Below are 55,079 nucleotides of genomic sequence, written 5' to 3' on the forward strand. Positions count from 1 at the left end.
GAAATGCAACTCAAATCTTCAGGGAAAAAGCTGAGAAAGACCTTGCTTTTGAACGAGAGTCAGCGAAAACTGGCAAAAATGTTCAATTTTTGATTTTGGGTGTCCCAGTGTCGAAGTCAGGAAAAAGACCCCAAAGGGTTTGAAAACCTTCGGGGTCATCTTTGTTCATTGTCCTTGGTACAAATTTACGCCTCTTTCTTAGCCATCCTTGTCCTTTCATTTTCATCCAGGTAGATTTTTCTCATACGGATGGATTTAGGCGTTATTTCCAGGTATTCATCTTTTTGTATATACTCCATGGCTTCTTCTAAAGAGAATCGTTTTGGTGGAGCGATCCTGACGTTGTCATCAGAACCAGAAGCCCTCATGTTGGTCAATTTTTTGCCTTTCTGCACATTCACCACCAAGTCATTGTCTCTGGAATGTTCTCCGATTACCTGTCCGGTATATAATTCATCACCCGGTTCAATAAAGAAAATACCTCTATCCTGTAATTTATCTATGGCATATGCCGTACACTGGCCCCCTTCCATAGAAATCAATGAACCATTGATTCTTCCGGGAATATTTCCTTTAAAAGGTTCGTATGCAGAGAAACGGTGGTTCATGATGGCTTCACCTTGGGTAGCAGTCAACACGTTGTTTCTCAGTCCGATCAATCCTCTGGATGGGATTTTGAACTCTAAGTGCTGTAAGTCTCCTTTTGGCTCCATGACCAAGAGTTCACCCTTTCTTTGGGTTGCCAATTCGATCACTTTTCCAGCTGTTTCTTCAGGTACATCCACTACCAAAGTTTCAATTGGTTCGCATTGCATACCATCAATTTCTTTAAAAATTACCTGAGGTTGGCCAACCTGAAGTTCATAACCCTCTCTTCTCATTGTCTCAATCAATACTGACAAGTGAAGTATGCCCCTACCATATACAATGAATTTATCTTCAGAGTCAGTTGGTTCTACTTTTAAGGCAAGGTTTTTTTCCATTTCTTTCATCAACCGGTCTCTCAAGTGACGGGAAGTGACGAATTTACCCTCTTTCCCGAAAAATGGAGAATTGTTGATGGTGAAGAGCATATTCATGGTAGGCTCATCAATGGCAATTCTTGGAAGTGGCTCAGGATTTTCCAATGCAGCAATGGTATCCCCAATTTCAAAGTCTTCAATACCTGTGACAGCACAGATGTCCCCGGCATTAACTTCAGTTACCTTGTTTTTTCCCAATCCTTCGAATACATGCAATTCTTTTATACGTACCTTTTTGATCACTCCATCCGCTTTGCATAAAGAAAGTTGAGCCCCTTCTTTTATGGCGCCTCTTTGTACCCTACCTATGGCAATCCTTCCGACGAAGGAAGAGTAATCCAAAGAGGTGATCTGCATTTGCAAAGAACCTTCTTCGATTTTTGGTGCAGGGATGTATTCAATGATTGCATCGAGTAGTGGAAGAATGGAATCCGTTGGGTTTTTCCAATCCGGTCCCATCCAATTTTGTTTGGCTGAGCCATATAAGGTATGGAATTCCAATTGTTCTTCTGTAGCATCGAGATTGAACATAAGGTCAAATACTGCCTCATGCACTTCATCTGGACGGCAGTTGGGTTTATCCACTTTATTGACAACTACGATTGGGGTAAGTCCTAAGGAAAGTGCTTTACTCAAAACAAATCTGGTCTGAGGCATAGGACCTTCGAAGGCATCCACTAAAAGAATTACACCATCAGCCATTTTTAGTACCCTCTCCACCTCACCGCCAAAGTCGGCGTGGCCAGGAGTGTCTATGATATTTATTTTATGGTCTTTATATCTTACGGAAACATTTTTGGAAAGAATGGTAATTCCTCTTTCTCTTTCCAAGTCGTTGTTGTCCAGGATTAAATCGTCAAATTGTTGGTTTTCACGAAAGATTTTGGAAGCATGGATAATTTTGTCCACCAAGGTGGTTTTACCGTGGTCAACGTGTGCGATAATCGCGATATTCCGAATATTAAGCATTGCAAAATTGAATTAGGGTGCAAAGGTAGAAAGAAAATTTGGTTTTCTTTTGATCTACTTAGAAATGAGAGGGAAAAGATAATATGGGATTGAAGAAGGCCAAAGATTTGGTGGATTAATTGTGCACCTATCTGGTTAAGTGTATTTAGTTTCCCGAAAATTTACCCTGTTGGAATTTCTTTGGATAATTTTTTCATTTTTTTTAAATTAACAGTTGATATCCTGTTATGGTTTTTCTTCAATGGTTTGAAAAAGGATAGTAGAAATAGTCTGGGAAACGTGTAAAACTTATCCCTTCGGTTGGAGATTTTTTATTCTCTTAATAGTCCCTATCTATGATTATTCTGAGTAAGTAATTTGATAATCGATTACTTATATGAAACCAGCAACAAATCAGCAGCTTGAAAATTATTTAAAGGCGAAACCTCGTTTTATTAGGAATGACTATGATTCCTCTTTGTTGAATGAATTACGGGAGCGTGTCCAAAAAAGGATAAAAACAATACCAGAAGATAGATTTTTACAGCTACGGATTAAGGCTATCCTTTTACCGGGAATATATTTTTTAATTTACATAATATCGCTTTGGAGTACCCAATATGCGTTTTTTCTATTGGCCTATTCATTGATGGGATTTATGTTGGTGATCATTTTTCTGAATCTGATCCATGAGGTCTGTCATGAAAATTTATTTGTAAAGAAAAGCTATAACAGGTTTTATCTCTATCTATTTGACCTCATCGGTGCCAATAGTTATATGTGGAAAAAAAGGCATGTTATTTTCCACCATAATTTCCCAAACGTCACTGGCTGGGACAGTGATATTGAAAAAAGTAAGTTCGTAAAAGTCCATCCCAATGATAAAGGTAAGTGGCTGACCCGATACCAGCATTTCATTGTTTTTTTATATCCATTCTTTCTTTTCAACTGGTTTTTGATTAGGGATTTTAAGGATTTTTTCAGCCAAACATCAATAGTAAAAAGATTAGGACCTATTGAATTCAAAGAATTTGTAAAACTATTCTTGTTCAAGATAATTTTTGTATTCTATATTTTTGTGTTGCCTGGATTGCTGACGCCATTTTCCTATGTTCAGGTATTTTGGGCGGGAATTCTGATGTTTATTGTTGCCGGTGCATTTGGATTATTGGTTTTGTTACCTCCCCATGTCAATACCAAAAACACATTTCCTGATGTAGATGAAAATAATAATTTGCCAAATACCTGGCTAAAGCACCAACTGCTTACTACCAATGATGTCGATGAACACAATTGGTTTACTAGACATGTGATGGCCAATTTTAACTATCATGTCGCCCACCATCTTTTTCCTAATGTGAGTTATTTAAATGCCAGGGAAGTGACTGATGAGATAAAAAGCTTTTGTCAGGAACATCAACTTCCTTACAAGTCATTTCCTTTAAAAACAGCTCTTGTTGAGCATTTTCGTTTAATCAAAAAAAATGGGAGTGAAATAAATATCTGGGAGGATGATATGTGATTTAGTTATTTCCTAAAAATAAAAATTTCTCCAGTTCCACCTTCCGGAAAAGTGTCTCCGCCTCCTATATAAGCTTTACCATCTACCACAAATGAAAACCCGGCACTTCTGTATTTGTAGCCCATTGGAAATGATGGTATCCATTGATCTGTAAATGGATTATACTCGAATGAATTCGAGCTACCATTACTTGTATAACCTTTATCATTCATTACAAATGAAAAAGTACCACTTCTTGGTTCTTCCAATGGGGTAAGTTCTTTCCATGAATCATTTGAAGGACTATACTGAAACACTGTATTTCCACCAGAATCTGCTGCCCCGTTGAAAACCATTACCTTTGAATCAAAAACAAATGCATTTGGCTTAAATCTATTGGTGATTGGAGGATCCCCTAATTTTCTCCAGGAATCAGATAATGGGTTATATTCATAAAATCCACTATTAATGGGATTGGCAGTATTAAAAACCCTTCCTAATCCCACATAAATTTTTTCATCAAAAGAAAATATCATCGGATCTTCCCTTTTAGCACCAGGCAGATCAGTCTTTTGGGTCCATTTATCAAGTGAAGGGTCATATTCCCAAAACTTCCCATTTTCTCCATTAGAGAAATAATAGGCTTTTGAGGAATTATGAGCGATTACACCTGTGGCATTAGTAAATGGGGTGCCTATTTGTGTCCAACTTGAAGTATTTGGATTAAATTGCCATAAGTAAGTTTTATTATCATTGAAGTTTTTACTGTTGGCCATTACATAAGCTGTATGGTTGATAACAAATGTCCCTGGGCTGGCATAAAAACTAAACGGTAGATCTTGGTCAACCATCAACCATTCATCTGTTATTTCGATTGTTTGATTTCCATTAGCTTCTTGTCCTGCAACAAGTATTTTGAGGTTTGCAAAACCATTTGGATAAGCATTGTCCGGGATTTCGACCATTAGAAATTCAGTGTTTCCATCAATCACTTTAGCTTCATGTTCATTAAACATTACTTTATTGGCTCCATATCCAGGGTTGAAATTTTTACCTTTAATTTCAATAATATCCATTACTCTAACCCGAGTTGGATAAGACTCGATTATCGGAGGAGCAATATTTATCTTCTGCTCAATCTTTACTGTTTGGAGCTGTGCAGATATTTCAATTTCCAATTCTGAATTTGTCAGATTTGTTGGGATGATTGCTTCTATTTCGTCTCTGCTACTGGAAATTATTTCAGCGGAAATACCATTGAACTTGACTTGGTTTCTTGTTTTCTCCTTATCAAAATGATTTCCCTTAATCCTTATTTTCTCCCCTAACTTGGGCTCAGTGGGTTCAAATCCAATGACTTCTGGAGTTGCTAAGCTATAGGAGTAAGTTGCATCCGGAGCACCATAATATTCAACCAGTCTTATAGTGAACTGGGGGGATTTTATTGCCGGGGGAATTACAGCGGATATTTTTGTTGGGGTAATGGTGTAATAATTGGACCCAATATCATCGAAATATACAATTAAAAGTCCTGCATCATTTCCAAAACCTTCTCCAAAAATTTGGATTTCCTCTTCAAGATGTCCTTTTTCAGGCTCTACTCGTGAAATTGTTGCGAATTTACCACCTCTCGAGACAAAGGATAAAGCCTTTCCAAATATAATATTGGAATTGACTTTGATATAAGCTTTGAAATAATAGGTTTTACCTGATAAAATACCTTGGAAAAATTTCTTTTCAAAACGTCCGTTTGATTTGGGTTTTCCCAAGTCTACTTTTTCAGAAAACTTGTTCCAATCAGAGGTGTCAGAGGTAAACCAAAAACCATGGTTGGAAATCTCATTCACCCCACTTAGTTCACCTACTAATGTAACACTTTCGTTTTCTTTTGCAGAAGCAGTTAAAGTTGAAACGATTGGGATTTTGGGATCTGGTTTTACTGATTCATCACATGAATATGAACTTAAAGAAACCACGATTATCATGAAGATTTTTGAAAAAGTATTTCTATTCATAAAATTTTAGTAAAAATTGTTTTTAGTTAAAGCTCTTTTAAATATATCTAAAACTTATTTTAAAAAACGTAAATTTTAATTCATATTGAAGAAATTATTTTTTTGAACGCATTTATGTTTTGAGTTGGTTTTATTTTGGACTGTATTTTCCGATTTTATCCTCAATATTGACGCCTGCATTTTTCCTTATCTGAATCCGGTAATAAACCAAAACCTCATCGGCCCCGGCTTCCAAGACAGCATCTTTAGCTTTTCTGGCAATTTCAAACAACTGATCTTCCGGTCCTTCCATAACCGTCTCAAAGGGAGTTACCAGATGTTTGATCCCTGATTCCTGAATTACTTCTATGGCTTTATCCACTAAGGCATAAGAGTCCATAGTTTTGCTTTTGGGGACAATCTGAAGTCCCAGGTTGATAGTGTTTTTTAGGGTAGACATAAGAATTGAGATGTGAGATTTTAGAAATAAGAAACAAGAGGCAAGAAACAAGAGGCGAGAAGCGAAAGCCGAGATAAATCCTCATAGCTTCAAGAGTAATTCTAAAATCTAAGATCAAAGATCTAAAATTTAAAATCTTCAACTTCCAACATCCCAACTTCCAACTTCCCACTTTACTCCAAATAAGGCTTAACTGCTTTCTTCCAGATTTTATATCCTTTCGAATTCATGTGAAGTCGGTCATCCACGAAAAGCTTTTCATTTGGTGTCCCATTTTTATTCAGCATTTTCGTCCAGACATCAATATAAGTGACATTTTCTTTGCTCTTGCTTAATACCTGCATTTCATTGTTCAGAGCTTCCATTTGGCCTTTTTTATCCCAACGGCTTGGACTGGGTTTGGTTCCTATAAAATAAAAGCCCACTTCTGGGATGGAAGTGCTCACACGGTCTATTATAATCCCATATTCGTTGATTATTTGGCGGACAGTTTTTCCTGCGTTGATATCATTTTCCCCCACATAGATGAAAACCTTTTTAGGCTCAAATGAAATAACCAGTTCATCCAGATACCTGATCAGGTCATGGGTCTGTGAACCTCCAAATCCCGTATTGATGATATTGGCCTGAGGAAAATCTTCTTCAAGTGTTTTCCAGAGACGGATGCTTGAGCTGCCTGTGAAAACAGCACCCCCTTTGTTCCAGGGTGAAGTTTCGTATTTTTTCACCAACTCTTTCACCTCATTCTCAAAAGGTTGCGTTTGGGCCTTAATCTCAGGTGAATAGGAAAACACCAATAGGAAAATCAGTATTGCGGAAGTCTTGAAGAATGGGTTCATATTTTATTTTTTTCCAAAATATCAGATAATATTAATGTTGCAAAACCGTACATAAAATGTTCATTTTCAGTAGTAGTCTCATTATTGAACATTTCTGTAATGGGTATAAGAAAAGTTTTTCAATTTTATTTTAAACCTATTTTTGGCTTTTCTGAAACGAATAAGGCATCTTTTATCACATTTGTTTCCCTTAAGCAATTCCCGTCCATACTTTAGCTTTTTCTAGTTCGTTTTTTGATTGAATATTTAACTGCCAAAACTATTCAGTAAATTCATGAAGAAAATCACCCAATTCTTTTGGTTTTGTTCCGGTGCTTATGCTCCCTTGTTAAATAGGACCCCTACCGAAACCCACAAATATGTCGGTATCGGCGGCACCATTTTTTTTACGGGATTATTGGCCTCCCTTTCAGCTGGTTACGCACTGTTTACAGTTTTCCAATCTGTATGGATAGCAATAGCCTTTGGTCTGTTATGGGGATTGATGATTTTTAATTTGGACAGGTTTATCGTTTCCAGTATGCGCAAAAGGGACCATGCCTGGTCGGAATGGAAAATGGCCATTCCAAGATTGATTTTTGCCGTTTTGTTGGCTGTAGTCATATCCAAGCCCTTGGAGCTGAAGATTTTTGAAAGAGAGATCAACCGGAAGCTGGACGAAAAAAAGATGGAAATGATCACGCAAAGCAAGGAGGCGATTAAAGAGGGATTTAAGGAAATCAAAGGGCTTGAAGCAAAAAAAGACAGCCTTAGATCTGAAGTTGCTGCTGCTGTTGCTTTCAGAGACAAATTACAGCAGGAGTATGACTATGAACGGTTCGGCACCAAAACGGATGGCACCAGTGGTATTGTAGGATTGGGGAGCAATGCAAAGAAAAAAGAGCAACAATTGGATGCGGCACAAAAAGAACTGGATGTTCTCCGTGCCGGTCATCAGATCAGGATCAATGAAATAGAAAAGGAAATCAAAAATCTGAATTCTCTGAGTCAGCTTGAATTTGAAAAAAGGCAACCCAATATAGAAGGCTTTGATGGATTTGCCGCACGAATTGATGCACTTCAGGTCTTAGGCAAGGAAAGTGATGCCATAAGATGGGCAAATGTTTTTATAATGTTGTTGTTCGTAGCCCTGGAAACAGCGCCCATCTTTGTCAAATTAATTTCACCTCGTGGACCTTATGACGAGTTGGTTGATCTAGCTGAAATGAAAGTGCAGGTATATGCCAAAGAAGAATCTACAAAAACCTATGTTCGCAGCGAAAGGAATTTAGAAGTGTTTAAAACTGCCAATCAGATTTGAGATTTTAAAACCTGGTATTTCATGAAAGGGAATAATATCTTGTTTTCCGCGTCATTCTGAGAATTTTACATTTAGTTTAAAGTACAGAATGGGTAATGACAATATTACGCGACATGCTGATTCCGATTTTTATCGGAATCAGCATTTCCTCTAACTTGGGAGACTCTTCTCCCGAGTCATCGGGATCAGAGTGAGGGTTTCTCCAATCTCTCAATGATAGACAGAGCTTGCGGAGTCGAATACCTGCCCCGCAGCATTGTGGGGGAGCTACTTAACTATAGGAGATTCTTCGCTTGTCCCTCGCTCAGAATGACGGTTCCGGTAATCTGTCATTGGTAGTTTACTGCTATGATCCCTTGTCTAATAATTCGGTTCTATGCCCAATTCTTGGTACATGGTACATGGTACTTTGTACAATACATATCCTTGAACAAAAATCAATTTCAGTTTACTAGAAAGACAAATTGGTTGAAATGGTGATGACGAAATTATCCTCCCATTGAGGGTTTCCGTAAGGCCCATACCTATAAAATGCCCCTAGGCCAAAGCTTCTTTTTTGAAATCCTGAACTTACTTTGAATAAATTGTTCATCTCCAAACCCGATTCCCAATATCCTTTTTCCATGGTTTTGAATGCTACAAAACTATAAGATTCAGGATTGCTCAAAGTACCTATGGCAAAATTTTGGATGAACCTGAGCTGCGGAGAAAAATTCAGCTTTCCAAAGTAGGTGTTGAAAATAGGACCGGTTTGGTGGGAATAGCTGAATAGGGCACTTCGGTCAGAAAAGAATTCATAAACAAACATGGTTTGCAGGTAACTGGGAAAGTAGAATGCAAAATCCAGTTCATTTCTTCTTTGCAAATTAATACCGTAACCTGAATGAATATAAGATAAGGGCAGATTTTCTCCCCAGATTCCCTGCATGGCCATAGAAAACCTGTTCGTAGAATTCCCTTTATTCCATTGGTGGAAAAATCTTAATTCTGTGTTGATGAAATCAAGAGAACTATCAAGTATTCCCGGGAGGGCTTTGGCTATCCTCAAGGCGACTATGGGATAAGTGGTTGATAAGGAAATCAGATTATTGCCTATTCGACTGATATTTTCATTTCCCGTCCATCTGAAATTCAACCCGATTTCTGTATTTCTAAAAGAGCTTGGGTAGTTGTCGGCCGGATCATCAAGGGTATAATTAAGAACTGAAATTCTATTATCCAAATTGCTGAATAGTCCTATTCTTGTCCCTTTAAAAGGCATTTGGGAAATTTCTGCACTAAACCTTTGGACACTGTCCATGCGTTCTGCCGCAAATCTTCGGAAGGCGTCTCCGGAAAGGGAATAGCCCTTCAGCCTTGGGATTTCACTTGAACCTGTTTCTATCAAATCCTGGCTAAAATTTAATTTTAATCTGGTGTCATATTTTTTGTCGATCATGAATTCAATTCCTCCCCCATATTTCAATGCTTTGTCTCTGAATCCATACCTAAAATACCCCTCAATTCTGAAAAAGTCTGATAGCGTTTGATTAGAAGAAAGCCCAAGTCCCAAAGCGAAACCTTCATACCTATTGATACGGAAAAGGCGTTCCGGAATCAGATCAACAGGTCCAAGGGGTATGCGGCCAGTGGCTAATTGACCGATAAATTTGGACAATAGATTGAGTTGTCTTTTTTCTTTTTCGGGCATGTTCTCAAATCTGCGGTAGGTTTGGTATTCCCGGTAGGTCAAAGAATCCAACCTTAGCTTTTCCCATTCAAAATTCCTGTTATTGATATCCATAACCAAACTTACCGGATTGAACTTCTCATTATTGGGAAGTGTGTTGATTTCAATATTATTGATAAACATTTGGTTTTTAATCAGGAGGTTTTTTTGCTCAAAACTATTGTCTGTGGTTCTAAAGTTTGCGTTGATTTGCTCTGGGAACCAAAAATTCCCATTCCAGGAATTTTTTTGCTGCATTTCAAATGTCAGTGCCAAAGTACTGTCTGCAGGTGTGAGGGTCATATTTTCCAAAGCAAACTGTTTCCCGGAGATGTAAAGTAACCCTTTAAGGAGCTGAAAAAACTTCCCTTTTTTGGGTTGGTAAGAAATGATATAAGTTGTATAGGCTTCTTGTTGGATACTATCTTCCAGGTAATAATTGTATTTTGACAGACCATCCTTGCTTAAAGGATTTAGATAAGGGGTTTCTAGAATATTAAAATGATTTTCATAAAAAGAGAAGGGTTGAAAAGTGCTTGCGGCTAAGGCAACTAATGGGTTGTCAATCCCGGATATTTTACTGGCCTTAACTATTTCATTTATTTTTCCTGGTTTTTTGAATTTAACTTCAGAGAAACTTTCCGCCATAAATAAATGGCCTCCTTCCAAATAGTTCAGGTTAGGATCATCGTAGTCGGGAAATTCATTCAAACCCTCAAAGGACAATACAGTTTTATGATAAGCTTCAAACTTATAAGAATCAAGTTTTCTTGGGTCATTAATGGGTTTTTTTTCAATTGCCTTTTTAATGAGCGCTAAGGCGGGATTTTCTCCGGCTTCCAAAACATACTCACCTAGTACTAATGTTGATGGATTTAGAAAAATGTCAGCATTCACCTTTAATTCTATCAATGGGATGGTCCGTTTTTCATAGCTAACATGGGAAATAATGACAAGGCTATCTTCCGGGGATGGAAATAGTCTATACCATCCTCTTACGTCGGTTATCGCTCCTTTTTTTTGGTTATTACCAATGAGTTGAATATTGGCAAATGGAACCGGTTTAGATGTATTTTGATCTAATATATATCCTTCAATTGAAAGATTTTGGGCAGATAGGAAGGAAAATTTTAATGCGCCAGTAAAAAGAAATAACACCGCCAAATAGTATTTCATATTGAAATAAATTTCATTGTCCTATAAAGTTAGTACTTAAACGAACATGGAAGGGTTTTGGGATTTTTACAAGTGAAGAAATTAAGTGTTAACCAAAATGAAAACTGTTTAGGCAAATTTTTAAACCTTAAAATAAATTTTAAAAATATTTCATTGGGCGTTCACCAATAAGTTTTCAAGGAAATCCCCGACATAATAGGCTACCAAAGCTGCTACAATTCCCAAGACCAGAGTTTCAGAAACACTTTTTAGGATATTGGTTTGATTTACGAAACTTTTTAACCAGCCAATAACTACAAAAGCAATACAAGTGAAAGTACTGGTCCAAAAAAAGGTGTCTATAGTAGTTTCTTCAAAAAAATCATAAACATATACTACCAAAGGAATAAATCCTACAACAATAAAAGATATCAAAGTGGCCAAGCCGATCTTAAATGGGCTTTTGGAGTCAGGAATCATCTCCAACTCATTTTTCATCATTTCATCTACCCAACGGTCCTTATCAGAAACGATGACATCCACTACATCCTGAAGTAATTTTCCTTCGAAACCTTTGTTCCTATAGATGTCTTCGACTTCTTTTCTTTCAATTTCCGGTATGGTTTCTATTTCCCAGTATTCAATATTCCGGTGTTTTTTATAATGTTCTTTTTCAGACTTTGCGGATAGATAGGCTCCAACAGACATTGAAAATCCATCGGCGAAAAGGTTGGCAAAGCCAAGGATAATAATGATCGCAGGCTCAAGATTAGCCCCATAGGCTCCTGCTACCACTGCGAAAGTAGTCACAGCGCCATCAATTCCACCATATACGAATTCTCTAAGGTAATTTTGTATACTTGCAAAAGTGGTTGACTCCTGATGTATATTAATTTCGTCCATATTCATAGATTTTCCATTAAAAATCTTTTTACGTTTTCTCCCATAATGGCACGGATTTCTTCATCAGTAAATCCCTCGACCATCAAGGCTTCTACAATCAAAGGAAGACCGGTAATATCAAATGGTACTGCCACACTGCCATCATAATCTGACCCTAAGGCCACATGCTGTATCCCAACAAGATTTTTGACTCTTTTCATGCTGGCTACAATCCCCTTGATTTCATTTTCTCCTACAGCCCTATCAAAAAAAGCAATTCCGATGATGCCGCCTTTGTCTGCAATTTTCCTGATCTGTTCATCGGAGAGGTTTCTTGGAGAATTAAGGACTGCCCTTATTCCTGTATGGGACACCATTACCGGTTTTTCGGAAATCTCCAGAATATCATCAAACATTTTTGGGGAAGCATGTGCCAGATCAATCACCATATTCAGTTCATTCATCCGTTTGATGACCTGTTTACCAAAATCAGTTAGTCCTTCCCCGCTTTCTCCGTGAGCTGATCCTCCCATTTCATTGTCAAAAAAGTGGGAGGGTCCAATTAATCTTACTCCTGCCTCATAGGCTTTTTCAAGGTTTTCAATTTTTCCCTCCAATGCATGGGCACCCTCAATTCCTAATAACCCCCCAATGATATTTTTATTTTCTTTTCTTACTGCAATAAGCCTTTCCAGGTCTTCTTGTGATTTCACAACAATAAACTGACCTTGGAAATTAGAAGAGAATTTTTCAAGCTGATTGGATTGATAAAGAGTCCTCTCTATCAGACTGAACCAATTTGATATAGGCCTTCCTTGTGCCATGTTCAAGAGGGTGATGTTGTCTTGGGTATCAGCACTGTTATGGTCCATGTTTTGACCTTTTGGTGATTTTGATACAATGGTAAAAACCTGTAAGGCCACATTTCCTTCCTGCATCCTTGGAAAATCTACATGACCGACATCTGATCTTTTTGTAAGATCTCTCCCCCACAAAAGGGCATCACAATGTAAATCAGCTACAAAATCCAATGTCTTGAATAAAGCTATCGCTTCTTCTGATACTTCATAGGGTGCTTCTTGTTTTACTGGATTATTGCCTTTTTCTATTATGGGAGGAATAGCCATGGTCCCTATCCAATACAATAGGAAAAGGATGATCAATAGAAATAAGATTTTCTTCATAATCCAGGTTGTTTGGTTATGAATATAAATAAAAAAATTACACAAGTAGGCGTTAATAAAAACCAATAGGAAGTTTTCCAATAAATCAAATTAGAAATTAGTTGATTTCAGGTGGAAAACTCATAAATTGATCGAAAGATTATTTTCCTTTTATAAAATTGTTAAAAAATATTGTAGAGGTTTTATTGTCTTTTCAATTCATTTTTTTAAGTTTAGAAAATTTTGGTAGTGAAAAATGTCAAAAAGTTTGAAAAATACCAAAGTTTATATGGCTATAGTCAGTTACAAATAAACCCAACTTGGGAGTCTTTTACAGAGACTCCTTTTTTTATGCTTAAAATTTGAACCATGTTTTTAATAAATGGCGGGAATTTTCAAAAATTCGGTTAAAAAATAAACCGATTTTCAAAGTTTTGCCATTTTTTGTTCTGGAGTAACTTGGAAAATTGGTTTTGCTGGTAATAAATAAGAGAATTATTAAAGAATTGGTTAAATATTAAGGCTAAAACAAAGAAAATTCCGTTTTATTTGAAAGTTCCAATTATTCTTTATTCTGGTTTATTGGGGGATAGGATTTCTTTTGGATCAGATTTTTTCCAGCACATTCCTGATGTATTCCGCACCTTCTCTGTATTCCTCTGCAGAACTTAAATGTTCCATCATCAAAGGGATTTCCGGGTATTTGCTTAATTCCTGGAGGAAAATTTTATAATTCATTTGTCCTCTTCCAGGGATAACTTCATCAAATTGGGGCATAAATGTTCCTTGTTTTAAAATAAGATCTTTGGCATGACAACTCTTGATGAATGGACCTAATTTCTTGAAACTCACTTTGATTAATTCGCCATTTCTAAAAAATACGGCAGGGCTTGTGACCATATTCACAGGGTCTAGGTGTACTGCAAATGCCTTTCTGTCTATTGCTTTGATCAAACGTAAATAACTTTCAGGGGATTCAGGGGAAATCCAGGGCATGGCCTCCAAAGTAAAATAAGTCCGTTTGGGTTTTATCTCATCAATTATCTTCCTTGTGATCTCCACTATTTGATCAAAAGTGTCTTCTGAGAAATTTTCAGGATGTGGACCGGCCCAGTTTTCAATACTCTTGGAACCGGCAATATTTACACAGCAGTTAGCCCCGATCTCATCTGCCAGTCTTAGTGAAGCAGTACATTTTTCAAAGGCTTCCTTAGCAACTTGGGGATCGGGACTTATGGGGTTGGACCAGGCGCCAACTTCAGCAATAATAATGTCAGCTTTTTTAGCGGTATTTTCGTAAGCCTTGATTTCCTCCAAGGAGGCATTCAGTCCAACAGGGCAATAGGCGGCTCGATATTTAAGTTTTTTCAGTACTGCAACCCAATCATCTGGTGAGTTAAATTTTCAAAAACCGGTCCCCCAAGACGAATATCTATTGACATTCCGGCATAAGTATTTAATGGAAATAATGAAGCCGATATGCCTAAAGTAGTGATTTTGGAAAATTTTCTTCTGTTCATTTCTTTGATTTGACAATTGAAGATTAAGATACGCAATTCAATTTGTGAAAAAGGTTTTTAAATTCAATAAGACTATGTTCTGAACATTTGATTTATAAATGCCTAACCTTTTCCATCTTTATAAATCAGAAATCGAATGAAGAAATTTCAACGTCCTTTCAAGTGCGAGTTTTCCCGATTCATCAAGTTTAAACTGGTATTCGTGCCCTAATTCAGGTTGCTGATTGTCCGGGAAAAACAAAGTATCCAATGGTACATTCAATGTGGCAAGTTTTTCAGCCAAAAGTCTTGATTGAGGTAGTAGTGGATCTTTGTTTCCTGCCGAAATAAAAGTGGGAGGAAAGGAGTTTGTTAGAAAATTCGTGACTGAGGCCGTTTTGGCGTATTCATCATTTGAGATATCTTTTTTATCAAAATATCCCCACATCACTGTCTTGAGGAAAGAACCAAAAGCCCCTTCAGTTTTTAAGTTGTCTATTTCGTAGATTCCACAATACAACAGCAAGCCCTTGAGTTGGTTGGGGTTTATTCCGGGGTCAACCTTTGTGATTTTTGCATATTCAGTACTGGTAATGATATTGGCTGTAGCGGCTGAAATCATAGAACCACCGGAGTCTCCGGCCAAAACAAAGAAAGAGGTGTCGGCATAAAATTTTTCAGGATTGGAAGAAATAAAGGCCAATGCTTTGTTAAGTTGCCGCATGGGGGTTGGGTATTTTCCTTCGGGAGCAATGGTATAATTTATGGATATGGCCAGATAACCTTTGGAGGCCAATATTTTGCAATAATTGCTTAATTGGCTTTTGTCACCTGAAATCAAACCGCCGCCGTGGGCCCAAACAATCACGGGTAATTTTCTCTTTGCTATAACAGAATCCCTATGGAAATAGGCGTCTAAAAATGCATCTTTATCATTTTCATCATATTGTACATCGTTGATGCTGACTATGTTTTCAGGAACAAATTTTTCCAATTCTGAATTGACCCTTATGGCTTCTTTGTTGAAAGCATACCTGATTATCCAAGTAGAAGGATAAGGTGATAACTTGAAAGCAAGAAAAATGACTGCGCCTAATGCCAACAATATGATTAAGGTTCGTTTTAATATGCTTTTCATGATTTCATTTTTTTAATTGTTACACCTTATTGGTCTCAGGCAGGTGGGATCCCTTATTTGATCATTCTTACTAGATATGCGTAAGCTCATTGGGATTTGATCACTTTTTGCTGAGGATTACCCTTCAATAGAATATTCTAAACTTAAAGTAAAGTATTACTTTCAGCTACCTTTTTAAAGTATTCTGCACTTAGTTTAGGGTTTCTTTCCAGCGATTCGTAATCCATGTAAAATAATCCAAACCGGATCCCATAACCGAAGATCCATTCAAAGTTATCCATCAGGCTCCAATGAAAATACCCTGTGACCGGAATGCCTTCACTGGTGGCACGGTGAAGTTGGGTGAGATAGTTTTTCAAAAACATCACCCTGTCGGTATCAATTACTTGACCCTCTTGTGAAAGCTCGTCAGTCGCTCCACATCCATTTTCGGTTATATATATCTCCTTGGCTTTCCATAATTCCATGACGAGTCTGGGTGCCCAGTATAAGCTTTCAGGACTTACCATATGCCAAGGGGAAGCCATTGTCGGATGATGTTTCGCATGTTGGATGAGCTCAAAACCATTTTCGTTATCACCTGCTTGTACATACTTATTGGCGAGGTACACATTGATTCCCACAAAATCCAATGGCCCGGCAATGAGATTTAGTTCTTCCATTGTAAAGTCAGGTGCATCTGGCCCCAAACTGTTTAGGTAATTGTCGGTATATTTTCCTTCCATCATCACTGTCAAAAGCCCCGCATTCAATTCACGGGTTGCTTTTTTGGCAGCTTCTATATTTTCTTTTGTTTCGATGACAGGAACAGCCGTGACGATGTTTTCAGCCACCCCAATTTCCAAGGGGGACTTGGCCACCTGCCTCATAGCTTGCAAACCCATGCCATGTTCCAAAACCGCATTGTTTCTCACCTGAGCCACCTCTTTGATTGGTAATTTTAAACCGGGGGCTAATTGGCCGAGTCCATAACTCAGATCCGTGAAAGAGTAAAATTCATTGAGCGTAAAAAAGTGCTTTACCCGGTCACTGATTTTTTCTGTAACGTAAGCCGCATATTCTGCAAAAGCTTTTGAAGTTTCTTTTGATTGCCAGCCTCCGTATTTATCTTGGAGAATTTGGGGCAGATCCCAATGATAAAGTGTGGCATAAGGTGTGATTCCATTGGCCAGTAACTCATCTATTAACCTATTGTAAAAGTCCAATCCTTTAGGATTTGGAGTACCGGTGGCGTTGGGAAATACACGCGGCCATGAAATGGAAAATCGGTATGCGCCGGAATGGATGGATTTCATCAACTGGACATCTTCCTTGTATCGGTGATACATGTCACATGCAATATCCCCATTGTCATTGTTTTTAATTTTTCCAGGGATCTTGGAATAGGTGTCCCAAATAGATACGCCTCTGCCGTCCTCATTTACAGCCCCTTCAACCTGATAAGCTGCTGTGGCTGTTCCCCAAACGAAGTTATCCGGAAATTTTCTGTTATGACCAAGTTGAGTGTAACTGTTCTGTTCAATGGCAGGTACCTCATTTTTACAGCTTATCAGATTGATTGCCGGTAAAGCAATTGTGGCTGTTGCACCAATCTTGAGAAAGTCTCTGCGGCTACTGTTTTTTTTTGATTCCATAATTCAGATGAATAAAATGTATTTAAGTGAATAAAAATTATCCTACCTGATTTCTCAGAACCCGAACTGTGCCTGAAACCTGATAGATGATTGTCCTCCATAAGGCGTGGGAACGAATCCCAACTGCCCGTCCGGCGCAACTGTTGTTTGGTCTATTGGATTAGATAAATGATTGAATTCTAAAGTAAATCGGACTTTGTTGTTGAAAAAGAAGGGGTAGTAACTGATCCCTGCACCAGGGGCAGCGTAATTCTTTAGTGAATTTTGCGGATCTGGGGTGTTCCCTTTTCCAACAAAATCGAACCTGGCATAAGAGAACCATTGGTTGTCCAGCCAATAGCCCAAAGTTGTATAGAAGCCTTCCCTATATGCATTTTCACCTACCCCTGTTTCGTACCGTTTCCATGTCCGATTGTAAGCAGAGAAGAAGTGGATATTTTCTCCCTGCAGACTAAAATCCATATTGACCTGCGTTCCTCCATTTGCCTCGGTCTGTATGACCTCTTTGTCAAATCTAAACTGATTGCCAATACTGAAGCCCAATAACATGCCTATCGGGAATTTGTCACGCCTCCCCACCATATCATCCCAACGGCCCCAAGTGCCTCCCATGATATTCCATTCTCCCCTTGCTATCAATGCCAAATCAGAGGCTGCAGGAGCAGGGAAATCCCTCCTGCCTCCATATGACCCATTCCCAACAGATGCGTATGTTCTAAATTTCTCACTGGCTACATGTCTCCATTGCAATCCAAATGAGCTCCAAATGGCGAATTCAAAATCCATGGCAGAGAATTCTATGGAGGCCAGATCTAAAGGATACATCCAATCTTCCAAGCTTAATGCCATGAACTGTCTTCCAAATCTCAGCCAGTTTTTATTATCAATATTATACTGGATATAAGCTGCTATTAACTCAAATTTACCTGATGGGTTTACATTTGTCCTTAAGTGGTAATAAAATTTATCAGTTAGATTGCCTTCTAAAAAAGTCCTGAACCTGCCAAGATTATAGCCCAAATCTGTTGAGTTTATTTCATCCGGGGTATTGCTTAGAAAAGCCACATTATACCTCAATTGGGCATAGGCAGAAATATTTAAAGAATATTGCCCGTCTTTGCTTTTGATAAAGAACGGGTGATACAATGAGGGATCAAATCCTGCAGTTTTACTCGTGTCCTGAAATGCACCGGGTTCAACATACCTGTATCTGAATCTTTGTGGGTACCTATCAGCTTCATCTTGGGCATTCACAGAAACTTCAAAAAAAAGGAAAATCATAAATAAGGCAGTCAATTTAGATTTTGTTTTCATGGCCAAATTGCTTTAAATGTGAGCGTAGTGATAAAATCAAGGTGTGTTTGACTTGAAAGTGTAGATGAAAATATTTCTTTACATTAAAATAATATAATAATATATTTAAAATATCGTAGATTATTTTTTATTTAATATTATTTTATTGTTAAATTTATTAATAAGTATATATATAATTTTGTAAATTGAATTTAAACAATTATATTGAATATAAATATTAATTTAAAAAAAATATTATATGTTTTAATGAAAAATTCAAATATTTAAAAAAGTATATTTGTTTAGTTTTATATTTTAATAAAGCAGTAATTATTCCAAAATGAATTTATCATACATGGAAATCTTTTATAAAAAGCCGATTTTAATTTTCAAAATTCTTAATCTTTAAATTCAATGGTTATGAAAACAAAAAGCAGACATTTTGGAATCCTTAAACTGGTATTAATAACAGTTTTTTTAATACCTGTTTCCTTAGGGGCTTTTGCCCAGAGAAAATCATGGACCGACTCTGAATTTAATGCAGCTTTGAAAAATGCTTATGAAAAGTACAAAGACTATAAGGAAGGAGCCAATGCCAATTACATTCCAGAATTGGACAAAGTGGATCCGGAGCTTTTTGGATTGGCTATAGTGACAGTTGATGGAAAGATATTTTCAGCAGGAGACCTGAACACAGAAGTTTCTATTCAGTCAATTTCAAAGGTTTTTACTATGGCTAGAGTAGTGGAAGATTCCGGTGCACTAGAAGTTCTGGAAAAAGTTGGTGTGGACGCAACAGGGATGGTTTTCAATTCCATTATTGCCATAGAAATGAATAAAGGTAAAGAAATCAACCCCTTAGTTAATCCAGGTGCGATTGCCACGACAAGTTTGGTAAAAGGAAATACCTATGATGAAAAGTGGAATATGATAAAATCTACTTATGATGATTTTGCAGGAAGAAAATTGGGTATTGACCAGCCGGTGTATGAAAGTGAAGCAGCTACCAATCAACGAAATCAAGCCATAGCCATGCTATTGAATGCCTATGGAAGAATGTATTTTGACCCCATAGAGACCACGGATATTTACACCAAGCAATGTGCGGTGGCTGTGAATGCCAAAGACCTTGCTATTATGGCCGCCACTTTGGCCAATGGGGGAACTAATCCAGTTACAAAAAAGAAAGTAGTTTCTTACCAAACTGTTGCTCATGTAATCCCTGTGATGGCCACAGCTGGTTTGTATGATGATAGCGGTCAATGGATCTACAACGTAGGATTACCAGGGAAAAGCGGTGTAGGAGGAGGAATTATTGCTTTTTATCCAGGGCAGTTTGGGATAGCAGTCATTTCTCCTCGTTTAGATGCAGCAGGAAACAGTGTCAGGGCACAGGAATCGATTAAGCATATAGTGGCTGAATTGGGTTCAAATCCTTTTTACGTACAGCCTAAAAATTAAAACTGATTTTACAAAGCGGCAGGCAGAGAGAATTCTTTTCAATTTATGGGCTTTTAGATATTGATATGAGTCTATTTATCAATATCATGATTGACCTTTTTCAAAAATGCAATCCAACCTAATCCCTTAAAAACAATGGAATCAACTGAAAATAAATTATATGCAGACAAAAGAAACATTTATTTCTTTTTGATTCTGGGAATTTTTTTTGCTGTTAATTTTCAAAGTTTTGCCCAGAAAAAGGAATACCTTTTTAACGATTCCCATTTCCATCTCACTAACTATATTCAAGAAGGGCCAGGCATAAAAGAATTCCTCGGTTTAATGGGGGATGATGTTGGGAGAGTGGCCTTATTCGGGATTCCATTGCAGCAAACCTGGTCTTTTCAAAATTCAGGGGAATATGCCCCTACATATTATCTGGAATCAGATGCCCCACTGTATTATTATTCATTTACGGATGCTAACATAGCTCTTGAATATTTATCCCTTTCTGAGAGCGACAAGAGAAGGTTTGAACCAATGATTACAGGGTTTAATCCAGCAGATATGTATGCTGGGGACCATATCCGAAGGGTTTTATTATCCTTTCCGGGGGTTTTCACAGGGATAGGTGAATTTACCATCCACAAAGAGTTTGTTTCACCAAAAGTTGCGGGTGAAACAGCAAGTTTAACCAACCCAGCTTTGGACAGGATTATGGAAATTTGTGCTGAAACAGGTCTTTTGGTGGTGATACATAATGATATTGATATTCCTTTTCAAAAAGATGGTAAAGAGGCTGTATATTTTTCTCAAATGATTGATTTGGTTGAAAGGCATCCAAATACTACAATTATTTGGGCGCACACAGGCTTAGGAAGAGTAGTCCATCCCTTAAGAGATTCAAGAGGAGTAGTTAGGCCTGAAAGGAATCCTAATCATCTGGAATTAATCGAAGAAACTTTGGCTAACCCAAAATACAATAACCTTCATTTTGATATTTCTTGGGATGAAGTTGCAAAATATGTGATATCCAATCCGGAAAATATAGATGCCTCAGCAAGATTATTGGAAAGGTTTCCTGACAGGGTTTTATTTGGGACAGATGTGGTTGCTCCAAGAAATAAAGAGATGTATATGGGTGTTTATGAATTGTATAAGCCTTTATGGGACAAACTTTCTCCATCTACAAGGGAAAATGTTCTTAAAGGGAACTTTGAAAGACTTTTTGATCAAGCAGCTTTAAAAGTAAGGGAATGGGAAAAAGCAAACAAGAAATAATGATTCTTGAAAAAAATACCATATCACTTTCTAAAAAAAAGCTCAGTTTAAATTTTCAATTGGGTTATCCTTCAAAGTTTTCGCAATTTTTTGGTTCTTTTTGATTCTTGTGAACTCAGGTATTTTGTATGGACAAATCCCTTCTAATCCACCTGGAGAAGAAAGGGATCCCAATTTTCATATTCCCGGCTTAGGATTTCAGGTATTTGAAGGTGATAAGGGATCACTTTCCATCAGTTTTTATTCGGTTGTAAGGTACCTTAACCAAAGAAGAATTGATTCCACTTTCACCGACTCCTTTGGAAGAGATTTCAGTGTAAAAAGAAGGAACGATATCCAATTTCAAAAAGTGATGATTTATTTTAAAGGTTGGGTCTATACTCCTAAATTTAGGTATTTGCTGTACACCTGGACAACAAATGTTAATCTTGGACTACCGGCCCAGGTAGTAGTTGGGGGGAATTTTCAGTATGAATTTCATAAAATCCTGAATTTATTAGGGTTGAGAGGTCCCCCGTTGGTTATTTGGCATATCCTACTAATGTAGGGGCAACAGGTTGGGTCTTTATGGCGAATTTGGAGTTTTTCTTTTGATCGAAAGTTGACAGTTTCAATTATACTTCTTCAAATACTACTTAAACCTTAATTTCCCCTTACTTTTTGGAAGGAACATTCAATACACCATCCTGAATCATCCTGTCCACAACGACAGTTGCAAAGTCAAGCGCTGCAGATTCTATATTTCCAGGGTTGGTAGTTTCGGATTGGGCAGACCAAACCATATCCCCGGATTTTGCATCGAACAACTTGATTTCGATAAAATAGGATTTGTCAGTGGTATAATAACCAGGGCTATAGGCCATGGCTCCATATGCACCATAATATCCCCTGAATCCGTAGCCGGCCATAGGATAGGCTGTTCCTTGAACATACCGTGTTTCTGAGGTCTGATCAATCAAGCCCATAGTCAGCAAACCGTCATTATTTCCTTGTTGCATGGCGGTCACAATCTCGTCAGGTTTAACATCTTCTAATTTGCCCCCGGGTTTAAGGGTATTCACGCTGGTTTGTGCATCAATGCCATTTGTTTTAAGAATTTGGGCAATATCTTCTTCAATTGTCTTCCGGTTAATAAAGTTGTCCGACATGGCAAAAACATAAAGGTCTGAATACTTTTTGCTACCGAGTTCCGGATTTTTCCAAGATCCTACAATTTTCGTTGCAGGTGAACAAGAGACTATAACAAATGAGATGGCAAATGCAAATTTTGCCAGAGCGCCTATCTTGGTTTTCATATAATTGTCAAATTGATTTTAGATATCTTATGCTCTAATTTAACATTAATATTTTAATTTTGATAGACGACTCCGCTTAATTACTTTCATGATTTTAAAGAACTTTCATTTTCTAATATTTTTATTTTTTCTCATAGGTGTTTTTGATGTAAATGCCCAGGAAAGAGACACTGTATATCTGAGAAATGGACAAATTATGGTGGGAAAATTAAACAGTATCAATTTGGGCATTATTGAATTTGATGATACTGATCTTTCTCTTCAAAATGTTAAATATCATAAGATCAAAACGATCAGGGCAGTGTCCAGAACTTACAGAATAGAAACAATCGATCAAACAGTTTATTTTGGTGTTATTAAGCCTTCGGAAGTTTTTGGAGAAGTAATCATTGATGATGGGTTCATTGAAAAAGCCTATCCAATTGTTGACATTTACCATTTGGTTACTTTAGAAAAGAAATTTATTAAAAAAATAAAAGGTACGATAGGTGCGGGCTATTCCTACACAAAATCGAGTGATATTGGCAGGACCAATATAGATTGGGATTTAAAATTTACAGAAAACAAATATCAGGTTGATTTTTCAGGTTCCTTTATTTTCACCAACAATCAGGGAGAAAAAACCAGAGACAGGGAAGCCATTACTTTGGCGGGTATATATAATATTTCACCTGTTTTATTAGGAGGGGTTGCACTAAACTATCAAAGAAACATAGAGTTGGGTCTGGCAAGTCGTATTCAGCAGTATTTAGGTATTGGGCGGAGATTTTTATTTAAAAGCAACCTTCAAGGAGCATTGATTTCAGGAGTTGTAATGAACCAAGAAACGCCATTGGAAGGGAGTTCTTCAGGGAATTTGTTTGAGTTACCTATTCAATTCAGGTTAGATTATTTTCATTATTCCATGCCAAACCTTTCTTTTTCCATTGTCCCTAAATATTTCGTGGGTTTAAACCAGGGGGGAAGAAAAAGGTATGATGGGGATACGAGGGTGAATTGGGAAGTTATAAAAAACCTCAATTTAAGTTTGCAGTTTTATTCCAGTTTTGATAGTCAGGCATTGGAAGGAAGCAACACAAACTTTGATTATGGCGTTATATTTAATATTGGTTACAAGTTGAAATAATAATTTTTATAAAATGATTAAAAAAGACATCGAAGGTTTTTCCCCATTGGTCAATCCGGAGGAAGAGGAATTCTTTGCAGGACCTCAGACCAGATGGAAAGAATTTAAATTTATTGTTAAGGTTTTGATTGAATTTATCAGAGGATTTCGAATGTTGCACTTTGTTGGGCCGTGTGTCACCGTCTTTGGTTCTGCCAGATTTGAGGAAAATGATAAATTTTATCAATTGGCAGTACGGGTAGGAGAAAGGCTGAGTAAAATGGGATTTACGGTAATGACAGGTGGTGGTCCAGGAATCATGGAAGCAGCTAACCGAGGAGCAAAAAACGTAGGTGGTAAATCCATTGGCTGCAATATTATCCTACCTTTCGAACAGCATCCAAATCCCTATTTGGATAAATGGATGGATTTCAAATATTTCTTTGTGAGAAAGGTGTTGCTTTCCAAGTATAGCTTTGCCTTTGTGGTGATGCCAGGAGGATTTGGGACTTTGGATGAGTTTTTTGAAGCCTTGACTTTGATACAGACAAAAGTGATGAAGCCATTTCCCGTAGTATTGATGTGCAGCGAATTTCATGAACATTTATATGAATATATCCACCATTTAGCCGATTATGGCACGATTAATAAAGCTGATTTGGATCTGTTTTTGTTAACAGATTCAGTTGAAGAAATGGAAGAACATATCAGAAAATATGCGATTGAGGGTTATGGATTAAAAAGGAAGGTGGAAATAAAGCCTTCACATGTATTGGGCGAAAATTGAATATTTTCATAATTGATTTTTTGAAATAGTATTTTCCAACAAAATTAGAGTGACCAAAAAATTAGGATCAAAGGGATACCAATCAAAACAATTATTGCCTCCAACGGAGCACCAAGCCTTATGTAATCAGAAAAGGAATACCCACCGGGTCCCATTATCAATGCATTTCCCTGATGACCTATGGGGGTAAGGAACGCGCAGGATCCCCCAACTGCCACTGCCATTAAAAATGGATCTGGATTTACACCCAATCCACTTGCAATATTTAAGGCAATAGGCGCCATGAGAACCACTGTGGCCGCATTATTAATAATATCAGATAAAAACATGGTCAAAACCAATACCAGTCCTAATATGAACCAAGGGGGCAAGCTTTCCTTAAAAATTAGAATTTTTTCTGCCAACCAAACTGCACCTCCAGATGTTTCCAGTGCAGTCCCAAGGGGTAATAAGGCACCGATTAATATGATGACAGGCCAGTCAATGGAGGTATAAATGTCTCTAAGGGGAATGACTTTAAAAAGAATTAAAAGTAAGGCTGCAAGTGTAAAAGCTATTTCCACTTTTAGAATTCCGGAGATAATCAATGCCAAGGATAATCCAAAAATGGAAAGAGCCACCAGAATTTTTTTGGGTTGACCTAAATTGATGCCTCTATCAGCTAATGGTAAGCAACCCATCCTGTCAAGGGCTTCATCTATTTTATCACTTTCACCCTGAACCAATAATACATCCCCGTTTTTAAAAGCAACATGGTCAATCCTTTTCCTTATTTTCTGGTTTCTTCTTGAGATGGCCAAAAGATTTATTCCATACCGGTAGCTCATATTCATATTGGAGGCAGTTCTTCCAATGATTCTTGAATTTTCCATGACCACTGCTTCAACCAGTGAAATTTGCTCTGATTCATTCTTTTTATGGGCATGTTTTTCTTTTCCTACCAGCTTAGTATTGGAGTCATCAATAAACTCTTTGATATCTGAAGGGTCTCCCTGTAGAGTGATTATATCCTTTTCCCGAAAAATGAAATTTCTGCCCGGTGCATAAATCATTTGGTCATTTCTAATGGTATTCAAAATTTGAATATTTCCATTGGTGAATTCAAGGATTTTGCTCCTTGGTTCCCCTTTTAATTTAGAGTCTTCTGCAATAACTACTTCAGTGATATAATCCTCAATATTGAATTTATTGGTTTCCTCACCCTGAGGTGATCTTTTTGGTACCAGACGCCAGCCAATAAGGATGATAAAAACCAATCCTATCAAAGTAAGGCTCAAGCCCACCGGTGCAAAATCAAACATGCCAAATTCCTCACTTACATGTTCAGCCCTAAAGCTGGAAACTATGATGTTTGGAGGGGTTCCTATAAGTGTAATCATGCCTCCCAATAAGGAAGCAAAAGCAATGGGCATGAGATAGGAAGATGGGGATTGGCCACTTTTTTTTGCCAAATGGATAACCAAAGGAATGGTCATGGCCAGTGCCCCGACATTGTTCATAAATGCGGAGGCCAGACTTACCATCGCGCAGAGTACAGTTAATTGCAAAGTGAAGCTTAAATCCTTTTCCATCATCCATCGGGCAATCCATTCAATCAGACCTGATTTGGAAAGACCATGGCTTACTATGAGGATCATGGCTACGGTGATTACAGCTGGATGGGCAAACCCGGAAAATGATTCTTCTGCAGGTATTAATCCTGTAATTACCAATAAAAGCAAACAAATTATCGCAACCAAATCATACCTTAGCTTTCCCCATGCAAAAAGTCCAATTGCCAAAATCAATATCCCAAATACCAGTTCTTTTTCCATTTTAACAAAAGTTCCTTTCCCTATCCAAAGGAAACATCCAGAATCATCATCACCACAAAACCTACCATAAATCCAAGTGTAGCCAGGTCAGTGTATTTGTCTCTTTGGGTTTCCGGAATTACTTCTTCCACTACGACAAATATCATGGCCCCGGCGGCAAATGAAAGCGCAAAGGGTAATACATTTTTCATGTATATCATGGAAATAGCACCCAATACTCCTGCAATGGGCTCAACAATCGCAGAAAGTTGTCCATACCAAAATGCCTTCCACCTGCTGGCTCCATTTCTTCTCAAAGGCATAGATACAGCCATTCCTTCCGGAAAATTTTGAACCCCGATACCAATTGCCAAAGCAACAGCTGCTGCTACAGTGGTGCCATCCAATCCCTGAGCTGCGGCTCCAAAAAGGATCCCAATGGCAAGTCCTTCCGGAATATTATGCAAGGTGATTGCGAGCAGCAATAATGTCGATTTATGCCAGGTGGTTGGAAGGCCTTCAGTTTCTGTCTTTTTGAAGTTGATATGAAGGTGTGGAAGAAATTTGTCTAATCCGAAAATAAACAATCCTCCAACAAGAAAACCTACAGCCACGGGAAACCACGGTATTGTTGGATATATGTCCTGTGCAAAGTTTAAGCTTGGATTCAATAAGGACCAAAAGCTTGCTGCAATCATTACCCCACCGGTAAAGCCGAGCATGGTATCAAAAAATGCCCTGTTAACATTCTTAAATAAAAAAACGATAGATGCGCCAAGAGCTGTCATCAGCCAGGTAAAAATTGTTGCGAGAAGTGCTGATTTGACAGGTCCTATCTCGGTGGCTAAAGTTTCTATATAGTCTATCATTACCAAAGGATTTACGCAAAAATATCCAAGTTTTTGATAATTTGATAAATGCTTAGGTTCTATCAATAGGATGTGGCCAAGTTATCCTCCGGCCTTGATATAAATCCAGCCTTGTTCTTGTTTGATTACAAGTTCAAGTATGGCGGAGGGAACAAAATTGGCCAATGGCAAAAATTGGTCTTTATTGAGTTTACGTTGCTTGAGGGTATTTTCGCATACTACAAAATTCACTCCAAGTTCTTTTAAAGTATTCAGTTCTTTGTCAAACCGATTATTTTCCTGAAATAATAAATCTACTCCCATGCCATGGGTAACCACCTCAATTTTAGCATTTGGGGCTGCGGTCAGAACATTATTTAGCTGTCTGAGAAATTTGGTATGGATTTCAGGGTCACCATCTGTTAGTTGAAAAATTATTTTATGCTCAGATTGAGAAGTAACCTGAGCATGTGCCACGTTAAACATAAGTAGCAAAATGAAGAAGGAGAGTAAGTTTTTCATAGTGTTTTGATTTTCAATTTAAAATTTGGCCATTAATGTGAGGATAAAGTTTCTCCCAGGGGCAGAAATGCCTGAACTGTAGGTCCTGTATCTGATATTGGTAATATTTTCAATGCCACCACTTATTGTAAGGAAATTACTGATTTGGTAAATACCTTTCAAATTAAGGGTCGCCCAAGAAGGACTGTAAGGATTGCCGTTTTCATCAATGGCATAAAGTTCCGGTTTTCCTCTTTCCTCCAAGGGCAGTTCATAGTAACTGAAACCTCCGGAGTATTCCGAAAATAGCTGTCCTCTTAATTTTCCTTTCATAAATTCCAATCTGGATACGCCAAAAGTGGGAGGAGCATGTCGTGATGGGCTTGAAGCTCCATCCTCTGTTTCCTCTCTTCCTTTCTGAATATTAAGCTTGGAAGAAAAAGTTAAATGTTTGGAAAACTTAATTTCCAATGCTGCCTGTAATCCAATAATCCTTACAAAAGCAGCATTTTGCAAGGCAAGCACTTTACTCAATTCCCCATCATAAAAGATGCTGTCCTGTCCGTTTAAGGTTGAGGGTCTTCTAACCAGTGCATTATCCAAGTGGGTAAAATAACCTGTCAGGTCTATCATGACATTTTCTTGGATTACCCTGCTGGCGTTCAATTCAAAGTTATAGGCATATTCAGGTTTTAAATACGGGTTGGGAATCAAGACGGTCCCAGGTTCGGAATCAAATACTTTTCCAATATCGTCCACATTGGGCGTCCTGAATCCTGTCGAAAAATTTGTATGGAATATCCAATAATCAGTTGGGGTAAACACCCATCCAAGGTTAGCATTAAATGCTCCCTCTTCATTTTGACTTTTTTCAAAGGGCAGTGGATAAAATTCCAGATTATCCCTGAAATCGGCATTCAAAAGGAATCTATTGTACCTTAAACCTGCTTGGAATAAAGACTTTATTGAAATTTTTTGTTGATAGGAAGCGTAAATGGCATAAGATGCCCATTGGGAATCAGGGTATCTTGAAGCCCCGGGAACAATTTGCCCAGTTTCGATATTTTTGTCAGTTCCTGTCGAAACGACATCATTGATTACACCTTCCATGCCATAAAATATTTTGGCGCTTTTTGAGGGTAATTCTTTAAGGAAATCCAAATTGGCTGAATAAGCATCCACTTGTTCAACTCTGGTTCTCCTGATGGGATTGTTGAAATTCCTGTCTATTCTGCTTTCTTCAAACTTTTGAAAAGCAAGGTTTAGGGTCATTTTATCAAAATATCGGGAATCAGAAGAATGGCTTATTTTAAAATGATTCATCATCCAGATCTGAGGCCCATATTTCCATTCAGCAGATCTTGGGGTTCCATCAGGCCTGTACCGGATCAATCTGTCATATCTTGGAAAATTGGATGTTTCGGAATAATGGAAGGCATATTGGAAATCCCACTTTTCATTAGGGGAAAATCTGATTTTTTGCATTAAATTCAATTGGTCATATCCTGATGGAACCTGGATCCTAGGTTCATTATTTTCAATGATCACATCCTGGTCATTGATTCTATCTACATAGTTATTTCTCAGGAATTCATCAGGTCCTCTTGTGCCCATCTTTAAATCATCAAAGCTATATATACTGACACTGCTTACTCCTGCCCATTTTTCTCCTCCATATTTGATATGCACATGTCCTGTTTTTTCCTTGTTGGCAGAATTCGTCCTTAGCGTGATATTGCCAGATATAGATTCCCCATTTTCTGAAGATACCACTGGTTTTAGGGTCTGGAAACTCATCACGGCCCCAATTGCATCACTTCCATAAATGATTGCCCCTGGTCCAAAAAAAACCTCGGTGTTTTCCATGGCAAATGGATCTAGAGAAATTACGTTATGGAGATTTCCACTTCTATAAATTGCAGTATTCATCCTCACTCCGTCGACAGTATATAAGAGTCTATTGGTGGAAAATCCTCTGATCATTGGACTACCACCACCCTGTTGGCTTTTTTGAATGAAAACTTCTCCTGAGGTACCCAACATATCCGCCGTTGTCTGTGGGTTGAGCAATTCCATATCCGCTCTGCTTATGGTAGAAATTTTGGAAGGAATCTCCTCTCTGTTTTGGTTCCATCGGGTAGCAGATACCACTGCTTGTTGAAGAAAAATGGTGGTTGGAGTTAGAAATAATACAAATCCCTCATGTTGAATTTCTTTGAAGCTTTTAATAAGGGTTTTATATCCATAAAGCCTAATTTCAATTTTTTCAGCATTTGAAAAGGTGCTTAAATCAACTTCCCCTAAGTTATTTGAAATTGCCGTTTTAATAGGTTTTTGGCAATAAACCGTTACAAACTCAAGAGGCTCCTTGGTTTCTGAATCTTTTATTTGAAGCGTTTGAGCATGTAAAAGAAGGGTAGAAAAGGTACACAAAAATGCTAAAATTAGCCTCATGGGATAAAACGGTGTAATTTTTTGACAAATATGGAAAAATACTTTCAGGCATTTTGAAAATTTATTTTGAATGGATTTTTGACAGCGTTAAAAAATTCCTTCAAGGTTGACCTTGAAGGAATTAATGAAGCGGGCTAATGAATTTCAGTTCCTTTAAGCTTTGCCTCTAAGCATCAAGTTCCAGTACATAAATGGAAGGCCATATTTTTTCAAAAGCCACATTGAGTACTGTTCTTTTGAAGTGTCAACAAATTTTGAAATCATGGGGTCACTGTCCCTCACATTATTGTATTTAAACTCCGCAAGCACCATGGAACCGTAACCCGTCACCAAAGGACAGGAAGAATAGCCTTCATATATTTTGGTTCCAAGTTGTTTTTCTTTGATCAGTTTCAAAATATTTTCCACGACCACTGGTGCCTGTTTTCTGACAGCAGCTCCAGTTTTTGCTGTGGGCAGGCCTGCTACGTCACCCAGTCCAAAAACATTTGGATATTTTAGATGCTGAAGGGTATTGATGTCCACTTCCAACCAACCCTTATGAGGTCCTTCCTGGTATACCAAGGAGGAATTTCTAATAAAATCAGGGGCTTGTTGTGGTGGAGCCAAATGTAGCATATCATATTTTAGGGTGATTTCTTTGTCACCTGAAAGACTTTCCTGAAGATTACCGTTAATCAGACTTTCGAGGTTTTCTGCATCAGGTTTGATATACTTGAAGGTGATTTCTTTTTTTTGACCATCAATCTTAATCGGCGCATAGAAAGGTTTGAAATGGATATTTCTTTTTTCAATAATTTTAGTAAGTGTATCGGCAAAATCCTTTACACCAAAAATTACTGTACCTGGCGTAGCAAAAATTACATTTGCTTTATCTCTAATGCCTTTTTTCCTTAGAAAATGCTCAGAAAGGTACATAATTTTCTGAGGTGCTCCACCGCATTTGATTGGGGTATTGGCCTGGGTAAAGACAGCGTTTCCTCCTTTAAAATTCTGAAGCATTTTCCAGACTTTTTTGGGATCGGTATAAACTGAACCCACAAAATCTGTATCCATTGCTTCTTTTAGTCCTGGCAACAGGTCAAAATTCATAACCAGACCAGGGGCAACTATCAAATAATCATAAGTAATGTCGCCTGAGGATTTTGTTGAAACCGTGTTTTTTTCAGGGTCAATTCCAGCGGCATAATCTTTTATCCAATCTACTCCTTTTGGGATATAATCGGCTTCTTTTCTTTCAGTTTTATTAAAATCAAAAGTTCCTGCCCCTACTAAAGTCCAGGCAGGTTGATAATAATGTTTCTCCGAAGGTTCAATCAGTCCAATTGATAAGGATTTGTCTTTTAATTTGAGTTGGGCTGCTACAGTGATTCCTGCTGTGCCGCCACCTATGATGAGTATTTTATAGTGGCTCATGGGTACATGGATTTTTGTTTATAATTTAAATGTAGCTGGTTTTTTATTTAAAAAAGGTGATTTTAATCACAATAAAAAAAGCCCTGAAATATATTCCAGGGCTTTATAATGATGCAATATTTTAATTATCATTTAATGAATCGATATCAACGTCCAAGTCAATCAATTCAGGTGAAATTTCAAGTAAATCAGGAGCTTCTTCTGAATTGACAACTCCTCTGTCAATCAATTCAGCAATCATATCCATTTGCCTGCTCATATCCAGACCATCTGAATGGCCTTGTTGAAATTGCTTCAGGAGTTCATCATCAGAAATATTCGCGTATCTTGACCTTCTTACTTCTTTCAATTTGTTTTTTTGCTCCTCCAGCAATTTTTCTTTTCTTTCAGCTAGCTTAGCCTCCAGGGTTTTGACATATTCATCGGAAAGTGCGCTTCCATAGAAAGGTGTTTCATCTATGGCTACTTTTTCAGTGGTTCCATCTGTATGAACAATAGTAAACTGTTGTTCATCTTCCATGATGTACTCATCACCTGTATCTACATCCACTATTTTTTCTCCTTCATAAAGATATCTTTCTTCAATGCTTTTTTCCTTTGCACAAGACATCAATAAGGTAATACTAAGCAGGATTAACATTGTCTTTTTCATAATTGTCGGTCTTTTGTTTAATATAATGTTTTATTTTCTTTCAACTTCCATTTTTCAAATATTTTGCAGGCTTCCCGGATGGCAACGATTTCTGCATGAGCAGTGGGATCATTGGATTCCAAGATCACATTGGATCCTATACCTATTATTTTCCCATCTTTAACAATTACCCATCCAAAAGGACCTCCTTTGCCCGCTTCCATACCTGAATTTGATAATTCTATGGCCATTGCCATAAAGGATTTTGTTTCTAATCCATAAAAAGATTAGATTAATCAAACTGCTAACAAATAACTAGTCTACGGATTTTGGGCAGTTAGGTTTGGAAATTTTAAAGGAAATAAGAATAAAAATGGCTTTTATTAAAATTAAATTCCGAATTTGTCCTTGAAATATTTAAAAAATTAATTAAAATTTTACAGCATGCATCAAGTCAGCCACTTGTTCATAAACTCCAAAAATGAATCTTTATAATTTTCGCTGACCGAAATTTGGTGATTGCCAATATTGACAACATTTCTTGACACTGAGTCTATATGGTCCAAATTGATAATAAAGGATCTGTGTACCCTCATAAATTTTTCTTTAGGTAAAATTTCTTCCATATTTTTCAAACTGGTTAAAGACAAAATCGGATTGGGCTTGTCTTTCAAATGGACCTTAACATAATCTTTATAGGCTTCCACATGTGTAATATCATGAAGCAGTATTTTTACCAGCTGGTATTCGACTTTTAAAAATATATAATCTTCTTGTTTACTGTTTGTTCCGTTCTTAATGGAACCTTGTTGGGAAAGATTTTCAAAATACTGATAGGCTTTGGTAGAGGCTTTCAAAAACTCCTCATAGCTAAAGGGCTTTAATAGATAATCCATCGCATCTACCTTATATCCTTCAATGGCAAATTGGTTGTAGGCGGTTGTAAAAATAATCCGCGGTTTTTTTTCAGATTTTTTGCCATCCATAATTCTGGCGAGTTCCATCCCGGATAAGTCCGGCATTTGGATATCCAAAAAAACTAAGTCAACCTCATGTTGATTGAGATAGCCCAACGCCTGAATGGCATTGTCAAACTTCGCCTCAAGGGAAAGGAAAGAGGTCTGTTCAATAAATTTAGAGACCAATTCCAATGCCAGGGGTTCATCATCAACCGCAATACATTTGATTTTCATTTTAGATTAAGTTTGAGTACGATCCGGTATTCATTTTCCGGATTGCTATTATCAATATCCAATTGGTAGCTTCCTGGATATAACAAATCCAATCTTCTCATGGTATTGGTAAGGCCGATCCCACTTGAATTCCCTTCAGGTGTTTTCTCATTAGACTTAAATATGGTGTTTTGCGTTTTTAGAGAAAGTTCATTCCCTATTTTATCAATAGAGATCATAATAAAACTCTCTTTCTGCGAGCTGATTCCATGTTTAAAACAATTTTCTATAAAGGGTAATAGCATCATTGGGGCAATTTCTATGTCTTCGATTTTTTCCGGAAGTTTGATGTCAAGTTTTACCTTGGAGGATAATCGCATTTTCATCAATTCAATATAATCACGGATAAAATCAAGTTCTTTGCTTAAAAGTGTGTGGTTTTTTTCAGTTTCATATAATACATAGCGCATCATCCTGCTTAATTTAAGCAAAGCCGCTTTAGCTTTTTCCACATCAATATTGGTCAGCGCATAAATATTATTGAGTGTATTGAAGAAAAAATGGGGATTGATCTGGGCTTTTAGATAGGAAATTTCAGAATTTGTTCTTTGCCTTTCAAGCTCAAATCGGATTTTTTCATCAGACTGCCATTTTTGGACTACAGCTATGCTGGTACTTATTCCAACGGACATGGCAAAAACAAAAATATTGATAATGTCCCAATACCAATTTCTAGGCTTTTCAACATGAGGAACATTGGGTCTAAATGTCTCATGCATAATTTTGGACATGTGGAAATATTCATCAAAGGATACCAATATTAAGGTAAAAACAACACAAGCAATTAGGTTTGTTATTAAAAAAGCCGAAATCCTATTGTTAAACAAAAACTTAGGTATTAAAACAAAATAATTGAAATAGAATGCGATGATCCAAAGAGATAACGTAAGTACTTGTTTGATCCACCACAGTTTCGGCCATTCAATGTCTGAAGAAAACGGTCTTGACAAAATAAAAAATGAACCTATCAAAGTCCACGTCAATATGTGAATGAGGATAGGGATATTTTTTTTTATGGCACCTTCTTGCATTTTTTAATTCAACTGATTTCCAGCAAACTAAAAGAAAATTATGCGGATTATCCAATAGAATCTATGAATAGGCTGTTCTTATCGGCCAAATTCAGGGTTTGATGGATCAAGGTTAAAATTTTTATGTCAGAATTAATACGGTTTGGCAGCTGATTATTAATCTCAATGCTGAATGCTTGGCTTTGCTTCTCCTAAAAAAAAACAAAAATAATTTGAACAAAAGCCAATCAGATTTTCTTTAACATTCTGCCAGTAGGCAAATATGATCGACGAAAGTACAGTATTTAGGGTATTTAGGTGCAAAATGTGCACTTCATTAACTTTATCTTTAGATTTTGGGTATTGGTCGATATATATCCCGAGCTAGTCTATTAGGTTTTTTTTTGAATTCCCAATAGTATTCCTTTGTTGCAGTAAACTATCTACACGAAAGTAAAATTAGAAATAATGAAAATTTTAAACCAACTATTATTTACCGGGCTTTTGATTTTTGGAATTTCCCTTCAGAGTTCATTTGCCCAAACTGAAGGAGCAGAAAAGCCGATTTTCAAAATTTCAGGCAAAATCACTGAAAAGGGATCTGAAGATCCGATACCTTATGCTGCAGTGGCCTTATTGGAAGCTGAAAGTGGAAAAAGTATTGCTGGAGCAGTCGCTGATTTTGAAGGAGAGTTCATCATCACCAATTTCGGAAGCGGGAAATACCAGGTAGTTGTCAGCTTAATGGGCTATGAATCATTTAATACTCCGGTTCTGACCATTTCAGATTCCAATCCTTCCATAAATATTGGGACTTTATCTTTAACCTCAGATGCGGTCGCCCTTCAGGAAGTAACCGTCATGGGGCAAAGGGACCTAATTGAGGAAAAGGTGGACAGAACGATTTACAATGCAGAAAATGATAAAACACTCCTCGGTGGTGATGCAACAGACGTAATGAGAAGGGTACCTATGCTTTCGGTGGATATGGATGGAAACGTCTCAATGAGAGGAAGCTCCAATATTTTGGTATTGATCAATGGAAAGCAGTCTGCCATAGTGGCGACCAACGTTTCTGAGGCATTGAAACAAATTCCAGCTGAAGAAATCAAAGCGATTGAAGTGATTACTTCTCCTTCCGCAAAATATGATGCTGAAGGTACGGGAGGTGTGATTAACATTGTCACCAAAAAGAATAACCTTCAGGGAGCTACTCTAAATATTAACAGCAGTGCAGGTATCAGGGGATCAAACCTAGGATTAAATGCAAGTCTAAAGCAAGGAAAAATGGGATGGACACTGGGAGGATTTGGAAGATCCGGTTATAATATTTTAGGATTCTTTGAAAATAACCAGCTCGTTACAAATGCAGATGGAAGTACATTAAATATCATCCAGAATGCAGATACACGTAGCAACATGTTGTTTGGTAGATATAACCTAGGTTGGGATTATGATATTGACAAATATAATTTCCTTACAGCTTCTGTGAGTTTTGGAGTGAGGAATATGAGGAATAACCAGGATGATCTTTTTACAGAAACCTTTGCAGAAGAAGTTTTGGTAAGTTCATTGTTGAGGGATGTTAATGTGAATAACCTTTCCAACAATGTAGATGTGAATTTCAACTATACCAAAACCTATGAAAAACCGATGAAAGAATTCAGCATTTCATCCTTGTACAGCCAAAATAACCAGACCAATGATTTTATCAACAGTCTTTATAATGGGACTTTTGACGATATCGTGAGTAGGATAAAAAACAACAACCTTGGAAGAAACCAGGAATTTACCGTGCAGTTGGATTATGTGTTGCCAATAGGTTCCGGAAAAGATAAAATTTTAGAATATGGTGCAAAGAATATTTTAAGAAGAGCGCAAAGTGATTTCTCTTATTTTGAAGCAGAAGGTGCTGATGGTGAATTTGTGGAAGTGGATAATCCCACTTTATCCAATGAGTTTAATTATGATCAAAATGTGACAGCTGCCTATACTTCTTATACCACCAATTTCCTTAAAAACTATTCTTTGAAAGCCGGCTTGAGGTATGAATACACCAGCATCAATGCAGATTTTAAAACAGCGGAAAGCGAAACCGAAATTCCTTCTTACGGTTTGTTCGTGCCAAGTTTAAACCTGAGCAGAAAATTAGCAAATGGTAATATGCTGAAAGCAGCATACAACAGAAGGGTACAAAGACCATTCCTTAATTTCCTGAATCCAAACGTCAACGCTGCCAATCCACAGCAGATCAGCCAAGGAAATCCTTTGCTGGACCCTGAATTGACTGATAACTACGAATTGGCTTACAGCACCTTTACCAAAGGAATGACGCTTAACTTCACTACTTATTTCAGAAATACCACCGGGTCTATACAGCCGGTAAGGACTGTACTCGAAGATGATATCATCTTTACTACCTATGAAAATATAGGGTATGAAAAAGCTTATGGAGTTTCCATATTTTCAAATATCAATCTTTCCGGTAAGTTCTCACTCAACGGAAGTATTGATACCTACTATGCAAGACTGAATAATGGGCTGGAAGATCCCTTGTATGCTGCTAGCAACGAAGGTTTTGTGGTCAGTGGTAGGTTATTTGCAAACTACTCATTGCCTAAAAACTGGCAATTGCAGGCTTTTGGATTTGCAAGAGGGAGACAGGTCCAATTGCAGGGTTTTGGAGGAGGATTTGGAATGTATAGTCTAAACATTAATAAGCAGTTCAATGAGAGAAGAGGTAGCATAGGTTTTGGAGCTGAAAACTTCTTTACCAGTGTATTCACTATTAAAAATGAACTGCAGACTCCTACCATCATGCAGCAAAGCACCATCGGAATGAGAAATATGAATTTCAAAATCAATTTTAATTATAGGATTGGAAAACTCAGCATGGAGCCTTCCAGAAGGAAGAAAAGAGGGGTGACCAATGATGACATCAAAGAAGGAGGGGATAGTAATGGAGGGGCGAATATGAACAATAATTAATCAACATAGATTGTTTACTAGTGAAAACCGCATGGCATTAGCCGGCGGTTTTTTTATGTTCCTTGACATTAAAAAAGCCTATCAGGATTTTTCCTGGTAGGCTTTTTGGATTGGAATTGAATTTAAGTCTATTTTAAACTTCAATAAATCCCCATTTCCGAAATCCCAATTATTTATACATCACTTGCTTTACTGCTGCAATAGTTCTTTTTACATTGGGCAGGGTTGCTTCAATATAAGTTGGGGCATAACTCAATGGGACATCCATAGAATTTACCCTAATTACAGGAGCGTCAAGATAATCAAATGCATTTCTTTGTAAATGATAGGTGATTTCCGAAGAAATAGCAGCAAGTGGATTTGCTTCTTCTACAACTACACATCTGTTGGTCTTCTTAACCGATTCTACACAGGCTCCATAATCGATAGGGCGGACAGTCCTTAAATCTATTACTTCTGCTTCAATCCCCTCTTTTGCCAATTCCTCCGCAGCTTCCAAAGCAACCTTCATCATTTTACCAAATGAAATAATAGTCACATCTTTACCCTTTCTTTTGATGTCAGCTACACCGATAGGAAGGAGGTATTCTGCCTCAGGTACCTCTCCTTTGTCTCCGTACATCAATTCAGATTCCATAAATATGACAGGGTCATTGTCTCTGATGGATGCTTTTAACAAACCTTTGGCATCATAAGGATTAGAAGGGACCACCACTTTTAGACCAGGGGTATTGGCAAACCAGTTTTCAAAATTAGAAGAGTGCGTCGCTCCTAACTGACCGGCATTTCCAGTGGCACCTCTGAAAACGATAGGAACATTATAAGCACCCCCTGACATGGCCAGCATTTTTGCAGCGGAATTGACAATTTGATCAATTGCTACAAGGGAAAAGTTAAATGTCATGAATTCAATGATAGGTCTTAACCCGTTCATCGCTGCACCTACACCAAGACCTGCAAAGCCAAGTTCAGCGATAGGGGTATCAATAACCCTATCAGGTCCAAACTCATCCAACATACCTTGGGAAACTTTATATGCCCCATTATATTCTGCCACTTCTTCACCCATGAGAAACACGTTTTTGTCGCGTCTCATTTCTTCCGACATGGCTTCTCTCAATGCTTCTCTAAATTGAATAGATCTCATTATAAACAATATTTTCGCCCGTAAAAATAGAAACTAATCCCTCAAATGCAAAACCGGATTTGGTTATGCATGGGATAATTTGATTAATCTTTTATCAAATTCAATTGTTGGTTTTAAAGGGGATTTATTCGGGTTTTTTCAACGGTTTACCGGCGGCGACCCAATTATTAAGCCCTCCTTCCAACATGTATACTTTTTTAAATCCCAGTGCTTTCATTTTTTCAGTTGCAGGGATAGTCCTTTTGGCCGAGCGGCAATAGACATAATAAGTTCTGTTTTTATTCAGTTTTTTGATCTCTTCTTCGAAATTATCACCAAGGAAATTGATAAATTCTGCTCCTTCAATATATCCTTCAGCAGTCTCTTCCGGGGTTCGGATGTCAAGTATCACATTTTTTTTCTTTTGGTGTGCCTGTATATCGAATTGTTCAGGGCTAAGTTTTGGGGCTCCTTCTTGTGCAAATACCTGATGGGTAAACGTCACTGTGAAAATGATCACAAACAGGAGGATTGATTTTTCTAATTGAGGATTGATTTTGTACATTTTAAATTGATTTTTACCTGGTATAATAGTAACTATGGGTATTACAAAGATAAATATTATGCTAGTTTTTTTCTTGAAGGAAAGATTCTTTTAAGTTTTTCAGGTGAAATAACGGAGAAAAAGGGATTGAACTAGAACTTTATGGAATCAAGAAGTTTACCTGAATTATTGCCTTATTGGTGACCAATGTTGGAAAAAGTAGATTTTCTTTAGCACTAGAATTATTAAAAAATGGTAAAAATTGCCCTGATTTCAGATTCCCATGGGTATTTGGACCCCACTGTAATTGCACATCTGCAAGGGGCAGATGAAATTTGGCATGCTGGTGATATTGGGGAAATTGAAATGCTAAAGAACTTGCCTAAAGGAAAAATATTAAGGATTATAACCGGCAATATTGATGACCAGCAGGCGAGGCAATTGTATCCTGAGGAAGAAATTTTTGAGATTGAAGGGATTAAGGTTTATATGTTGCACATTGGTGGCAAACCTCCATCCTATGCAAAAGGTGTCAAAGCCAGGATTAAGTCCCTTGGTGTCCAATTATTTGTTTGTGGACACTCCCATATATGTAAAGTGGAATTCGACAAAAACCTCAATTGTCTGTATATGAATCCGGGCGCTATAGGACAACAGGGTTTTCATGTGATGAGGACCATGTTGCTGTTTGAAATAGAAAATGGTAAAATAAAAAATCTCCGGGTGGTGGAATTGGGCAGAAGGGGAAAATAAAAAAGGCAACGCTTTCCGATGCCTTTCTTATTTCTTTCAAGAGGGGAAAGGATTATTTATCAAAGCTTTTTTTAAGCTCTTCAATATCTACATTCTTGATTACCGGCTTGGCGCTCAATTGTTTGATTTTGATAACCCTTGTATTTTGACCTTGCCTCTTTCTTCTCAATTTTCTTTTTAAAGTCGTAACAGCCATCGTCTTATCTGTTTATGTTATCTGAAATGAAGCGCAAAATTAAGATAAAATTTTGATTTTACTTAACTTCGGGCAAAATTAAAATTCAGCATGTCCATTCAAAAACCAACTTTGCCGAAAGGAACCAGGGATTTTGGTCCCGTTCAGATGGCAAGAAGAAATTTTATTTTAGATACCATTAAAGACACTTTCAAACTTTTTGGTTTTCAACAATTGGAAACCCCGGCTATGGAAAATCTCAGTACCCTTACGGGAAAGTATGGAGATGAGGGGGATCAATTGCTATTTAAAATCTTGAATAGTGGGGATTTTCTAAAAAATGTACATGAGGAGGATTTAAATAAAGGAACTTCTTCTGTTCTTCCAAAAGTTGCTGAAAAAGGCCTTCGTTATGACCTGACGGTACCTTTTGCCAGGTATGTGGTCATGAACCGAAATGAGATTACTTTCCCTTTCAAGCGTTTTCAGATCCAGCCGGTATGGAGAGCTGACAGACCCCAAAAAGGAAGGTATAGGGAGTTTTATCAGTGTGATGCTGATGTGGTCGGTACAGATAGTCTGCTCTGCGAATTGGAAATTATTTTGATGATCAAAAGGGTATTTGGAAAACTTGGCCTTACCGATTACAGTATAAAAATTAATAACAGGAAAATCCTTACCGGTCTATCTGAGGTGATAGGAGAAAAAGGCAGAGAGGGGGAATTGTGTGTGGCCATTGATAAATTGGATAAAATCGGATGGGAAAAGGTCAAAGAAGAGCTTGGTCAGAGAAATTTCACCAAAGAATCCATTGAAAAACTCAGTCCAATAATTGACCTACAAGAAGGAAACCATGCCAAACTGGAATTTTTAAAGTCTTTTCTTGCTGCCTCTGAAACAGGGAAAAAAGGTATTGAAGAACTGGAATCGGTTTTTGAATTGCTAAGCACCTATGGCGAAACTGAGGCAAATGTGGATTTCGATGTGGTTTTGGCACGTGGACTTACTTATTATACAGGCGCAATTTTCGAGGTGAAGGTTAATAATGTGTCCATTGGTTCTGTAAGTGGGGGAGGCCGTTATGATAACCTGACAGGTGTTTTTGGTTTAGAGGGAGTATCCGGAGTCGGATTTTCATTCGGTGTGGATAGGTTATATGATGTGATGGAAGAACTGGGTTTGTTTCCCGAGGAGAATATGGAAAAAACCAAGGTTCTGATCACATACTTTGATGAAAAGGGTTTTACTTATGGACTAAAAATTTTAAATCAATTGCGGAAGTCGGGTATTTCATCGGAATTATATCCTGATGAATCCAAAATAAAAAAACAATTGACTTATGCCGATAAGAAGCAGGTGCCCTATGTAATTATTTTGGGAGATGAAGAGATACAGAACAATTCTGTAAGTCTTAAAGATTTGCAGTCAGGTACCCAGGAAAGTTTAGATTTGGATACCCTTATTGCAAAAATGAAATGAAAGAACAAAAATAAACAGTCATGTGAATTCCACCTCAAGAATTGAATTTTAAAATTATTATTTTTAGCGTAATGTTGGGGTATAATTCCTAAGGTGGGTCCAAACCTAATGATCAATCAACTTCCAAAATGGCATTGATCGGAATGTAGATGTCTGATTTTAAACATACAAAATCAGAACCAACCGCCCATACTGTGGTGTTTACCTGATAAGATTTTTCATCAGCAGTTTCAAAGGTGATGTTGACTTTGCTTTTCAGTAAATTGCCTAAAGCTTGGGCTCGCATCAGGTCAAAATTCCTTCTTCTTTTTACCATTTCATCATGGAGAACTTCTCTTTTGCAGAACTTAAGATCTTTGATCTGTTCTTTCTGGATTATTTCAATTGTCTTCATATAAGGTTTGGCTTTTTGATTTAAGTGGTACCGTATCAATCGATTTATTTTGTATAAGGTTTCAACTTTGTCATTAAATTTTTTTATTATTCGTATTAGCGGTATTTAATTTTTATAAACGGGAATAACCATAATTTTAATCTGTGAACTGCCCAAATGGAAGTGAAAGTAAATCACTTATATTTGTTGCTACTAAAATGAATTTCTATGTTTGATTTTATGAGTATCATGAATAAGGTGAAGGAAGCCCAGGCCAAAGTAAAAGAGGCCCAGGCAAGATTAGTTCACCTGAAAGCAGAAGGGGAAGCGGGTGCTGGGATGGTGAAAGTTACGGTAAATGGTAACAGAAAAGTAATTTCAATAGAAATGGATGATTCTCTCATCAATATGTCCGATAAAGAAATGTTGGGGGACCTTATTGTAGCTGCCACAAATAAAGCCATGGAAGAAATTGAGGGTTTGATTAAATCTGAGATGAAAGCGGCCACTGATGGCATGATGCCCAATATTCCAGGAATGGATTTTGGCAATATTTTTTGATGCAGAAAGCAGCTATAGTAATATTGAATTATAATGGTGGGGAGACTTTAAGGAAGTTTCTCCCTTCAGTTATCCGTTATTCCAAATTTCCAATAATCATTGCGGATAATGCCAGCGAGGATCATTCATTAGAGGTATTGGAGAAATTTCCAGAGGTTCAAGTCATAAGGTTAGATAAAAACTATGGGTTTGCTGGTGGATATACCAGGGTATTAGAATCCTTTAAAGGTAATTACCAATACTACATATTATTGAACTCGGATGTGGAGGTGACAGAAAACTGGGATTCTGGCTTAATTGATTGGCTGGATAGTCATCCTGATGTAGCTGCCCTTCAGCCCAAAATTCTTTCTTACCCAAGACCGGATAATTTTGACCATGCCGGAGCTGGAGGAGGTTTTTTGGATGTTTTTGGATACCCCTACTGTAGGGGAAGATTTTTTGATCACATAGAAAAAGATGAGGGCCAATATGATGATGATTTAATGGTTGATTGGACCTCAGGAGCCTGTATGGCTATAAGAGAAGAGGCCTTTCATAAGGGAAAGGGCTTTGACGGTGATTATTTTGCCCATATGGAAGAAATTGATTTATGTTGGCGCTTGAGAAGAATGGGTTATTCATTGTACTACACAGGTTCAGTGAAAGTTTATCATGTAGGTGGGGCTACTCTTTCTCCAAGTAATCCGCAGAAAACCTATTTGAATTTTAGGAATAGCCTTTTGACTCTAAGAAAAAACCTTCCCAATCTATATTGGTCAGCTATCTATATTTCCAGAATTTTTCTCGACATGCTTGCCTCTACAGTCTTTTTTTTTAAAAATGAGAAAAAGCATTCCAAAATGATTATTAAAGCACATTTGGACTTTTTGAAAATGCATAAAAAGTATGAAAAGGAACTTGGACCAAGAATCCCGCCAAGAGGGAGGGTAAGGTTCCTTCTTTGGAACTTTTATATTATGGGCAAAAGAAAATATACAGAAGTTTAATCAAATAAGACAGGATTATTCATCTTCCTTAAATATTTCCTAACTTTCATCATCATAGCCATGCTCACATAAAGGATAATGGGTGAACCTAAGGTGATGAATGAGCTATAGATGAAAAATAAACGGATACTATCGATGGGGAAATTTAATTTCTCGCCCAGTTTGGAACATACTCCAAAAGCTCTTTCTTCGAAAAATAGTTTTATCTTGTTCATGATAGTTGGTCTTAGTAAGAAGGTTAAATGTAACAAATAATTTCTAATAATTTCAATAATCTATTTGTGTGCCAAATGTTAAAAAGATCAGGTTTTTATTTAATTACACTTATATATATAGGGGTATTTTATGCCTGTAGCCCAAAAATCAACCAGTTTGAAAAACTTTTGGATGGAGTTTATGCCAAACCGGAAGTTTTGACTTTGCATAGGGATTCTGTCAGGGTTAGCATACAAGGGGCTTTACCTTTGGCTTATCTTACAAAGGAAACAAAAATTCATTTTTTTCCTGAATACCAATATGGGGAGGGGGCATTAAGGTTAGGTAAACTCACTCCTTTTGATGGGGAATATGTGTTAAATACCGTACAGGTAAGATTGGATGAAACCATTGTTTTTCCCTATCTCCAAGGAATGGAAGAGGGTAGGCTGGTGATCAAAGCCCAGGTGGAAAGAGAAGGGAAGTCATATTCTGTACCCGAAAAAACGGTAGCCAAAGGATTAAATACAGTCCCTTTGCTTGCAAGATTGGGGCAAATTACCCCGGATGAACCTATACCTGATTTGGGGATTTACATGACTGCGGATTTTTCAGGAATCAATACCACGGAGTCAAGGGAATTTGCAGTCCCTTTTGTCCTTGGGAAGGACCAACCTGTTTCCAAATCCCTTCCTGCTTCTTTAAATACCTTAATTGTAAGGGGAGAGCAGGGTATGGCTATTAGAAAGGTAAGGGTTACGGGGTTAGTTTCTCCCGAGAACCAGGATTTGGCTGATCCAAACCTGGCCTCCAAAAGGTCAGATGCCATGAAAACCATTCTGGAAACATTTCCAAACCTAAAGCCAATAGGGATTGAACAAAACTATAGAAGGAATGATTGGTTTGACTTCAGGTTATTATTGGGGGAATATCAAGGAATAACTGCTAATGAAAAGGAGGAATATTACAATATCATTTTAGACCGTACGGATTTTGAATCCCAGTTGAGGAAGATGAGGCAACTCAAAACCTTCAATAAGGTCAACAGGGATATTTTTCCAAAATTAAGAGCTGTAAAGGTGTCATTTATTTTGGAAAACATTAGATTTTCAGATCCTGAGATTGCCGCAAGTGTTTACCGATTGTTGAAAGAAGGTAAATCTTTGGATGATTTTACAAAGGAACATTTGATATATGCAGGACAAAAATCACCAAGGCTACATGAGAAGGAAGCCATTTATCTTAAGTTGACAGAAATTTTCCCTTCAGAACTATCCTTCAATAATTTAGGTGTGGTTTTCCTGAATCAGGCCCAAAGGGAACTGGATCTTTCCTCTAAAAATGTTTTGATCAGTAAGGCAATCTCCATGTTTCGCCAGGCCAATAAAATCCGGATTACTTCGGTATCGATGCATAATTTGGGGAGAGCATTGATTTTAAGAGGAGATTATTTTGATGCTTATGTGGCAATCTCAGAAGCATCGGCTTTGGAGAGAAATGAGACGAATGAATTTTTAAGAATGAATGAAGGTGTTAGAGGGGCTTTGGACATCATAAATGGAGATTACAAGTTGGCTACCATCCGTCTGAACAGGGCACCTGAAAATGAAATTAATCTTTTTAATAAGGGCCTTGCTTACTTTTTAACAGAGGATTTACTGTCTGCCTCGGTAGCATTTGAGGAAAGTGTTCAGGTCAACAGGGAATTTGGTTATGGGTTTTATGGTTTGGCCATGGTGGCAGCTGAAAGCGGGGATAAAGAACGCCTGTTTGAAAACCTAAGAAAAGCCGTGGAGAGGTCAGAATTTCTTAAAGGAAGGGCCCTCCATGATATATTGTTTTCCAGCTATCAAAATGATCCTGAATATTTGTCTATTTTCAAATAATAAAAAATTGGTTTAAAAGGACATATCCATTTATGATGAAAATCACATAATGTTTTTTTGAAAAAAATTTTTGTATTAATGTTAATTCTCCTAAATTGGATGCTGTATAGTGTGAATACACTATTTTAATTTAAGTAGTGCTTTGATTGCCAAATATTAATTGGCTTTTAAGGTGAAAAATAATTGTAAAAATTAACGATAACCCAAAATCTCATTGCCTATGGCCCAATTCAACAATTTTTATACAGAGTAACAAAATCGTTTTAGCAGTGCAAAATTAAGACATTTCAGAGGATTCTCTCGAGATGGTAGATGCAGTTCAGACTGTCAAGGTATAATCAGCAATAGAAAAACAGGATTAAAAATCTATGCAGACTATTGCATTTATTTTGCAGATATTCGCAAACGATTGCATGATTATCAAAAATTAATTGCTTTCAAACCTTATCAATTAATAATTATTACCCAATCAATCTATGTTTATGGAAAAACTCTACAAAAGTCTAAGCGTACTAGTATTACTCTTAGTGCTTTCGAGTGCCACGGTGATGGCACAAAGAACAGTTACCGGTACCATCCTGGATGAGTTCGGGGACGGGTTACCCGGTGTAACTGTTTTGGTAAAGGGTACCACAACGGGAACTGCTACGGATATTGATGGAAAGTATTCTGTCAATGTTCCGAACAATGATGCTGTTTTGGTATTCTCTTTTATCGGTTACAGGACTGTTGAACAAACAGTAGGTAACCGTTCAGTAATCGATCTGTCAATGGCACCTGATGAAAGACAATTGACTGAATTGATCATCACAGGTTATACTATTGATAGCCGTCGTGAAACAACCGGTTCGGTTTCTACTGTAAATCCAAGAGATTTACAGATTATCCCAACAGGTAACATTGAGCAAACCCTACAAGGTAGGATTGCGGGTGTGACAGTTGTAACCAACGGTCAGCCTGGTACCACTTCCCAGATCAGGGTACGTGGTTTTGGTGCATTTGGTGGTAACCAGCCTCTTTATATTGTGGATGGAGTGCCTGTTGAAAACACAGACTTCCTTAACCCCGATGACATCGAGTCTACCACAGTATTGAAAGATGCAGCTGCAGCTTCCATCTACGGTGCGAGAGCGGCAAACGGTGTAATCGTATACACGACCAAAAGAGGTAACAAGAAGGCTCAGAAATTGAGATTTGACTACAATGGTATGTTTGGTTTTACCGATCCTGGAAAAGGACTGGACATGACAACTCCTCAGCAGTATGCTGACATCACTTGGTTGGCGGAAACCAATCAGGCTAGAATAAGTGGTCGTCCACCAGCTTACGGTCACCCACAGTTGGGTAATGGCACGTCTCCAGTATTGCCTTATTATATCAACGTAGGTGGTGCAGCCGGTGTGCCAGGACCATTGACACCTGCACAATTGGAAGAACAAAGGGCATTGTATAATATTGATCCCCGTAGAGGTCCTGTACACCAATTGGTAAGGGCCGCCACCGGTGAAGGAACAGATTGGTATGAGGCCATTACCAGAAGAGCGCCTATTTCAAGACATTCTTTAGGTTTCTATGGTGGTAGCGGAACCAGCCGTTTCTTCTTAGGTTTGGGTATTCAGGATCAGGCAGGTATTCTGTTGAACAATGATTTCAGAAGGATCAGCTTAAGAGCAAACTCTGAACATGATATCGGATCCAGAGTTAGAGTAGGTCAAAACTTCCAGGCGACTTACCGTCAGGTTTTAGGACAAACTGGTGGTAATGGTGGTCAAGGTGTATCAGGTGATGAAAACGATATCCTTCAGGCTTTCCGTATGCCTTCCATGATTCCGGTTTATGATGAATTCGGCGGTTGGGCAGGTACTGCTGCAAGAGGTTTCAACAACCCAAGAAACCCGGTAGCCAATAGAGATGGATTAAGGAATAACACTAATTTTAATGCCAATGCTTTCGGTAACGTGTATGCAGAGGTGGATATCATTGATGACCTGACTTTCAGAACCTCTATAGGTGGCCAATATGATAACTTCTATGGTGTAGGATATTCCAGATTGCAGTATGAAAACTCTGAAAATAACTCTGCATTTGGTTACAATGAATTTTCAGGATATGTGATGAGGTGGACTTTTACCAATACTGTCCAATATAAGAAAACCATTGACAGACATGCATTTGATGTATTGTTAGGCCAAGAAGCCTTGAATACAGGTGCTGGACGAAACATGAGTGCTTTGGGCCAAAATCCTTTCTCTGAAGACCCTAACTTCATTACTATTTCCAACTTGCCTGTACCTACAAGACAGGTAAACAGTAGCCAGTTTAAAGGGGTTAACTTCCTTTCATATTTTGCAAGGGTAAACTATACCTTGGATGATAAATACCTTTTCAGTGCCGTGGTTCGTCGTGATGGTTCTTCCAGATTTGGTCCAAATACCAGATGGGGTACTTTCCCTGCCTTCTCTGCAGCATGGAGGATTTCTTCCGAAGGTTTCATGGCCGGTGCCACTTGGTTGGATGATTTGAAAATCCGAGGTGGTTGGGGTCAAATGGGTAATTCCAATAACGTTGATCCAAACAACCAATTCTCCCTATTCGGTGGTGATGTAGGTGCTTCTTCCTATGATATTACTGGATCAAACAGTTCTGCCGTAATCGGTTTCAGAAGAACTAGGATTGGTAACCCAAATGCTAAATGGGAAACTGCTGTAACCAAAAACATTGGTTTTGATGGTACTGCATTTGGAGGTAAATTAGATGTAATCATTGATTTCTGGCAGAAAGACACCAAAGACTTATTGTTCCAAGTGCCAATTCCTTCTACAGCAGGTTTCAACGCTGCTCCTCCTTCCGTGAACATCGGAGAGATGTTGAACAGAGGTGTTGACTTCTTGGTAGCTACCAGAGGTAATCTAGCCAGAGACTGGACTTATGAATTGCAGGTAAATGGTGGTTTCTTAAAAAATGAGATTGTTTCGTTGGCCCCAGGTTTGGATTTCATCACCAACTTCAACCCTTCATTCAGAGGTATTCAGCCAATTAGAAACCAAGTTGGCCAGCCATTGTCTTCTTTCTTTGGTTATCAGGTTGATGGATTGTTCCAAAGTGCTGAGGATATTGCCAACCATGCTACTCAGGATGGAGCAGCCCCAGGAAGATTCAAATACAGAGATGTGGACGGTGATGGTGTAATCACTCCTGAGGACAGGGTGTTTTTGGGTTCTCCTGTTCCTTCATTCTCTGGAGGTATGAACTTCACAGTAGGTTACAAAAACTTTGATTTGTCTGCTTACTTCTATGGTACTGCAGGTAACAAAATCTGGGCTCAGTGGAGATGGTTTACTGACTTCTTCTCAACTTTTGAGGGTGCAGCTATTTCTTCCCGTTTGTTAGATTCTTGGACTCCTCAAAATACCAACACTAATATACCTGTGGCAGATAGGCAAAGTACCTTTAGTAGTTCTAACGTCGGAAACAGCTACTATGTAGTTGATGGTTCTTATTTGAGGTTACAAAACTTGACTTTGGGTTACACCATGCCAAACAGTCTGCTTCAGAGATGGAGATTGGAAAGATTGAGAGTATTTGCTTCTGCAAACAACCTTTTCACTATTACAGGATATGATGGCTTGGATCCAATGGTTGGTGGTAACGTAGATTTAGGTTTCGGTATAGATGTGGGTAACTATCCTGTAACAAGAGGTTATACTTTTGGTTTGAATTTGAATTTCTAACCAAACAATCTGTCAAACATTCTGTTTAAAAGAAAAATTTCATAAAGTTATTATCTAAATATGAAAAGATTTAAAATTCAAATTGCAGCCTCACTAACAGCAGGATTAATGTTGTTTGCAGCAAGCTGTTCTGATGACTTCCTGGAAGTACCAGCTGTAGGTCAGTTATCTGAAGCCCAATTGACTTCCTTGGAAGGTCTAAATGCTGCTTTGGTTGCTGCCTATTCACAGGTAAATGGTAGATTTCAGAGATTGGCTTCTCCTTCCAACTGGGTATGGGGAAGTATTAGAGGGGGAGATGCCAATAAAGGTACTGACCCTGGTGACTTTTCCACGATCAATCCTATTCAAAGGTTTGAGGCAGATCCAACAATAAGTATTATTGAGGAAAATTGGAATGGTAATTATGAAGGTATTGCCAGGGATAACAACGTTCTTCGCCTTTTGGATAAGAAAGACCCATCTGTAACTGATGCACAAGCAAAAGGTATTGAAGCCCAGGCTAGATTTCTAAGAGCCCACCATTATTTTCAGTTGTATAGAAACTTCAACAAAGTTCCTATTATTGAAAAGGATGTGGATTATGGAACTCCTGAGTTTGCTGAATTGAGCAATAACCAGGAAATGCTTCCTTACATTGAGGCAGAATTCCGATTTGCTGCTGAAAACCTTCCGGCAACTCAACCGCAAGTGGGTAGGGTAAATTCTTGGGCTGCAAAAGCTTATTTGGGTAAAGTATTGCTTTATGCCAAGAAGTATTCAGAAGCCAAGCAGGTATTTGATGATGTCATTGCCAATGGAGTAACCAGCAACGGTTTGAAATATGGATTGGTTCCTTATTATGATGACATGTTCCGAGGAGCAAATGATAACCATCAGGAATCTGTTTGGGCTTATCAATCTGCTGCGGGTACTGGTTCTGTGAACAATGCGAATCCCGAGTTTGACCTGAACTTTCCATACAATACCGGTCCTGCAGGTCCAGGTAACTGCTGTGGATTCTTCCAGCCAAGCTTTACTTTCGTAAACTCTTTCAGAACCAATGCACAAGGTCTTCCATTGTTGGATGGTTCTTACAATCAGCTTGCTAATAGAGTAAAGAATGATCAAGGAATCGAATCTTTCGTAGCTTCAGATCCTTCTACTTTCTTTACACCTGATGAAGGTCCTCTTGATCCAAGATTAGACCACACTGTTGGTAGAAGAGGTATTCCTTACTTGGATTGGCAGGATCATCCAGGAAAAGCTTGGATCCGTAACCAGCCAAACGGTGGTCCTTATGCTCCTAAGAAATATGTGTATGAAAGATCTGAACAAGGTTCTTTCCAGGACAACTCTTCTTGGACTCCTGGATATACCGGTATCAATTTCATGATCATCCGTTTTGCTGATGTGCTTTTGATGGCTGCTGAAGCGGAGGTTGAATTGGGTAATTTGGAAGCAGCTAGAGCCTTAGTAAACCAAGTAAGAACAAGAGCTAAGAATTCTTTCTTATTGAGAGAAAACGGTAACCCTGCTGCAAATTATGTGGTAGATACCTATAATGCTGCATGGACAGATGCCAATGTGGCAAGAGAAGCCGTTCGATTCGAGAGAAAATTGGAATTGGGTATGGAAGGTCATAGGTTCTATGATTTAGCAAGATGGGGTACCGCTAAAGCAGAACTTGATTTCTACTTTGCTTTGGACGGTGTGTTATTGCCAGATCCATTGGGTGGTGCCAGCTTTACTGTTGGTAGAGACGAATGGTTGCCATTACCTCAAAACCAAGTGGACTTGATGGGTTCTGATAAATTGGTTCAAAATCCTGGATTTTAATTCCTATTAAATCTATAATAGTTTTTTCAAGGAGATGGCTTAAGCCATCTCTTTGTTTTTTAACCTAATTATTAACAATTATGCTGAGAGCAAATATTTGAAACCTGTATCATAGTGTATATTCAGGTTATTTTAAATCAGGGTAAGTAGGAGAAAAATGCAGTTCTTGGGAAGCTTAAATTTACTTCCATTTAGGTTCCTGATTTTATAAATAAATACTAATTTGAATGCGATTTCAACCATTACCAAAGAAATACCTCCCCATGAGAATTACCATGATTATTATCAGTGTTTTACTGATACTTAGTTCTGCCTGTAAGAAAAAATCAGATACTTTATTTGAATTACGTTCAGATACTGGAATTGCATTCAATAACCTGATCATTGAATCTGATTCTTTTAACATTCTTACCGATGAATATATTTTCAATGGTGGGGGGATAGCTGTTGGTGATTTTAATAATGATGGTTTGTCAGATCTTTATTTTACAGGCAATCAGGTTTCTAACAAATTATACCTAAATAAGGGTAAATTTAATTTCGAGGACATTTCTGAATCCTCAGGTACGGAAGCTTCTGACAGATGGAGTACGGGTGTAACCGTTGTGGATATCAATGGGGATGGATGGTTGGATATTTATGTTTGTGCGGCCATGTTTCCGGATAAGGAAAGAAGAGCCAATATGCTTTTTGTGAATCAAGGGCTTGATGAAAAAGGGAAGCCGTTTTTCAAAGAATTGGCAGCCACATATGGTCTTGCTGAAGCAGGGAATAGCATGATGGCTACATTTTTTGATTATAATAATGATGGGTATCTTGATTTGTATGTACTCAATAATGAACAAAGCAAGGGAGTTCCTTCAAACTTTAGGGAGAAAATTACGGATGGATCAGCCATCAACAATGATAGGTTATACAAAAACAATGGGGATGGAACTTTTTCTGATGTAACCATAGAAGCAGGTATTACCATTGAAGGTTTTGGTTTAGGACTTGCTGTGGCCGATATCAATCAGGACGGTTGGCTGGATTTGTATATTTCCAATGATTATACGCCTAATGATATTTTATACATTAATAATCAAGATGGAACTTTTACCAATCAAACTAAAAATTATATCAGACATCAAAGCATGTTTTCCATGGGTTCTGATATCTCCGACTATAACAATGATGGGTACCAGGATATCATTACACTGGATATGTTGGGAGAAATCAATTATAGGAAAAAGACCACAATTGCAAAGAATTCTTATCAGACCTATATCAACAATGAAGAGTGGGGTTATGAGTACCAGCATGTGAGAAACATGTTGCATGTGGGAAATGGCCCAGGAATTCCATTCAGTGAAATAGGTTTTTTGGCAGGAGTTTATCAAACCGATTGGTCCTGGTCACCGCTTTTTGTGGACATGGACAATGATGGTAAAAGGGATTTGTTGATCACCAATGGATTTCCCAGGGATATTACCGATAAAGATTTTGCAAATTACAGGGCGGATGTTGGAAGCGTGGCCACAATAAGACAATTGCTTGATTCTATTCCTATCGTTAAAATACCCAACTATGCCTTCAAAAATAAGGGGGACTGGACTTTTAGTGATCAAGGAGTTCACTGGGGCCTGAATAAACCTTCTTTTTCCAATGGAGCAGTTTTCGTAGATCTAGATGGTGATGGAGACCTTGATTATGTGGTTAATAACATCAATGATCCTGCCTTTGTATTTGAAAATAAACTAAATGATAAAAGTGATCGCCCAAATTACCAAAGGATAAAACTACAGGGGCACTCTAATAATCCAATGGGTATTGGCGCCAAATTGGCTTTTCATTTGGATAATGGCGAACTTATATTTCATGAACAACAAGTTTCAAGGGGATATATGTCCGCGGTCGAGGATGTCGTGCATATAGGATTGGGGGTCGCAAATGTCCAAGCTTTGGAAATTTTCTGGCATGATGGAAAATACCAAAAGTTGGAAAACTTGCCTGTAAACCAAGTTGTTGTTATCGATCATCAAGAGGCAATACCAGTAAATTTAAGTAGTCTGGAATTTCCATTCACTCCCAAAAAAGTAAATCCGATTGTTAGTGAAATAGCTGAATCTCTTGGAATAAATTATACCCATCAGGAAGCTGATAAGATAGATTACAATATCCAGAGAACTTTACCCCATAAGTTGACCCAATTTGGACCTAGCTTAGCAGTTGGAGATATCAATAGAGATGGTTTGGAAGACTTTATTGTCGGTAGTGCTGCAGGGTTTTCACCGATCTCATTTTTCCAAAATAAGGATGGCAGTTTCATAGAAAAGGAAATGTTTACTTCTCCATCGGATAGACGTTTTGAGGAAATGGGAATGGTTTTGTTTGACCTGGATAATGATGGAGATCTTGACCTATATATGGTGTCAGGAAGTCCAGAGTTTGTTCCTGATTCAGATGAATATATTGATCGCATTTACCTGAATGATGGAAAAGGCAATTTTACCCTGGCAGAAAATAGCATGGAACCTTTTAAAGCCAGTGGTTCTACAGTAAGGGCAGCTGATTTTGACGCAGATGGTAAAATGGATTTATTTGTAGGAGGGAGGACTGCTATTGGTCAGTTTCCTTTACCTGAGCAATCCTTGTTGCTTAAAAATACCGGAGGGAAATTGGAAGATGTTACGGACCAAATTGCCCCAGATTTAAAAAGGGTGGGAATGGTGACAGATGCTATTTGGACGGATTTTGATAATGACGGGAAAGTAGATCTCATAGTTGTTGGCGAATTGATGGCCATCACGGTGTTTAAAAACAATGGAGAAGGATTTGAGAAATTAAAGGACAGTGGACTAGAGAGTCATTTAGGCTGGTGGAACAGTATTGTATCCGGTGATTTTGATGGAGATGGCGATATGGACTATATGGTCGGCAATTTAGGTGCAAATAATTATTACCATCCCTCAGTTGATAGACCTGTGGTTGCTTTTGGAAAAGATTTTGATAATAACCGAAGTATAGATCCTGTTATTTTTACCTATTTCAAAGACAATTCGGGTAATTACACTTCCGTTCCTGCCCATTATTGGGATGATTTATATGGTCAAAGTACGCTGTTCAGAAGAAAATTCAACCGGTATAAAGAATACGCAAGAACCACGGAGGAGACCTTCTTTAAAGCTGAGGAATTGGAAGGAGCTTTAAAGCTCCAAGGCAATTATGACAGAAGCAGCTACATTGAAAACTTGGGCAATGGGAAATTCAAAGTGCATGAATTGCCTTTATTGGCTCAAATAGCCCCAGTTAACGGTTTGTTGGTGAATGATGTAAATGACGATGGGAATCTGGACATCTTAATGACTGGGAATGATTATGGAAATGAAGTATTCTCTGGAAGATATGATGCATTTACAGGATTAGTGCTATTAGGTGACGGTAAAGGGAATTTCGAACCCATTCGTTCTTTAGAAAGTGGTTTTGTGGTTCCTGGAGATGCAAAATCCATGGCTTTGGTGATGGGATCCAATGGGAAGCCAAGGTTTATTTCCACACAGAATAGGGGGAAATTATTGGTGCATGAAAAAACCGCTTCTGTAGATGGGAAAATTTTCACCGCCCCTACCAACATCCATACAGTAATACTAGAAAATGCGGATGGAAAAATGCAAAAAATAGAGATTAATAATAGATCAGGATTCAATTCTAATTCCGGTAATTCCCTAAAAATCCCTAAAAATCCCAAGTCTTTGAAAGGAGTGGACTACAAAGGAAATGTGCTGGATTTAGATTTTAAATAAAGATTTGTTGAATTTTTTGTGAGCATTGATTTCAAGAATCAATGCTCCAATCTTTTAAGGAAATTTCTTATTTAATGATAAAGGTGCTTCAGATCTGCTTTGCAGATATCTATCATTAATTGGCCCACTTTTTTGCAGACATCCTCAAAATACCGTTTGCCTTTTTCGGAATTGGATTTTTTCGGATTTCCTATTCCTGTATCTTCAGTGACCTGTGACCATTTTCCTGACTTCGACACTGGGACACCCAAAATCAAAAATTGAACATTTTTGCCAGTTTTCGCTGACTCTCGTTCAAAAGCAAGGTCTTTCTCAGCTTTTTCCCTGAAGATTTGAGTTGCATTTCA

The 55,079-nt window shown here is 37.8% G+C and carries 41 protein-coding genes; 16 read left to right on the forward strand and 25 right to left on the reverse strand.

Features of this window, described 5'->3' with window-relative positions; genetic code table 11:
• Positions 1-185 precede the first annotated feature (185 nt).
• A complete protein-coding gene (gene typA / locus ACFSKV_RS09310) occupies positions 186-1,991 on the reverse strand; it encodes a translational GTPase TypA (protein WP_380801717.1) in 1,806 nt (601 codons plus the stop codon).
• Between the two features lie 376 nt (positions 1,992-2,367).
• Between typA and ACFSKV_RS09315 the strand changes: the two genes are divergently transcribed.
• Positions 2,368-3,492 carry a fatty acid desaturase family protein gene (locus ACFSKV_RS09315; protein WP_380801720.1) on the forward strand — a complete coding sequence of 375 codons (1,125 nt, stop codon included), beginning with the start codon at positions 2,368-2,370 and terminating at the stop codon, positions 3,490-3,492.
• Between the two features lie 5 nt (positions 3,493-3,497).
• Here the strand turns inward: ACFSKV_RS09315 and ACFSKV_RS09320 are convergent, their stop codons facing one another.
• The 3 genes from ACFSKV_RS09320 to ACFSKV_RS09330 form a co-directional block, all read right to left on the reverse strand.
• Positions 3,498-5,486 (reverse strand): IPT/TIG domain-containing protein, encoded by a 1,989-nt coding sequence (locus ACFSKV_RS09320; RefSeq protein ID WP_380801722.1) that lies wholly within the window; start codon positions 5,484-5,486, stop codon positions 3,498-3,500.
• A 130-nt stretch (positions 5,487-5,616) separates the two neighbouring features.
• Positions 5,617-5,925 (reverse strand): thiamine-binding protein, encoded by a 309-nt coding sequence (locus ACFSKV_RS09325; protein ID WP_380801725.1) that lies wholly within the window; start codon positions 5,923-5,925, stop codon positions 5,617-5,619.
• Between the two features lie 173 nt (positions 5,926-6,098).
• Positions 6,099-6,764, reverse strand: a complete 666-nt coding sequence (locus tag ACFSKV_RS09330) for a GDSL-type esterase/lipase family protein (protein ID WP_380801728.1) — start codon at positions 6,762-6,764, stop codon at positions 6,099-6,101.
• 274 nt (positions 6,765-7,038) lie between these two features.
• On the opposite strand from ACFSKV_RS09330, the gene ACFSKV_RS09335 reads away from it, so the two are divergent.
• A complete protein-coding gene (locus ACFSKV_RS09335; RefSeq protein WP_380801731.1) occupies positions 7,039-8,064 on the forward strand; it encodes a DUF4407 domain-containing protein in 1,026 nt (341 codons plus the stop codon).
• A 451-nt stretch (positions 8,065-8,515) separates the two neighbouring features.
• Here ACFSKV_RS09335 and ACFSKV_RS09340 read toward each other — a convergent pair whose 3' ends face one another.
• From ACFSKV_RS09340 to ACFSKV_RS09370, 7 genes are all read right to left on the reverse strand, one after another.
• Positions 8,516-10,948 (reverse strand): DUF5686 family protein, encoded by a 2,433-nt coding sequence (locus tag ACFSKV_RS09340; RefSeq protein WP_380801733.1) that lies wholly within the window; start codon positions 10,946-10,948, stop codon positions 8,516-8,518.
• Positions 10,949-11,098: 150 nt separating this feature from the next.
• A complete protein-coding gene (locus tag ACFSKV_RS09345) occupies positions 11,099-11,830 on the reverse strand; it encodes a VIT1/CCC1 transporter family protein (RefSeq protein WP_380801736.1) in 732 nt (243 codons plus the stop codon).
• A 2-nt stretch (positions 11,831-11,832) separates the two neighbouring features.
• Positions 11,833-12,993: a dipeptidase gene (locus tag ACFSKV_RS09350; RefSeq protein ID WP_380801737.1), complete on the reverse strand. Its 1,161-nt coding sequence runs from the start codon at positions 12,991-12,993 to the stop codon at positions 11,833-11,835.
• Between the two features lie 585 nt (positions 12,994-13,578).
• Positions 13,579-14,289: a sugar phosphate isomerase/epimerase family protein gene (locus ACFSKV_RS09355; protein ID WP_380801739.1), complete on the reverse strand. Its 711-nt coding sequence runs from the start codon at positions 14,287-14,289 to the stop codon at positions 13,579-13,581.
• A 321-nt stretch (positions 14,290-14,610) separates the two neighbouring features.
• Complete coding sequence (locus ACFSKV_RS09360) at positions 14,611-15,609, reverse strand: alpha/beta hydrolase (protein WP_380801741.1); 999 nt, start codon at positions 15,607-15,609, stop codon at positions 14,611-14,613.
• Positions 15,610-15,752: 143 nt separating this feature from the next.
• Positions 15,753-17,243: a GH1 family beta-glucosidase gene (locus tag ACFSKV_RS09365; protein WP_380801743.1), complete on the reverse strand. Its 1,491-nt coding sequence runs from the start codon at positions 17,241-17,243 to the stop codon at positions 15,753-15,755.
• 54 nt (positions 17,244-17,297) lie between these two features.
• Positions 17,298-18,557: a hypothetical protein gene (locus tag ACFSKV_RS09370; protein WP_380801746.1), complete on the reverse strand. Its 1,260-nt coding sequence runs from the start codon at positions 18,555-18,557 to the stop codon at positions 17,298-17,300.
• Between the two features lie 399 nt (positions 18,558-18,956).
• Between ACFSKV_RS09370 and glsA the strand changes: the two genes are divergently transcribed.
• From glsA to ACFSKV_RS09385, 3 genes are all read left to right on the forward strand, one after another.
• Positions 18,957-19,997 carry a glutaminase A gene (gene glsA / locus ACFSKV_RS09375; RefSeq protein ID WP_380801749.1) on the forward strand — a complete coding sequence of 347 codons (1,041 nt, stop codon included), beginning with the start codon at positions 18,957-18,959 and terminating at the stop codon, positions 19,995-19,997.
• A gap of 135 nt (positions 19,998-20,132) precedes the next feature.
• Complete coding sequence (locus ACFSKV_RS09380; protein ID WP_380801752.1) at positions 20,133-21,260, forward strand: amidohydrolase family protein; 1,128 nt, start codon at positions 20,133-20,135, stop codon at positions 21,258-21,260.
• A gap of 109 nt (positions 21,261-21,369) precedes the next feature.
• Positions 21,370-21,807: a hypothetical protein gene (locus tag ACFSKV_RS09385; protein ID WP_380801754.1), complete on the forward strand. Its 438-nt coding sequence runs from the start codon at positions 21,370-21,372 to the stop codon at positions 21,805-21,807.
• 106 nt (positions 21,808-21,913) lie between these two features.
• Here ACFSKV_RS09385 and ACFSKV_RS09390 read toward each other — a convergent pair whose 3' ends face one another.
• A complete protein-coding gene (locus tag ACFSKV_RS09390) occupies positions 21,914-22,555 on the reverse strand; it encodes a hypothetical protein (protein WP_380801757.1) in 642 nt (213 codons plus the stop codon).
• 88 nt (positions 22,556-22,643) lie between these two features.
• Between ACFSKV_RS09390 and ACFSKV_RS09395 the strand changes: the two genes are divergently transcribed.
• Both ACFSKV_RS09395 and ACFSKV_RS09400 read left to right on the forward strand, forming a co-directional pair.
• Positions 22,644-23,681, forward strand: a complete 1,038-nt coding sequence (locus ACFSKV_RS09395) for a DUF481 domain-containing protein (RefSeq protein WP_380801760.1) — start codon at positions 22,644-22,646, stop codon at positions 23,679-23,681.
• A 13-nt stretch (positions 23,682-23,694) separates the two neighbouring features.
• Entirely contained in the window at positions 23,695-24,447 is a 753-nt protein-coding gene (locus ACFSKV_RS09400; RefSeq protein ID WP_380801762.1) for an LOG family protein, read from the forward strand.
• 44 nt (positions 24,448-24,491) lie between these two features.
• Here the strand turns inward: ACFSKV_RS09400 and ACFSKV_RS09405 are convergent, their stop codons facing one another.
• From ACFSKV_RS09405 to ACFSKV_RS09445, 9 genes are all read right to left on the reverse strand, one after another.
• Complete coding sequence (locus ACFSKV_RS09405; RefSeq protein ID WP_380801821.1) at positions 24,492-26,333, reverse strand: SLC13 family permease; 1,842 nt, start codon at positions 26,331-26,333, stop codon at positions 24,492-24,494.
• Entirely contained in the window at positions 26,282-27,109 is an 828-nt protein-coding gene (locus ACFSKV_RS09410; protein WP_380801765.1) for a ZIP family metal transporter, read from the reverse strand. Before ACFSKV_RS09410 ends, ACFSKV_RS09405 begins: the two co-directional genes overlap by 52 nt.
• A gap of 81 nt (positions 27,110-27,190) precedes the next feature.
• Complete coding sequence (locus tag ACFSKV_RS09415) at positions 27,191-27,610, reverse strand: DsrE family protein (protein WP_380801768.1); 420 nt, start codon at positions 27,608-27,610, stop codon at positions 27,191-27,193.
• 18 nt (positions 27,611-27,628) lie between these two features.
• The gene (locus tag ACFSKV_RS09420; protein ID WP_380801771.1) at positions 27,629-30,043 is read right to left on the reverse strand and encodes a TonB-dependent receptor plug domain-containing protein; all 2,415 of its coding nucleotides are present in this window, start codon (positions 30,041-30,043) and stop codon (positions 27,629-27,631) included.
• Between the two features lie 153 nt (positions 30,044-30,196).
• Entirely contained in the window at positions 30,197-31,459 is a 1,263-nt protein-coding gene (locus tag ACFSKV_RS09425; RefSeq protein ID WP_380801773.1) for an NAD(P)/FAD-dependent oxidoreductase, read from the reverse strand.
• A gap of 121 nt (positions 31,460-31,580) precedes the next feature.
• Entirely contained in the window at positions 31,581-32,111 is a 531-nt protein-coding gene (locus ACFSKV_RS09430; RefSeq protein WP_380801776.1) for a hypothetical protein, read from the reverse strand.
• Between the two features lie 17 nt (positions 32,112-32,128).
• A complete protein-coding gene (locus tag ACFSKV_RS09435; RefSeq protein WP_380801779.1) occupies positions 32,129-32,347 on the reverse strand; it encodes a nucleoside deaminase in 219 nt (72 codons plus the stop codon).
• Between the two features lie 192 nt (positions 32,348-32,539).
• Entirely contained in the window at positions 32,540-33,283 is a 744-nt protein-coding gene (locus ACFSKV_RS09440) for a LytR/AlgR family response regulator transcription factor (protein ID WP_380801782.1), read from the reverse strand.
• Positions 33,280-34,041, reverse strand: coding sequence for a sensor histidine kinase (locus ACFSKV_RS09445; protein WP_380801784.1), 762 nt, complete (start codon positions 34,039-34,041; stop codon positions 33,280-33,282). The genes ACFSKV_RS09440 and ACFSKV_RS09445 overlap by 4 nt, the downstream gene beginning before the upstream one ends.
• Before the next feature lie 759 nt (positions 34,042-34,800).
• Between ACFSKV_RS09445 and ACFSKV_RS09450 the strand changes: the two genes are divergently transcribed.
• Positions 34,801-37,320 (forward strand): TonB-dependent receptor, encoded by a 2,520-nt coding sequence (locus ACFSKV_RS09450; protein ID WP_380801787.1) that lies wholly within the window; start codon positions 34,801-34,803, stop codon positions 37,318-37,320.
• A 169-nt stretch (positions 37,321-37,489) separates the two neighbouring features.
• Here ACFSKV_RS09450 and ACFSKV_RS09455 read toward each other — a convergent pair whose 3' ends face one another.
• Together ACFSKV_RS09455 and ACFSKV_RS09460 are read right to left on the reverse strand one after the other, a co-directional pair.
• Positions 37,490-38,467, reverse strand: a complete 978-nt coding sequence (locus tag ACFSKV_RS09455) for a pyruvate dehydrogenase complex E1 component subunit beta (protein WP_380801790.1) — start codon at positions 38,465-38,467, stop codon at positions 37,490-37,492.
• 124 nt (positions 38,468-38,591) lie between these two features.
• Positions 38,592-39,011 (reverse strand): rhodanese-like domain-containing protein, encoded by a 420-nt coding sequence (locus tag ACFSKV_RS09460; RefSeq protein ID WP_380801793.1) that lies wholly within the window; start codon positions 39,009-39,011, stop codon positions 38,592-38,594.
• 231 nt (positions 39,012-39,242) lie between these two features.
• Here ACFSKV_RS09460 and ACFSKV_RS09465 point away from each other — a divergent pair, with 231 nt between their 5' ends.
• Complete coding sequence (locus ACFSKV_RS09465; RefSeq protein ID WP_380801796.1) at positions 39,243-39,743, forward strand: metallophosphoesterase family protein; 501 nt, start codon at positions 39,243-39,245, stop codon at positions 39,741-39,743.
• Positions 39,744-40,029: 286 nt separating this feature from the next.
• Positions 40,030-41,397 (forward strand): histidine--tRNA ligase, encoded by a 1,368-nt coding sequence (hisS, locus tag ACFSKV_RS09470; RefSeq protein WP_380801797.1) that lies wholly within the window; start codon positions 40,030-40,032, stop codon positions 41,395-41,397.
• A gap of 112 nt (positions 41,398-41,509) precedes the next feature.
• Here the strand turns inward: hisS and ACFSKV_RS09475 are convergent, their stop codons facing one another.
• Complete coding sequence (locus tag ACFSKV_RS09475; RefSeq protein WP_380801799.1) at positions 41,510-41,791, reverse strand: hypothetical protein; 282 nt, start codon at positions 41,789-41,791, stop codon at positions 41,510-41,512.
• A gap of 207 nt (positions 41,792-41,998) precedes the next feature.
• On the opposite strand from ACFSKV_RS09475, the gene ACFSKV_RS09480 reads away from it, so the two are divergent.
• Both ACFSKV_RS09480 and ACFSKV_RS09485 read left to right on the forward strand, forming a co-directional pair.
• Positions 41,999-42,331, forward strand: a complete 333-nt coding sequence (locus tag ACFSKV_RS09480) for a YbaB/EbfC family nucleoid-associated protein (RefSeq protein WP_380801802.1) — start codon at positions 41,999-42,001, stop codon at positions 42,329-42,331.
• A complete protein-coding gene (locus ACFSKV_RS09485) occupies positions 42,331-43,320 on the forward strand; it encodes a glycosyltransferase family 2 protein (protein WP_380801805.1) in 990 nt (329 codons plus the stop codon). The genes ACFSKV_RS09480 and ACFSKV_RS09485 overlap by 1 nt, the downstream gene beginning before the upstream one ends.
• Here ACFSKV_RS09485 and ACFSKV_RS09490 read toward each other — a convergent pair.
• Positions 43,317-43,535: a PspC domain-containing protein gene (locus ACFSKV_RS09490; RefSeq protein WP_380801806.1), complete on the reverse strand. Its 219-nt coding sequence runs from the start codon at positions 43,533-43,535 to the stop codon at positions 43,317-43,319. The genes ACFSKV_RS09485 and ACFSKV_RS09490 overlap by 4 nt on opposite strands.
• A 75-nt stretch (positions 43,536-43,610) precedes the next feature.
• Here ACFSKV_RS09490 and ACFSKV_RS09495 point away from each other — a divergent pair, with 75 nt between their 5' ends.
• The 4 genes from ACFSKV_RS09495 (at position 43,611) to ACFSKV_RS09510 (ending at position 54,732) form a co-directional block, all read left to right on the forward strand.
• Positions 43,611-45,401: a tetratricopeptide repeat protein gene (locus tag ACFSKV_RS09495; protein WP_380801809.1), complete on the forward strand. Its 1,791-nt coding sequence runs from the start codon at positions 43,611-43,613 to the stop codon at positions 45,399-45,401.
• A gap of 476 nt (positions 45,402-45,877) precedes the next feature.
• Positions 45,878-49,132, forward strand: coding sequence for a SusC/RagA family TonB-linked outer membrane protein (locus ACFSKV_RS09500; RefSeq protein WP_380801813.1), 3,255 nt, complete (start codon positions 45,878-45,880; stop codon positions 49,130-49,132).
• Between the two features lie 60 nt (positions 49,133-49,192).
• Positions 49,193-50,950 carry a RagB/SusD family nutrient uptake outer membrane protein gene (locus tag ACFSKV_RS09505; RefSeq protein WP_380801815.1) on the forward strand — a complete coding sequence of 586 codons (1,758 nt, stop codon included), beginning with the start codon at positions 49,193-49,195 and terminating at the stop codon, positions 50,948-50,950.
• A gap of 227 nt (positions 50,951-51,177) precedes the next feature.
• On the forward strand, positions 51,178-54,732 hold the full coding sequence (locus ACFSKV_RS09510; RefSeq protein WP_380801818.1) for a CRTAC1 family protein: 3,555 nt from the start codon (positions 51,178-51,180) through the stop codon (positions 54,730-54,732).
• Positions 54,733-55,079 lie beyond the last annotated feature (347 nt).

Origin of the sequence: Shivajiella indica (assembly GCF_042683085.1) — a bacterium.
In the GTDB taxonomy this organism is placed as follows: Bacteria; Bacteroidota; Bacteroidia; order Cytophagales; family Cyclobacteriaceae; genus Shivajiella; species Shivajiella indica.

What these genes read in the sequence shown, in the direction of transcription:
- typA (WP_380801717.1), bottom strand. Translation starts at nt 1,991, where the DNA reads ATGCTTAATATTCGGAATATCGCGATTATCGCACACGTTGACCACGGT.
- ACFSKV_RS09315 (WP_380801720.1), top strand. Translation starts at nt 2,368, where the DNA reads ATGAAACCAGCAACAAATCAGCAGCTTGAAAATTATTTAAAGGCGAAA.
- ACFSKV_RS09320 (WP_380801722.1), bottom strand. Translation starts at nt 5,486, where the DNA reads ATGAATAGAAATACTTTTTCAAAAATCTTCATGATAATCGTGGTTTCT.
- ACFSKV_RS09325 (WP_380801725.1), bottom strand. Translation starts at nt 5,925, where the DNA reads ATGTCTACCCTAAAAAACACTATCAACCTGGGACTTCAGATTGTCCCC.
- ACFSKV_RS09330 (WP_380801728.1), bottom strand. Translation starts at nt 6,764, where the DNA reads ATGAACCCATTCTTCAAGACTTCCGCAATACTGATTTTCCTATTGGTG.
- ACFSKV_RS09335 (WP_380801731.1), top strand. Translation starts at nt 7,039, where the DNA reads ATGAAGAAAATCACCCAATTCTTTTGGTTTTGTTCCGGTGCTTATGCT.
- ACFSKV_RS09340 (WP_380801733.1), bottom strand. Translation starts at nt 10,948, where the DNA reads ATGAAATACTATTTGGCGGTGTTATTTCTTTTTACTGGCGCATTAAAA.
- ACFSKV_RS09345 (WP_380801736.1), bottom strand. Translation starts at nt 11,830, where the DNA reads ATGGACGAAATTAATATACATCAGGAGTCAACCACTTTTGCAAGTATA.
- ACFSKV_RS09350 (WP_380801737.1), bottom strand. Translation starts at nt 12,993, where the DNA reads ATGAAGAAAATCTTATTTCTATTGATCATCCTTTTCCTATTGTATTGG.
- ACFSKV_RS09360 (WP_380801741.1), bottom strand. Translation starts at nt 15,609, where the DNA reads ATGAAAAGCATATTAAAACGAACCTTAATCATATTGTTGGCATTAGGC.
- ACFSKV_RS09365 (WP_380801743.1), bottom strand. Translation starts at nt 17,243, where the DNA reads ATGGAATCAAAAAAAAACAGTAGCCGCAGAGACTTTCTCAAGATTGGT.
- ACFSKV_RS09370 (WP_380801746.1), bottom strand. Translation starts at nt 18,557, where the DNA reads ATGAAAACAAAATCTAAATTGACTGCCTTATTTATGATTTTCCTTTTT.
- glsA (WP_380801749.1), top strand. Translation starts at nt 18,957, where the DNA reads ATGAAAACAAAAAGCAGACATTTTGGAATCCTTAAACTGGTATTAATA.
- ACFSKV_RS09380 (WP_380801752.1), top strand. Translation starts at nt 20,133, where the DNA reads ATGGAATCAACTGAAAATAAATTATATGCAGACAAAAGAAACATTTAT.
- ACFSKV_RS09390 (WP_380801757.1), bottom strand. Translation starts at nt 22,555, where the DNA reads ATGAAAACCAAGATAGGCGCTCTGGCAAAATTTGCATTTGCCATCTCA.
- ACFSKV_RS09395 (WP_380801760.1), top strand. Translation starts at nt 22,644, where the DNA reads ATGATTTTAAAGAACTTTCATTTTCTAATATTTTTATTTTTTCTCATA.
- ACFSKV_RS09400 (WP_380801762.1), top strand. Translation starts at nt 23,695, where the DNA reads ATGATTAAAAAAGACATCGAAGGTTTTTCCCCATTGGTCAATCCGGAG.
- ACFSKV_RS09410 (WP_380801765.1), bottom strand. Translation starts at nt 27,109, where the DNA reads ATGATAGACTATATAGAAACTTTAGCCACCGAGATAGGACCTGTCAAA.
- ACFSKV_RS09415 (WP_380801768.1), bottom strand. Translation starts at nt 27,610, where the DNA reads ATGAAAAACTTACTCTCCTTCTTCATTTTGCTACTTATGTTTAACGTG.
- ACFSKV_RS09420 (WP_380801771.1), bottom strand. Translation starts at nt 30,043, where the DNA reads ATGAGGCTAATTTTAGCATTTTTGTGTACCTTTTCTACCCTTCTTTTA.
- ACFSKV_RS09425 (WP_380801773.1), bottom strand. Translation starts at nt 31,459, where the DNA reads ATGAGCCACTATAAAATACTCATCATAGGTGGCGGCACAGCAGGAATC.
- ACFSKV_RS09430 (WP_380801776.1), bottom strand. Translation starts at nt 32,111, where the DNA reads ATGAAAAAGACAATGTTAATCCTGCTTAGTATTACCTTATTGATGTCT.
- ACFSKV_RS09435 (WP_380801779.1), bottom strand. Translation starts at nt 32,347, where the DNA reads ATGGCAATGGCCATAGAATTATCAAATTCAGGTATGGAAGCGGGCAAA.
- ACFSKV_RS09440 (WP_380801782.1), bottom strand. Translation starts at nt 33,283, where the DNA reads ATGAAAATCAAATGTATTGCGGTTGATGATGAACCCCTGGCATTGGAA.
- ACFSKV_RS09445 (WP_380801784.1), bottom strand. Translation starts at nt 34,041, where the DNA reads ATGCATGAGACATTTAGACCCAATGTTCCTCATGTTGAAAAGCCTAGA.
- ACFSKV_RS09450 (WP_380801787.1), top strand. Translation starts at nt 34,801, where the DNA reads ATGAAAATTTTAAACCAACTATTATTTACCGGGCTTTTGATTTTTGGA.
- ACFSKV_RS09455 (WP_380801790.1), bottom strand. Translation starts at nt 38,467, where the DNA reads ATGAGATCTATTCAATTTAGAGAAGCATTGAGAGAAGCCATGTCGGAA.
- ACFSKV_RS09460 (WP_380801793.1), bottom strand. Translation starts at nt 39,011, where the DNA reads ATGTACAAAATCAATCCTCAATTAGAAAAATCAATCCTCCTGTTTGTG.
- ACFSKV_RS09465 (WP_380801796.1), top strand. Translation starts at nt 39,243, where the DNA reads ATGGTAAAAATTGCCCTGATTTCAGATTCCCATGGGTATTTGGACCCC.
- hisS (WP_380801797.1), top strand. Translation starts at nt 40,030, where the DNA reads ATGTCCATTCAAAAACCAACTTTGCCGAAAGGAACCAGGGATTTTGGT.
- ACFSKV_RS09475 (WP_380801799.1), bottom strand. Translation starts at nt 41,791, where the DNA reads ATGAAGACAATTGAAATAATCCAGAAAGAACAGATCAAAGATCTTAAG.
- ACFSKV_RS09480 (WP_380801802.1), top strand. Translation starts at nt 41,999, where the DNA reads ATGTTTGATTTTATGAGTATCATGAATAAGGTGAAGGAAGCCCAGGCC.
- ACFSKV_RS09485 (WP_380801805.1), top strand. Translation starts at nt 42,331, where the DNA reads ATGCAGAAAGCAGCTATAGTAATATTGAATTATAATGGTGGGGAGACT.
- ACFSKV_RS09490 (WP_380801806.1), bottom strand. Translation starts at nt 43,535, where the DNA reads ATGAACAAGATAAAACTATTTTTCGAAGAAAGAGCTTTTGGAGTATGT.
- ACFSKV_RS09495 (WP_380801809.1), top strand. Translation starts at nt 43,611, where the DNA reads ATGTTAAAAAGATCAGGTTTTTATTTAATTACACTTATATATATAGGG.
- ACFSKV_RS09500 (WP_380801813.1), top strand. Translation starts at nt 45,878, where the DNA reads ATGTTTATGGAAAAACTCTACAAAAGTCTAAGCGTACTAGTATTACTC.
- ACFSKV_RS09505 (WP_380801815.1), top strand. Translation starts at nt 49,193, where the DNA reads ATGAAAAGATTTAAAATTCAAATTGCAGCCTCACTAACAGCAGGATTA.
- ACFSKV_RS09510 (WP_380801818.1), top strand. Translation starts at nt 51,178, where the DNA reads ATGCGATTTCAACCATTACCAAAGAAATACCTCCCCATGAGAATTACC.